Source organism: Providencia sp. 2023EL-00965 (assembly GCF_033550225.1).
Lineage (GTDB): Bacteria > Pseudomonadota > Gammaproteobacteria > Enterobacterales > Enterobacteriaceae > Providencia > Providencia manganoxydans.
The window spans coordinates 1-57,010 of the sequence record NZ_JAWUEH010000003.1 but is presented as its reverse complement, the minus strand read 5'-3'; the positions used below and the strand labels follow the sequence as shown (position 1 = coordinate 57,010).

Genomic DNA, 57,010 nt, shown 5'->3' with positions numbered 1-57,010 from the left:
ATCATCTTTGGCAGCGCAAATTGCTTCATAAGTCCGGTCGTCAGCTTCAAACAGTTCGTTGAAGGACAGCTGATTTTCATGAGCAAATGCATTTTTGGACATAGTCATTTTGATCACCTTTAATAGATTTAAAATAAATTTAGGAATTAAAAACCCGGCCTCATGCAAAGCAGGAGGCTAAGGATTTGTTTAGGAAGGTTTTAAAATTAACGAGTTAAAGCTTTGCGGGAGACTTCGAGAAGCTTTCCGCGAAGGGCAGAGACAGAACCTACAGCAACACCAGTATCATCGAATAGAGAAGTCATAATGTTTGAATTAGCACCGCCGAAGCCAATACCAATAACAATCACACCTTCTTTTTTCGCGTCATTAACCATCTGAATAACAGGCCCGGAGTTATCGGGCTTACCATCAGTGACCACGACCATGACATGGCGATCAGCGCGCGCATTTAGCAAGTCACTGAACGCAGGCCATAAAGCTTGTTCCAGTGGCGTACAACCATTTGCGCTAATACCAAATTGCTTAGCGTTAACCGCAGCCCGGAAGCTTTGTTCACGCGCTTTTAGCAAGCCAACGTTATTTGCGGTGGCATGTGGGAAATGATAGGCCGAAGTCGAAACACCTTTGATGCCGTCCAACGCAAAGAGCAAGGAGACAACAGCGGCTTCAGCTTCAACCATGTCAGAACCCAATGAACTGCTTGAATCAAGCAGAACAGTAAAGGCAGAGTTGAACTCAACAGCTTTAGATTTGTGTCGGAATAACTTGGTTTCTCCTAAAAGAGCCGAAGTCAGCCGACGCGTATCCATAACACGACCCGTTTCTTTGTGTGTACGACGAGTTTGTTGCATACCTTGTAGTAGCCCGTGCATTGACTGACGAAGGCCAGACGCAGCCTGAACACCTCGGAGAACCGAAGCTTCTCTGGTTGCGTGACACTTAGCCGGAGCAATACCGAACGGGGTAGCAGCAGGTGTGCGTTCACTTGGAGAAACGTTGTCTTTAATACAGTCATTCAAGCGTTCACCAGCACCTTTAATAACCTCGTTGAGATTATCATCAGTGACATTGGCAAAAGGGTCTGAATGGTCTGATTTAGACGGTGTTGAGCTGGTAGAAACGCTGGTGGAAACATCACTGCCAGAAGCAGGGCTGTCACCATTTTCAGGTTCATTACCAGGCTGAGCGGAAGTACCTTGAGACGATTGACCGTCAGAAGAGCCATCGCCAGCATCTACATTAGAGTCAGCACTATCATTATCTTCGCCAGGCTGTGAGTTATCACTGCTTGGTTCGGATTGTGAATCGTCACCGGTCTCAGGAGGCAGATCATGTTGGTCTTGTTGATTATCGTTAAAAGCATCTACTGCAAGATCGTAAAGACGACAGGAAATATCCAGACAGTCGGCAATGGAAGGCGCGTTAATCGCCAAACCGAGAATGTCCATCGCTGTATCAAACATGTTTTGTCCGAATAAGCGAATGAAGTCTGATTGGGCTTGATCAACAGGAATGTTAAGTGCGTGATACCGTTTGAAACCACACAAGAGTAAACCGTTGATAAATGCTACAGCAGGATCATCAGTTGGTTTCGTGTCCTCATTAAAAACAAAGTGATTTAACGCTTTGAGAAATGAAGGCACTCCGGGAAAGCGACGACCTATCGCACGTTCAATACGAAGATCTTCGGTTATGTTTACCAACTTACCAAGAACACTTGGGTTGTAGCCTTGTTTGGCACGAGCAGGAATGTCTTCTTTCAGAATCGGAAATTCTGTGTATTTGACATGCGCAGCTTCGTGAACCAAATAACCCAGAAGGACGTCAGACAATTTTTCAGCATCCTTATAGAAAGGAATGTTGATAGTGAATGAAGAACCTTGCTGAGAAGCACAAGCCGTAGAACCACCAACAGTTACATTCACTCCGAGCTGATCGCTCAGGGCGCGTGCAACGACGGGCAGAGAGTTATAAATACCCATACTTACCTCACAATAGATTTAATATAAATTTAAAAGGACGAAAACGAGTCGTTAAGGACGTTTCAAACAGGTGCGAAGGTCACCGTTGTCAGCCAAACGTAAAAAAAACGTTTTGCTATCCAAAGTCACCGAGGCGTTTTGCAGTACCTGTTGCCAGGTAAAGCGGTAGAGAGAGTGAGACGGGCCTAAACGGAGGATGTCGAAATCAGTTTCAGAAACACCAAGCCAGGGCAGGGTATTACCAAACAACACAGCAAAAGCCATAGGAAGCTGCTCACCGTATTTACTAAACTCAACAAGTAACTCGTTGTTGCACAAAAGATACTTTTGCATAACCAAGTCCATATTTAGGAAATTAAAAAAGGCCCGTAAAGGGGCCTTAGATTTAGAACATCATGATCCCATCGTCTGAATCGGTATCAGCAAAATCCAGATTAACTGGAGTAGCAGAAGCCGGGGCATTCAAATCGACAGCGGCAGCAGGAACGACGAAAGAACTCAGCAGCGCGCTATCATCAACAACTTCAACAGAACCAGCAGGCTGATTAACTTCAACAGTGCTTGACGTATCAGCCACTGTAACAACCGGGTCTGCAACAGGACCGGCCGGAGGCAAGTCGAGTGGCAGGTCGGCCAAGAAGCTATCATCAATCGTTTCAGCAACAGCGAATGCGTTCGTGTGTGGAACCACGTCAGCAGGAGTGGCTGGTGTTGTTTCCAAAGCAGGTTGTGCTGGTGGAGAAACCAAATCGGTAGTCGGCAACTCAAAAGAGGCGTCGAGAACCAAAGAGGCATCCAAACCAGAATCAGCTTGCGGATTTGAAAGCAACGATACAAACGACTTAGCAGCTTGTGGATCGCGGAGGTTGTTTAGAAGGGATAATGCATTGTTGTAGTCTTGACCGGTAACTTTGCCTGTCAAAGGTAAGTTATCAAGCACTTGAGACATGTACTCGCACAGACCTTCAACACTGGGGTCAATAAACGCCAGAGTACGAAGTTTTTCAGCAGAACGACGTAGCGGATTCAGTGTGTGTTGACTGATTGCATCTTTGCTATTCAGGTTCTTTAAGAACTTGTCAGCAACGGAGGCAACGTCTTCATAGACTTCATCTGCCAGACTTTTTACCTGACTTGCAAAACCATCTTGAATGATGGCATTGCCATAAGGAGTGATATGAATCGCAGTAAACCCAAATTGAATTTGGGAATCCATATAGCCGATATCAATCGCGGCATCGCGCACAAGGATTGCACGATACTTTTCCTCAAATGAATTAATCCAGCCATTAAAATCAGCCTTCAAAAATTCTTTTTTGTAGTCATAAAACTCTTGCTTCACATCCTTCAGTTCATCGATGAGTGCATTGACCTTATCCGTTGGGACAGCATAGCCGCCCATGAAAGCAACACCGTAGGACAAACAAGCTTTCTTAGCCTTGTTCTTAAAGCGTTCAAACGGGTTAATCAACTGCGGGTCAATCACTTTCTTAGAACCAAGAGACACCATGACTTCTGGTGGCAGTTCGGCATTTTCACCTAAGTCTTGACGTTGCAGCTTTTTACGGCCGCTAATGCAGGAAATCTCAGAAAGAGAAACCAGGATTAATTGGTCTAAAACTTGAGTGTGAGTTTGGTTATTCGTAGACATATTAGTTACCTTTTATTTATAAATTTAAAATATTAAAAAGGCCCAGAAATGGGCCATTATTTATTTAGAGAATTGCATTTAGAGAGGTGTTAACAAGGTTTAACCGAATACCGCTTTGAGGATGGCATGCAGAGCACGCTTATCATCAGCACCGGCACGGTTACCGATTTGTAAGTCGAAGGAAACTTGCAGAGCTTCAGGCATTTTGGCCTTATTCATCAGCGAGAAACGTTCAACCCAGGCAATCAGCGAGCGAGTAGAGCACGTAACAGACAATCGCGTGTCTGGCGAAACAGCGGATACCTTGACAGAAGAACTGTCATTGGACTGATTAAAATCACCAGCGATATCACTGCCGACAAACAACTTACGAATGATGTTAGCGATTTCAACAAACTTACCTGCGAGCACTTCATCTGAAATGAACTTCTTGATTAACGAGGTTTCAACGTCTTTTGGCATGTAATTCGCGTTGATGAACATATAGCGATCGAGGTTCGCGACGTTCAGCACTTTTACACCACCATAGACACCCGTTAAATCACCTTGGCCGATCGAGTTGGCTGTAGCGACAAAACGGAAGTTAGGATGCTTTTTGATCACTTCGTTGGTTTCAGGAATAACAAGATTCCCACCTTCTAAGATCGCGTTAAAAGCGTTAGCACAGCTTGGGTCAAGTTGGTCGTATTCATCCAAAAGGAAAATGAGGCCAAATTTGTAAGCAAGTGCCAGAGGACCATAAAGGAAGTCTGTACGGGTATCACCGGTCATTGTGTCGCAAACGAGACGAAGACCACCGACAAGACTATTAATGTCCAAATCCTGAGAAGCTGTTGTTTTCATCAAAGGCCAGTTCAGTCGAGCGGCAACTTGCTCAACAATACTGGTTTTACCGCAGCCTGTAGGGCCGGAGATCCACAGCGACTGACCCTGAGGGTAGTTAATCCACATCAGGACAGACGCACGCAGAGACGGCTCAAACACGTAATGATCATTTCGGCTAGGGATGGCAGCACTGAATGCATTATCCGCAGCGAAACCAGCATACGGTTTAACCTGCGCTTTCATGTGTTCTGGAATGACAACGCCGAATAATTCCGGAGAGATTGCGACGTTACGAACCAGGGTATCAGCAGCTAGAGTAGTGTTAAAAGTAGACATGTATTACCTCAATAATTTAGATAGATTTAAAAGAGTTAGGGAATTTAAAAGTGAAGAGTCGTCGAATTAAGCAGCAGGAGAACAGCAAACCAGATTGGAATGTGTATACCGGCTACTCATTTGTCCTTGTTCACAGACAATCGACTTAGGTGCATAAGTGGCAAACGCCGTAATACCACGCTCGGAAAGCGCGGTGATCAGGGTTGGCATAAAGTAGGTTTTGGCATAAACCAAAACACCTTCAGCCTGGTGACGGGAACACAGCAGCAAAGCGATATCTGCTAGTTCGTCGGCACGTTGCTGCATTAACGAAACGGTGGGGCAGTCATTGAACGAGAGTTTTTCACGAATGATTTGTGAAATGTCACGTTCAACATCAATCACACCCATTTCGCGTTGTGCGTCGGATGCTTTATATGCAGTCAGATTAACGATGGACATGGAGAGACTCCTAAAATTAATAGATTTAAAAGGTTTAAGGCCTCAGAAAAGAGGCGAGATTTAAGGTATTGCAAAGTTCCAGTAGAGTGACTGGAGGCACTTGTTGTTCTCAGCTTGAGAACGAAACACCGTTTTCGACGCATAAAAAAACCCGCTGCTTAAAAAGCAACGGGCTATCGAATTTGGTACAGATATGCGTGTGCCGTGTGAATGAGAGTAAACGCATTCAGAATGGCGATATGGCCGAAATTAGGTGTTTAGGGGCAGGTTGCCAGAAGTTAGGCGGTGTGTACCGCACCGCTACAATAATCAATTCTTACAGCTGGGTCAACAAGAAAAAACCCGACCGAAGTCGGGTGTGAGAGAGTTAAAACAACAACAAGGCATTGTCTTCAACACCGGTGAGTGCATCTCCTTCTGCCACAACAGGTTTGATGGCTTCAGGTGGAATATAAACGCTGTCCTCTGGGGAAGCTTCATACTCATAGACAGACAGGCTGGAGCGAAGAGACTCCTGAGTCACACAGTCCGGATATTGCTCAGCAGTCACATTAAGACGCTCAGCGATCATTTTCCAGTTAGTGCGACCTTTGACTTTACTTTCCAGATAGCGAAAACCAAACCCATCAATACGGACAGGGTCTGTGCTTTTGAAACCAAGACCTGTTGCAAGACCTTGAATCGACGCCTTAAGCGTTTCTTCAAGATTAGACAACTGGGCTTTCACGGCTTCAAACTCGGCTTCTTTGGCGCGGACATTCGCAACTTGACGGCGGATGTCAGCGATACGAGCAGAGAGATCATCTGGAGCAGTAAATTCACTGGTTTGGGCCAGAATATCGGCATCAGAAACCAGCAGGATGTCTTGCTGTTTATCAAAAGCCGGAGCTACCTTTTGATTTAAACGTTCCCAGAACTCTTTGCATGCAGCAAACAAACGTGTGAAAGCGCCCTGGTTAGGTTTGATAAGGAAAATCTTCGGCTGATCTTTAGCGGACCAGAAAACAAGATAAGCTTGCGGGGCACCTGTTACGAATAACTGATGCTGCACCTGCCAGAAGTAATATTTAAATTCCGGCGAGGCTGAACCTTGTTCGAGGATAGCTAAATGTTTTTTCTCTGAGAGATTCTTGATCTCCAGTACAGAACGGTCATCGAGCTGTCCATCAAGCGAAGCTATCATGAACGGGTACTTGGCATGTCGAACGCAAAAGGGTGAGGCTATTTGCCCCAATTCACTTTCGCAGTAAGACCGCGCAAGCGCTTCGAGTTTGTTACCGGCATCCACCTGCTTAATCGCAGATAGATCTTCAGAAGCAAGCAAGCCTGCATACTGAAGGTATAACTGATAAGGCGTTTTCATAGCTCCAGGCGCACCCAAGAGAATTGGGGAGCATGTTGCCGTAACACCTGTTCTACGCCATTTGTGCCACTCTGGAGTTCCTTGTTCAATATCGACAATTTCACAGATTGAATCAGACATACGATCACCATTAATAAATTTATAAAATTAAAAAACCGGCAATAAATGCCGGTTATGTTTTATGCTGCTTTAGCTGTTGAAATCAGGTTGCACAACATCTCTTTGAGACCTTTGTGTTTGACTGAATTCAAGGCAGATTCAAGTTCGTCGAATTGACCGGACTGAAGAGCTTGAGAGTAGAGCACTTGCATGGAGTTAGTTTCAGCTTCAACAGAAGAAACCCACTGGGCTGCACTGGCTTTAAACTCCCCGTCAGCAAGACGATTAACAAAGTCATTTGCGATCCCAAAATCACACATGTGAACTGACTCAGAAACTTTCGTACTGAGCAGGTCACGGCGCGATTGTTCCAATTGACGTTTTGCGTAAGCCAATTCGCTGTCGTTGAAAGAAAATGCGTCTTTCAGTTCGGCGATCATGGTTTCGTAAGCCAGCGTTTTTTCTGCGCGGGTAACGAGTTTCGCAATTCGTTTGAAACTGCTTTGACGAACACCTGGAATTTCAGACATCGGAACTTGAAGTTCTTCTGGCTGAGATCCACCCGCATCAGACTTGGGTTGAACATCAACTGGAGCTGACTGAGCTTCCTGTGACGCAGGCTGAGATGCCTTCTCAACGGGTTGGGCCGATTGCGCAGGGGGAGCGACGTCATCATGAGCAACAATTTCACCCTCAATAACACTGTCGTCAGCAACAATAGGCTGAGATGAAGCAACATCATTGTTAGCAGCCTGAGCAGCTTGACGTTGAGCCATTTCAGCAGCAGCAGCTTCAACAGGGACATGAGCGGAAGACTTGAACCCTTCTTCACCGTAGGTATTGAGATAATCAATCACTGCGCTGATTCGAGTTCGGTTGCCTGGGATTAAATGAACGGTTTGTTTAAGGGCGGATTTCAGAACCATTTTCCACGGGAATGTTGTCCACGGAGATAATGCTCTTTTATCAACTTTTTTCCAAGATTCAGAAACTGCGCGAGCAGCGGCTAAATCTTCAACAGTTACAAAGTAAACGAGGTTGCGGCCATCTCGCATGAGAAAGTCCACATAGACACCACGGAAGTTACCGCGAGCGCCTAAGGTACCTTTATCCGTCACCGTCAGAATCAAATCCCCTTTGCTAGCAAATGGGTCAAACTCATGGATCGGACTATTACGACGACCTTGTGGCTTAAATACTGCATCATTCTCAAACACCAATTCAGCAACAATGTCTTGGCAGAGTCCTTCATCTGTAGCCATTTTGATCAGGCCGAGATAAGAGACATCCAAGATCACCCGATTATTGCGTGGAACCAGATATGCCTGTTTCTGTGCAGGGTCGAGTGTCAAACCGGAACTCGCTAACTGTAAAAACGCAGTCTCGAAAGAACGCGGGTTAGTTAACGCAATACCAGTGAGATAGTCACTGTTGTTAATGATGTGCTTGGCAAACACACACTCTCTCTGGAAAGAGATATGTGGGTGCATTGCAGCCTTTTCAAACTGACTACCTAGAGTCATCATGTGACGGGTCACTGTGTCAACTCTGACCGTGATGTCAGTGTTGGCTCTTTTCGCGTTATTGTTGTCATAAGCGCGACGGGCATTGTTCGAATAAGACATGGTAGTACCTCATATTTAATAGATTTAAAAATTGACCAAACAGATATGAAAACGCCACTCAACGAGTGGCGTTTACTGCGGAGTATTAACCGCGCATATCGGAATAACTGCCATTACTAACCATTGCACGAGCTGCAATGAGTTGGTCTGTGACGGTAGGCTTTGTAGAAGGTACGAAGATCGCACTGCTACGAGCTGTCACAGTTTGCTTAACGGTAGGTTGTTGAGCGGGCGGCTGTTGTTTGGCTTCTCTCTTGGCTGCGGCACTTTTCTGTGCTTGCTGGAGTGCTGCACGGAACTTGTTACCGATCGTTTTCACTTCGTCATAACTCATCTTCTGAACAACTAACTCAGCATCCAGACGCGCCTGTAATTCAGGCGAACGCAGTGGTTGTTGAGTTGGTGTCGAAGCAGTGATTGGAGCAACGTAAGACTGAGGATTAGCATCATTAATTCGCGTATCAACGACCAGGTTGGTCGCAATATCGTGAACGGAGAATGCATGGAACTCAGTACGCTGAACATCGGAACCATCTTTCACATAGCGAGCTGTGCGAGCGATAGCTTCGATAGAGATCTCAGAGTCTTTCTTGATGGTATTGTGGAGAAAATCAGCAACTTTACCGAAAGCCTTGATAGGGAAAAACTCAATCACTTTTTGCGAGTTGATCTTCATTTCACAACCCAAACGGAAAAAAATGACAGAGTCATTACCGTTTTTAGCGGGAGTATAACGAGGGTCGATCGCTACTTTACCTTTAGCTTTGGAGAACATAGTTAATACCTCAATTAATAGATTTAAAATATTTAGAAAGTTTATGCCTGGAAAGGCCTGACTAGCCTGAGGTTAAATCTCAGGTACAGTCTGTTTAGGAAGGGAAGTTAAGGGTATTGCAATGCCCAGTAGAGTGACTGGACGCACTGATATTCCTCAGCGTGAGGAAAAACACCGGTTCGACGAGCAGCAAAAAGCCCGGAGCCTTATAGGGCACCGGGCTGTCGAATTCTGTTTTGTAGGCATGAAAAAGCCGTGAGAATGAATGCGGGATTCATTCGTAGAGGCGCTGGTGGCCGAAATTAGGTGTTTTGGTTAAGGGCTATTGCCGGAAGTTATGCGATGTAATCGCCAGAACAGAGTAAGCGATAGGAGCGTAAGGGTCAATCGAAAGGCAAAAAAAAACCCAGCATAGGCTGGGTTTCTTGGGAGGTTAAGATGAAAAATGATAGAAGAACATTCGAAACTCAATGATACGCAGCAGCTAATTGAAGGTATCGACGATGAATGAAGTCCAGGGTGGCGCGATAGGTAAAGCTATTGGAGTAGCTCGTTCCATCCAGATGGACAAAGATCATGAATGCGTCTTCTAGACGTGAACGATCTTTTTTTCTCAATCGATTCTTACCAATATTGCATGCTACTGAAGCCAACATGAATTTAACTTTGGCCATCAACTTGATAGCTTCAGTCCGGTTTTTAACGCCGCATTCACGAAGTGCAATATCATCATTTTGACTGATACAAAGAGGGCAATCATCAGCACCTTCATGGTGACAGCAATGCCATCCACAATCATTACAATTGAGGGTATAGGTATTGCGGGAAGCATCAAAGCCTTCCAACTGACAAGGACTACCACAACGAATACAGTTTTCGAACGTGGAAGCATTAATGATAATCATAAATCACCTTGAAATTAATAGATTTAAAATAGTTAAAAGCCCAGGAATCTGGGCTTGTTTAAGAGAGATTAGTGAATATCAGCTAACAACTTCCATGATCCAGAGACCACGACGTTTGTCAGTTTCAAGGTCGCGATAACCAGTCACATTACCCTTGCGATCAAGAACCTGAGCTTTACTGGTGCGCACTTCGGAGTCTTTCCAGAAAACAACAGTGTCACCAATTTTAGCACCAGAATTCTCGACAGCTTTTTTAAGACCAATAGCCCAAACTTTATTTTGCCCTTCGATTTCAACATAGAAGGACATATCGTTTGAACGGTCATTTTTCCAATGAGCCATACCAAAAGAAACCAACTTACCTTCGTGCTCAGTGATAACAGTGCGAGAAGGACGCTTGGCGCTTGAAGTGGTGGAATCATCAGAATCGTCAGACTCATCAAGTTCGTCATCTTCAGTAGAGAAACGAGACATGATTTGAACAGCCAGAACAACAGCTGACAGAGTCAGACAGCCACAGGCAATGATTAAAGGAATAGTGGATTGCACAAATCCAGCCGTGAAAATATAAAAAGCAATGCCAGCTGGCACTACGAACGAAGCGTTCTTAGGACGCCAGAACAACGAGAGGAACATGCCAATATAAACAAAGCCTTGCAATTCGAAAGAAGACATAATATTCACCATAAATTTATATGCGAAGTCCGGCCACAGAGAAACACCCTGAAATGTGAGGATTCAATGGATGTAAACAAAGCGACAGACATCGTAAAAACGAAGTCCGGACACAGACAAAACGCAGGAGTTGAGATAAGAGGAAGTTAACAATTTTTTTGGTTTGGATTGAGATCCAAAAATACCCTTTGCTAGGGCGGCAAGGTGACATGTTTTGTTCAAAGAACAAGAACACGTCAGAGATGCTCTGGCCTGATTTAGGCGTGCGAAACCCGTGAGGAAAGCCAGTTAGGCTACCAGGGGGCGGTGGTATATTCACACCGAAGTTACGGGTTCGCGTTTGAAGTTATGCTGAGAAGAGAGTAGGCCATCAGCTAGGCTGTTACAAAAGCCTACTTCAGATAACCAGTCAAATCAAGAACTGTTTTTCTTCCGCGAAATGCTGGCCTTTTCCCATGACTTGACCGTTTTCGTATGACTAAATAGTCAGGCTTAAATGCGACTAAATGTGAGGATAAATCATGGCAACTACAGAGAAGGCTAAAGTGACTGATAACGCAAAGCAGGGTCAAATCAAACGTAACAACCGTGGCAACCGTACACGTTCGCCGGAGCCTACGCAAAACAAAGGGCAGGCACCTACACGCGAACGCCGCGAATACTCTAACCCGGAGATCACCGTACCGTTCCAGCTGCAAACGCAAGAAGGTATTCGCATGCAGCAACGCCACTACAATTTGATGTCAAAGGCGCTGTTTAATCTGACCATTAACAGCACCGGACTGGAACGCCTCGGTGTAAAAGGGGCGATTGACCGCACCAAAAAAGCCGTGAGTGAAATCCTGGCGGGACCAGAAAAAGAAATTAGCTTCGGCATTTCAACGCTGACTAAAGTTCTTGAAGAGGCCGAGGCTTCTGGAACGAGTCGTATTGAAGAGGTTTCGTATACGGCCCCGCGCGACTACAGCATTCGAGTACGTACTCCTGATGCCATGCGTGTAGTGCGTTTGTTCCGTAGCTTCGATGAGCTGATAACGCTGCTTGATCGCTTGTGGTTGAACAACCTGTTTAATCAGGATGAAGTGGATGACTATAAAACCCGCTTGCGCGACAGTATTCGCAACATGGTTAACACCCTTGACCGGCACGCATCGGCCACTGTCGAAGAACTGAACGACAATAATGGCAAGAATGCAGATGTTGCGAGCCCAGCGAACAAAGAGCAAAGCGAAGCTGAAGCCACGCAAACCGAAAGCCATACCGAAGCGTAATTACCCTCTCATCAAGCCCCCTCACCAAGGCAGGCCACCCACCTGCCTTTTCTGTATGCGCTTGCTTGCAATTAGTGAAATATTTGTTAACGTTCTTCGCATCCTCTGTTTGATTTAATTAATAAAATAACAAATAGGTTTCTATGAAGAAGACAGCCATTGCTCTGCTAACTTTCTCCTTGTGCCTTCCTGCCCTAGGTGCAAATACACAGCAACAAAATACAAATCCCCCCCACACGCAAATCACGAACGATCTTGAAAATCTGTATCAAGAAGGTTGGCGGTATTCGAACGAGGGTAAGTTCGACCTCGCAGAACAATCATTTCTTAAAGCTGCCAAACAAAACCATCTTAAATCCCAGGAATCCCTTGCGTTACATTATTACTTCGGAAAAAACGGTAAGGTTAACTATCGGTTAGCAGGATATTGGTTTCACCAGGCCGCAGGTCAAGGCTCTGCCAGGGCGGAATTTACATTAGGAACAATGTATATAGATGGTGCTGGATTTCCCAAAGATGTTGATTTCGGTATTTTTCTGATTAATAAAGCAAAGGTTAAAGGGTATAAGCCAGCTGAAGAATACATAATCGCTTTTGAAAAATTGAAAGATTCATGCAGACAAAGTTCTTCAAAAGAATGTGATATTACGGTAACTCCACAAATAGGGTGGTAATAAAAAACCCTTGTAGATATACAAGGGTCTGATTCAATCAAAACTGCGAGTTAAATAGTTCGGCAGCAATCCATCCATTGATAGATCATGTATGTTGAGTCTTGGCCTTTTCCTGTGGGGTAGCGATACATTCCACCTTGCCACTGATATGGGGATTCACCGACTTCATGGCCTTCTTTGGTTTCAGGTGTCGGACTGAACATATTCAGTTTGTATTGCTGCTTAGGTAAGGTCGGGTAGATCTTTGACCGGCAGACTGTATCATTCCCCATAGTCCGGTAAGCCAAACCACGACGGTGTTCAACAGCAAGCTCGCGAATACCGGCCAAGCTGGTTGTTCGAGTCGTGTCCATACTGCGCACCGATCCCGTCAATGGGTATTGCCCTCCCCAAGAGCCCGCACACCACCAAAGCGAGTCCATTGGTTGTTTCCCCGCGAATTGAGCCGCTGCCTCTAATGCACAAGCTTGCTGTGCCACGACGTTTGCAACCGCAGCCGATTCCGGGTTCTGGAAGAAAGCCAAAGCTGTGTTGTTCCAGGTTGGGTCAATCTCAGAGAAACTAACCACATCAAAGTCACTGTACGGGTCAGCAGTACATTGCCCCGGCAAATACAGGTCAAGCATACGCAACAGAGGAAGAGCGTACATGTGGGCGTTATAGAAGCTGATTGAAAACTTATTACGTCGCTCTTCATCACCGCCGTCGGTTTGGATGCCGTACTGAAGGTTATTGCCGAGGTTAAGGTTAACCCCTCCCAGCGAAGACATGCAGCCTGGCGTGCGTGTTAGTTCGATGATTTTGCGGGGCTCCCACATAGCTGTCAGCACGCCTGGGTGATACACCCCAAGACCGTCTTGGCAAGCACACGCCATACCACTAGCGGCATTGTCTGGCACTTTACCGGAGGGGCCCATTGTAATTCCTGCAACCTTGATTGGGAAAATACACCCCCAGCATACGTCGGTAAAAAGCTTGAAGGAAAGAAGTTGATTATCACGGCATACCTCATTCACCGCAGGCGCAGTCTCGGCTGTTTTATCAGCCATTGCATTGCCTGCAAAGCATAAGGAAACAGCCGTGGCAGCGATTAGGTGCAAACTGAATGATTTTAATTTTTTGTGTAAGGATTTCATTTTGCCACCTTATTAGCATAGTTGGCTTCAGGGTACTCATTGATGATGAATACTTTTCTGTCAGCAGTGACGATACTGGGTACCGCTTCAATACCAAAGCGCTCAGACATACCTGGCAGGATCATGTAGAGTCGGGCTTTCTCACCGTAATGCTGCGCTGCATCTTTGAACGTATCCCAGCCATCACCGTATACGTTCGTTGTGATCAGAATGGGATTGATGCCTGGCTCCGTGTTTTCGTACTCATGGCGCGCAAAGTCACGCTGCCACGGCACGCTGGCATCAAACACTATCAGCTTCTGGCCGAACGGAATCACATCTAACGGATTCACCTTTCCTTTTTTAGCGACGACAACCCCTTCAGGCGTGACAATATCTTGGGGAATGATTACCGTAGGATCGATGGTGTGGGTTGCGCGCTTCTTAACTGTCGGGAACACTTCAAATTCCTGGCGCTGGCGAGGCCAATAGTTGTTCAAAGCGTCTTTTTTCATTTGCTCAAAGTCGAGATTTTTAACCCCTTCTTCAATCATGTCCAGCAGGCTGCGCTCCACGACTTCTTTCGTAGGGCCTGCGGTACCCAGCTTACCGGTTTTACCCTTCAGGAAGTCGATATTCGAGATGCCAGATACGCTGGCTACAAACTCACCATCTTTCTCATGGATGATGGTTGGAACTGCGGTAACGGCATTATCTTTGAAGATGACCGGATCCAGATTAACTGTCACTTCTGCACCGGAGTCGAGCACCAGCTGTTGCCAGCGAGTGAGTTCGTCCATTAATTTTGCTTTATCAGTAACGCCACGAATAACCAACGAGACATCCCTGCGGCCATCGTAGTCGGTCATCATGTCTTTAATTTCCTTATCAGACAGTGATGCAGAAACTAGCACATAGTAAAAATCACCGGCCATTTTGTTTTGTTTACCGTCCGCAACGTCAGCATCTGCAATTGCGCCAGTGACAGTGTCACTTATCATTTCATTGTCAGTACGCGTTTCTGGCATTTTTCGAAGCATTTCGCGGTTATTTTCACGCGCTGACTTTGCATTAGCTTCTTCATTTTTTTGTTGCTCTCTTGCTACACGGATGAGGCTATCAATATCGGCCTTCTCATTATCCGTTACCTCAGCAGGGCGAGAGGGTAAATCCGTCAAAGGCAGTGATGCCGCACTGACAGAATAGGCCATGCTACTAAACACGGCCAATGCGATGAGAGCTTTGCGAAACTTCGTGACTTTTAGTTGGATTACCATATCGGGTAGGCCCTTCCTATGATTTGTGTTTCCGGCACCGATCCCCAGTAGCGAGAGTCGAAGCTGAGTTTTGTTCGGCCCATAAGCCAGATCCGACCCTCAGGGATAACTCCATTGCGAGTAAGTTCTTGAGGGGTGTGACCTGATTCTGTGGCAAGCGCTAGGCCTTCACCGACCATCGAACCATTTACTGTGGTCTCTTCATCATTCACAGAGATGGCATCCCCACCGACCCCGTCCACCATTTTGATGCCTTTCCCTGACTCACCCATGTATTTCGAACTGAAAGCAAAGGTAGTGCCTTTAACGGGGGTAGTGTCGTGCTTATCTACCAGATAAATACGGTAAGGGGGTAAGCACTGGTTATTTTGAGGGTCAATACCAATTTCGAAACGATGCAACACGTAATAACTTGATGGCGCAGAGATCGCCCCCACCAGCAACATCAGCAAAGCATGTTTTTTCCACGGTCGCTTTTGCTTATAAATCTTCTTCCAAAGTGAGTTCGCTGCGGCCATGACCACGATACCCCCGGTTAGTTGCCTGACGAAGAAACTGTTTGCGGGATCTGCATATAGGCAGGATATTTGTATAGAGCGGACTCATTGAGGACCATGTAGCCAGCTTTCGCCATTGCCTCGGCGCGCGCATGAACCAGTTTGATTTGAGGGTCGCTGAGAACCTTTCCATTTGCCCCGGTATAACTAACCACAGCAATGTAGTCAGTTGGTGCAGCGGGAGGGACGAACCGCCCATAAAGGGCGGCTCCCAGAAACCCGCAGAGTAATGAAACAGCTGCGGTCTTAATCATGCGGCTATACCTCGTTGTCGTTCTTCAAGAATTGAATTGATGGCATCCTGGGTGGACATGCCCTGTGCTTTACGTTTTCTGATAGCTGCCACGTCATCCGGCGCTGTCGAGTACAGCAGCATGGAGAACGGATCCACAATCAACCGGCTAATCCCCTGACCGGATTTGGAGATAACGTAAATTTCGGAGTAAACCCCTCGGCTTGAACGCACCGTTTTCAAGAAACGGTACCCTGCATCATCCAGTGCTAAGCGCTGGTGGTGCTGAGCTTCGTTGATCGCAGATTCACTCTGACCCAGTAACAGCATAAACGCAGAGTTGTCGGCGATAGATTTTCCGACGCTATCTTTGTAAATATCGTTAATGGATTGCGTGATCGTAATGGCAGCGCCGTTGTATTTACGGAAGCGGCGGTAACCTTTTTCAATGAACGCGCCGATGTTTCCTTTGAGTAAAGCCCAGGCTTCATCGATAACCACGATTTTCATCTGGCCGCGATCGCCCATAAACATGTCTTGCTGGATTTGGTAAATCAGCTGTAACAGCACAACCTGCTTCAGGTGCTCAGAGCTTTCCAGGCGCGACAGTTCCAGAACCGTAAACGGGTTACGGAAGTCAATGTTGTTTTTGCCTACGAAGAACTTGCCGTACTGACCCCGGCTGGTGAATGGGTACAATTGGTGCCCCAAACGTTTAATGTCGTTCTCTTCATCCGCCAGAAGTGATTCCGCAACCATATCAACGGTAGTCTCTTTACCGTGCTTGCGAACGAGATTGGCAACGTGTTCTTTCATACGAGCTTCTTCGAAGTCGTTCAGACCAGCCTTAGGCGCAGCCATCACAGATAGGAGACCGATAATCAGGTCTTCTTCACCGCCGTCTTCGTTATCCGGGTTTTCACCGAAGTAGTCTTCAATCAGTTCAAAGAAGTTGAGACATGGCTTCTTATCCGGATGGAAGTCCAGGTAGTCCCCGTTGTAGGTCTCACAAATGTTTTTGTACGAGTCCCCTACGTCGATACACCACACCTTCGCTCCCAGACTGCGATAAGCGGTAATAATGTAGTTGGTTAAGAACGACTTACCAGAACCGGACTCTGCCGCAATACAGGCGTTGTAGTTTGTATCAGAGTCGAACAGGTCGAGCATCTGCACCTGCCCCGATCGGGAAGTCAGCATTAACGCCGGGTTACTGGTACCTTGCCAGTCAGCGTAAAGTGGTGAGATAACCAAAGCTTCACTCAGTGCCAGCGTGCGGTAACGGCCCATTGATTTCTCAGCACCAGCCTCGTTGAACATAGGCAGGGACGAGAGGAAAATAGGCGCAACAAAGTAGCTATCCGGGATCATTTTGAATTGATAGGTGTTGAGGTAGCTGGCCGCTTCCTGGCTAGCACGGAATACACCGTCTTTGGAGTTTGAGAAGATAGTCACTGTGAATTTGGCTTTACAAATTGGCTCGCCGTTGTCCAGCTTGTCACTCAGCAGGTCGTAACCTTCTCGGATAGTTTTCAACGATGGGATCCATTTCACCATTGGCCCATCGGTTTGCTGCACGATCCAGTTACGCTTTTGCGTGAACTTGGTCTTCGCGTTTTGCTGGTCGAAGAAGATCATGCTCATGGAGATAATGCAGGACGATTTAATACCAGTAGCGCCGCTCATCATATCGCCGAGGAAATATTGAGCTTGCCCAGGGAAAAACCGCTTAGGTAGTTTTTTGGCGCTTAATGTGCGCACAAATGTTGTGCCTGTGTGACGCTCACCTCGCTGGTCTTCGTCTTCTGGATTGCCGAAGGCACAGTATTTATTGCGAATGAAGAACTCTCGGTCAGGGTCAACCAGTTGCTCAGAGATCATCAAATCGTCTTGCACTTGTAGCGGATTACGGTCACGCCACGAAGCAGTTTCCCCCTGATTTAAAATGGAAGAAAGCACATCGATGTAACGGTCGCGCGTCAGTGTAGCAGGGCACAAGCCCATGATCCCCAGCGTGGTGTCAAACGTGTTGCGGAATTCAGAAATCAGGTTGAATTCTTCTTCTCGCATGTCGTATTCGTTTTTCACCGGCACCTTCACCGTGATCAGCAACAAACAGTTGCGGACACGGGTACCCGTACCCTTCATAGGATAGTCGGTGCTGTGAAGCAGAAATTTAGAACGGTTGTAGATTGCATCGCGCAATACTTCGTCATCACAGTCCATGCGCAGAACGTCCATCTGGTTAATTTTGCCAACGATATTCGGGCTGGCAATCAGGTCGAACTGCACAATGGTTTTCGCCGGGAAATTTGAGGACAGCAATGTTTGTAATTGCTGCATCTCTTTACCGCTGGTACCGGATAAGGGACGGCAAAGGAAGCCGAAACCGATATATTTATTGTCACATAGGAAAATGTGGTTTTTCTCATCGTATGCCCGAACCGGGCACACATCTGAGAAGCGTTTGATAGACTTCAAACGCTGTATGATGATTGATTCGCTCATTCTAACCCCACAGAAAGAAGAACTTATTGACCAGCCAGGAAGGCTTTCAGACCTTGTTTTGGTGCGCCGATGCTGAAAGCACCGTCGTCTCGAATGATGAATGGCACCATACTGACGCCTAACACCTGAGCGGTGATTGTGCGGCGTGCCAATGCCTGCATATCACAGTCTTTAACCTGGTCAAATTTGGTTTTTTCATGCGCGATAATAGCGCGGTCGGCACGGTAGCGATCTGAAGCACAGTACAGCTCTTTGTTACGGATTTGGCTTGGCTCGCCGAGGGCACCCAGGGACAGAACGTTAACGGTGTATTCGTGCGGGTCTAGGTCAGCCAGCTGATTAAGGGCTGCGGCACAATGCACGCAGTTCGGGTCAGTGAATAGAATGACTTTTTTAGGTCCGTCGCCCCAAACGGCAGGTTGAAGATCAGCGATGTTCAGTTTCAGCTCTTTGATCGGAATGATGCTGGCATACTTGGTGATCTCATCAAGTGTGGTCAGGTCTTTCTTGGCCCAAGTGTCGTACATGGTGCCTTTGAACAGGTACCGGCCATTTGACGACAGCAGGTTGACTTTGCCGTCAACTTCCAGCGCGATAATGCCGTTGGTTGGCACAACGAAGCGCTTGACGTCTTTGCTTTCCTTCGGCGCGTTCATGAAGGCTTTGTTGTTAAACACAGTATCAGCGTTCACATCTGCACCGGCAAAAGCGGAAGCGGCGAAGCTGGCGGACAGAATCAGGGATAATACTTTCTTGCGTAGCGTCATTGGAGTGCTCCTGTGAATGAGGCTACATTTTCAATGGTGAAAAGGCGGATTAACAGCGAAAAGGCCAGCAAAACGAGGTCAAAAAACAGCGTTCTCTTTAAGGGGGATTTTTGCAGGATTAGAAAAAGGTAAGGCCGTTCGAGGGGGAACGGCCTTGCGCATGAATCCATTTACCAATATGTCTGAGTGGGGTTTATCCAATGCGAGGGGTAAGTCACACATCGAATGTCAGCATTGGCAAAATGCGGTATGGTTACCATGCGTCTGTAATTTTAATCACAATCCTTATAAATAGCAATGAGACCCTAAATGAAAGAAAGCCGCACTAGGCGGCTTTTATAACACAACTGACTGTATTTGAGGGGGAATATCAAATCATTCAGTTTGCATTAATTTCAATTGGAGCATTATTTGCTCGGTGTTTGAGGGGCTTGTGCCGCCACTGGAGGCGTGCTCATTGGTCGAATAACAGCACTCCGGGTCGATGCATGTGACGCGCCAACTTCCCAGCGGCGAGGTTCAATTTCGGTGTACACATAGCCAGGGACGTTCAGATCACCGTCTGCGGATTCATAAGGGTCAACCAACACACGCATTACCTGTGCCTGAGTACGGATTGGCTGAGGGTTTGCGGTAGCAGCAGGGACAGGTACATAACGACCACCAGTTGCCACACCACCAGCCCCGGCGGTACCTGCAACACTGTTTCGCTTCAGATCTACTGGTTTACCAGACAGCTGTTGTTCCGACACCGCATCAATGCGATCTTGGTAGTCATCACCATCGGTCAGCTGGTGGATGTCGCGGATGTTCATACAAGTGACAGCATTGGGCATACCTTTACAGCCGTATTCTGAATTCCCATCCACCAGCGAACAACCAGACAATGCGGCCAGACCAGTTACTGCGACACAGATTGCTAAAAGACGTTTTTTCCACATAATTAGTGAGTCCCGTTAGAATTGAAAGTGGTAGGCGTTGCTTTGCCATTAGGCTTGACGCGGGTAAATTTCAGCGTTACACCTTTTTGAACGATAAAATCGACACTGCGACCCGGATCGATTTCGATAACAGGGAACAGATCACCGGCCATGTTCATGTAGAAATCGGCCAAGCGTTCTAATGCTCCACCAACACCAGCGATAGCAGCACCTTGAAGGGCTTCGCTGCTCATCACTTGCTCATAAGGCGTGTTGTTTTTCTTACCGCTGTTGTTATCGCGGGTAACGTTGATAGTCGGAATGTTCTGGACGCTAAACAACGATGACGCAGCCTGTAAAAAGCCTGCGGTCAAGGCTTTCGCCAGGTATTGACCTTGCTTGGTAACCAGACGACCACGTACACCAGCCTTACCATCTTCCCCCACTGCATACGCATCGAGTGGAGATTCAAATACAGCACCATCATCACGAATGCAGGTGATCACCTCAGAGCGGAAGTAGCCGCGTTCGGACGACAGCTCGCCAAATCCAGCGGCCAACATGCCACACTCACGCACGTCCGCACGGAAGCGGTTCGGCAGGATGGCGTCTTTCTTGATGCGGATAAGCGCTGGGTAGGGGTCTTTGCGAGCGTTCTGTGACGTCGGTGCATCCATACCTGAAATGAAGACACCACTCAGGATTGAGGTCGCTGGGAGGTAGGTTTGGAATGCTGGATCATCATCAGGATCAGCGGCAGCGACCTCTTTTATGTCCTCATGCACAGAGATAATATCCGGCGTTGCTTGTGGTGCCGCCTTACCGTCTTTACCTTTGGCGTCTTTATCCGCAGCAAAATCAGCGGGGTTCGGCTGCTGGGTGTTTTCGTACACTCGTTGGAGCGTGCCGTCGTTATTCAGGTTTTCGTGAACACTGTCCGACGTTAACTTCTCTACACCTTGCTTAGCATTATTATCGCCGCTGTAGACGTCTTTTGACCGAACTGATTTGGAGTAAGGCAATACGGTAGAGCCTTCAGCAACACGTTTTTTCAGCTTTTCTTGTTCAATACGGTCGGTGCGTTGTTGTTGCTCAATGGCGATCAGGCGCTTGTTGATTTCGTCAACGTTAATGGATTTTTTCAAATCCGTGATGTTTGAGTTTTGCTTTTCAATCGCTTCCCCTAAAGCGCGCAGGCGAGCAGCGATCGCGTTCTGGCTAACCCCCTGGGTGTCAGTGTCAGTCAATACACTGGAAATAACTTGCTCTGATGGCCCGCGCGCCGCAGGTGTGCGCGATTCAGGCATCAGCAGGAGGATAGCTGGGATCAGTACAACAAACGTACCCCCCAACACAAAAAGACGTTTTTTCTTGGCGTCCAGCGTGTCCCAGCGTTCTTTCAATTTACTCATCTTTTTATTACTCCGCTAATTTAGGACGTACATAATCATCAACCTGTGCCTGCTGTGACTGATTGCGAATGACAAAGTAGGCTTCAGTCTTTTGGCCCGGCTGGAGCGTGTTCCGGCTCCAGAGTGCGCGCGCGGCGAGGTTAGGGTGAGTGCAAAGTGACTCGTCTACCGTGATGGTAGAAGCGCCGGTATTCTGCGCAACGCCCACGATGACACTGAACTGACTGCCCTGAATATATTGGCCGCCAGCAAAGCTGTATTTGATATTGTCCTGCGCTGTACCTGTGCTGAAGTTACAGTTTGGAATGCTATGACCAGAGCCTAAATTGCCCATTGCATAGCCAGGAGGAATATCGCCCAACGCAACAGCCCGAAGAATGTTTCGGATCGTTTCGACGTAGTTGTCTTTCTGCTCCCATTTACGAGCTTTGGCTTCGTTACCGCCGTACATCACCCCTGCTGACTGCGCATGCCCCGCTCCGGCCGGAGCATTACCGACTTTACGCGAAAGCATTAACGAAGCTTGTACTGGTGCAATCTTTTGCGGAACCAGAGACAAAGACAGCGCGACACTTTCGTCACCTTTTTCGCTGATATACAGTGCGACCGGATTGGTTGAGGTCGTTGAAACATAGATCACATTGCCTTGTACGCTGACTTTTACGTCAGTCAGTTGCAAGCGCTGCACTGTTGGTCTCTCGAACGGCGTCACGATACGGTTAAGCTGGCCGAGAGAAATCGGGATCAGGGTATTTACGCCGGGCTCTACAATCAGATCCTGGCGAGAAGGGATGACATCATCAGTTAATCGGACAGGCTGAACAATGGCGTTAGGGACCGGTTGGACGTTAATGCCGTCTACGGCAGGATTATCACTGGAACTGGCATTGGTTGATGCGCCCGCAGTTGCTGTGTGATTACCTTTTTTCGATGCAACGACAACAGGCTCTTCAGATGCAGAGTCCCCAGAACGCTGGAGTACGACGCCGTTATCGACTGACAGTGTATTGCTATTAACGTCAAGGCCATTCGCAATGGATGGCCCGGCGGTGATTGACGCAATCATCAGCGCCAATATTTTAACGTGTTTACTATTCAACATTTGTTCCCCCGAACAGTGACAGACGCAATACACAGGAAGTTACCGCGACGGTTTTGTTAATGCTGCTCACTTTGTTTACCTAGCTTTTACGTCATCGTAAAAGCGCTCAATGTGGTTATAACCCGCACGAGGCGGGTGACGAAATTTACGGGACAGTGTTCCCTGGATTTATTTGTCGCCTTTTTTGTCGCTCGGCAATTCGGCTTTACCTTGCTTGATGTTGATAAAGGTCAGCACAGGTCGGTAACCTTTCACATCAATTGTCATTTGGAACGTAACGGGCTTCACGATAGGGTTACCGGCGATCCCTTCAAGACCTTGACTGCCTTCTACGAAGTAGGTGCCAGGGGCTTTGGGGTCGTGGTATACGCGAGTCGGTGTAAAGCTCAGACTGATACGATCACGCTTAATCTGGTCAATCTGGTCATCAATGCGCTTCATGACTTGCGTGTAAATACCCGCATCCAGGAATGGGCCGATAGATTTCTTCAGCATGTCCACTGACTCAGGTGTTGCGTTACCCATAGAGTTAGCCAAATAGATAGCCCATGCCTGCATGTAAGGCTGTCCGGCCGTCTTTTCATCTAACCAAGTGGTTTCGGTCAGGTTGGGTGGAACAATGGTCACGATCTGTGAACGGTTCATTAATGTGCTGGAGAGAATGCCGATGCAGATAATCGAAACAACCAACACCAGTTTCAGCGTGGTGTTTTCGCCTTTCATGTTCAGCAAACCCTTTTTAAAATCTTTGCTCTTCATACAATAAATTCCCGGTCGAATGCGTTAGGTACAATGGTGCTTTTCCCGAAAGAAACACCGAACTTCCAGTAACACAGATGCAGAAAGTATTTTTCTGACGCCTTTTGCAGAAAGCTGCCATAGAACCGAGTGATCACGATGCCGATGAGTGACATCGTAAAGATACGGCCCGTAAAGACCCCGATACCCAGGAAAACGAAAAATGGCATCGCTTCATCAACGCTCCAGAAGAAGAACTTCGGCGGATCATCGACAGAATGCGAGATGTGGACTGGCTCACTCATTCTTACCCCCAATTATGAATCGAAATACCCGAACCCCTTCGGGTGCTTTAACACAATGCCCGGACTCTTTTACTTCTCACCCCCTTGGGCCAATTGCGCCATCATTTGCATCAGGCCTGTCCCGTTGACCGAGCCTTGCACCATTGCCGATTTATCGCCGTACACCACGATGTTTGCAGGCGTTTGTTGAATATTGAGTCGCGCGGCCTCTTTCACATCTTCCGCAATTTTTGCGCTTGGGCGAGCGGCGTTAACGCACTCAATAATGCGCTGCCCATCCAGCCCATTGTTTTCAGCCAATTTGTCCAATGGCGTTGCCATACCGTGACCGTCGGAGCGGGTATCCGCAAAAATAGCCCGTGCCATCTTATAAAATGCCGGATTTCCACCTTGCTCTGCGGCACATTCAGAGGCGAGAGATTCGGTGCGTGATGCCTGGCCGTGTACCGGAACGTGCTTGAACACCATCGCGATATTGCCGGACGAGGAATCCACCAGATCCATCATTTGCGGGAAATGGGTTTTGCAGTACGGGCATTCAAAATCGGAATACTCAATGACGTAAAACTGTGCGTCAGGATTGCCGTAAATACGCTCACTATCTGTAGACGGCGCGTAAGACTCAGACGGTTTTTTACCGGTACTGAAGCCAATCGAATTTGCCCCTTTAGACTGTTCGTTGACTTTTAGCCCAGAGGCCGCAATATAACGGTCGAACGCTGCTTCCAAATCCCCCCGATTACTGATGACATTGCGCTGCATATCAGCGACAACGGCCAAGTCGTTAAGCAGGCGCGTTTGTTTATCCAACGTGTAGGCGACGAACCCCGAAGTGGCGATCATGACAGCCAATGGAATGCCATAAATGACGCTTTTCAAACCTGTACGCTTAGCCATTAATAACCTCGGGATTGCTGTAATTGTTCAGGGACGTAAACCATGTCAGGTTTCTTTATTGCCCCGCGTTTTTTCATTTCTTCCTGCTGGGCTTGTAGCCGTGGCAACAATACTTCAGCCATTTCACGGTCCATCTTGTCCCGGTCGGTTAAGTAGCTGGACTTGTGGAGGACCGTATTCAACTCGTGGATCTGCTCAGACTTATCAGTAAGCAGAACACCCGCGCCCAGACAGACTGAAAAGGCAATACACAAGAGTCCGGACAGATAGACGTGCTTCAGTTCATTCATAGTTCACCTCGGGGGATAATTTACCATTCCGGTTTTGGCGCTGATAATGAAAAGCACCGCAAAACGCGGTGCTTTTCGGGGGAGGAATTTAGATGCGTTTTGGAAGGTTACTGATGAGCAACGAACTGCCTATTGGGATCATCACAATCATGATGAGGGCACCAATCATCGGCGGTACTGGCAGAGGGACAAACAGTGACAGCAAAATACTGTAAATCCCCCAACCAATCAGCACCATGCTGCGGCGGTTAAGAAACGGTGACGAATAGGCAAACGTGTATCGCTTAGCGTTCCAGCGCATGATCCCAGCAAAGAGAGAGGGAAGTGTGACCACAAGCATGTACGGAAGCCAGTATATATTCAGGGTCAATCGATACACGATCATATAAAACCAGTAATTCAGGTTTTCGGCCATGTTTCGGAAGATGGAAGCGAAAAGGAAAAGTGGACCACCTTGATTTGCCATATCGGATGAATCGAGCTCATAGAAGTCACGCAAGAAGCCATCCACTCCAGTATTTACAAAGAATGAACGGTAGTTTTTGTTGACGTCCGAGATCACTGGTGTGAAATCCGTATCGCCGATCAATCGCTGGCCCCAGGCAACTTCTTTTTTCACGTTCTCGTAAAAATACGAGGCCGGGAAAAACATGGAAATGACGAACAGTATTGCCGTACTGAAGATGATAATCATCTTTATCGTCTGGGGCCATTTCTCTTCGGTTAATTGGTCAAGCATGTAAGATCCTTAATGCGAGTTTATCCGCCACCGCATTAATGAGCTCGCTATTCAGCCTGCGGGGTAACTGACTTGTAGTTGCCAGCTCGTTGAACCCTATTTTTCCGCCAAGGTGCTCGGTGACGAAATTAGCCAACGTAATGAAATAAACCGCCAGGCGTTCCCAGTCATTTAGAGGGCAATCAACCTGTTGGTTATATGCCATCACCGAGGACTGCACCGCATCGGCCACCAGCCCCTTAGTCAGGGTGCTAGGCAGTAAGGAGATGAGTGATTGCGTAATAGGCTCAACACACGGCCACACCAGCGTTAAGCTGTCATACGCGTTGCAATCTTCTTTACGTAAAAAATAGGTTTTCATTTTGATCATGACTTTTTACCCCCAACACGAATACGCGACTTCTCACCCCGAACTTTCTTCTCGTACAGTTTGAGGAACTTCAGGGCTTTCTTACTGGCCTGGTTGAAGGCCTTATCTCCCTTCGGTGACATAATGATGGGCACTTTACCTTTGACGATTTTGTTCGCCTGGTTAATTGCCATAAATTCAAGGTTTGGTAACCAGCCCAGCAACGGAGAAGGGAACAACTCGCCTTCTTCTTCCATAATGCGTTCACTGACCGAACCAGAGATCATTTCAGGGTCAGCACCAGCACTGGAGCCATGCCCGCGCATGACATACTTGAACTTGGTCATTGGTACACGCTTCATGACGGCCTCTTGCGCATCAGGATCGGGGGTACGCAACGCAGTAAAGTGGTTGGTGTTGGTGACGATTTGTTTCATCTTGGCTTCAGACCCCAGGCGCGCCTCAAAGTCGCTGGTGGACTGAGATGAAATAAATAGGCGGAAGCCCGCGCCACGGGTTTTGTTCAACATCTTGATCACTTGATCGTTAATGACCTCAGCAGCTTCGTCGATAAGAACCATCACTGGGGCCAGGTCATCCCCGCGTGGTTTCATAAAGTTGTACACGTCCGCTGACACACTGGTGATGTCTGACAAGAAGATAGAGCCCACCGCCGAACCAGTTTCTGCATCCGCTAAGGAGTCTAGCCCCATGTACAGCATGCCTCCGGTTGTGATGATGTCGCGCACGTTGGAGATAGGGCGGAAGTCATTCAACTGGGATTCATCGTCACTGTCCGGGGATAGTAATTCAGCCATGAAACCCTGAGTCAGCTGGCTGAGGATAGGCATCACGTTGAGGATCATCTTCTGGAAGTGCTCACGCTGGTGGCCGAGCATATCCAGCCCTGCTTCAATGCTTGGGAAGCTGCGGTTTGCTTTGATGTCGTTGCGGTAAATTTCGGCGCAAATATCAGCGATTTCCTTTGGCCCCTTCGCTTTGTTTGCATAACGATCCATGCGCATGGCGAAAATACGGTCAAAGTCATCTTCACCGAGCACCTGACGGCCAATTTTGGTCACTGATTTGATGATGAGATCAGCCAGAGATGATACATCCGACCCCAACTGGGTTTTCACGTTCTTGAGCGTGGGTTTCAATTCGCAGATTTTCATCAGTTCTACGACTGTGGTTAAGGACATGATACCGAACGATACGAACGGGTCACTGGTGCCATCGGCACGCTGGATAACGGATGTAATACGGTTAGCTACTTCACCTGCACGAGTGTAGTTGGTGATCGGAGAAATGCGCGCGGATTTCTCCGGGTGCGCCAGCGACATGTAGTTGAATTTATCTTCGCGGTTCACCAAACGCAGACACATTTCCATCCAGTCAGCCAACTCTTCATCGTTTTTCGGGTCGATGAGAATGAGCGGTTGTTTCTTCAGTGCTGCCTGAAGGATGAGTAACTTATAGTATGTTGTTTTACCTGAACCGGTTGTACCGGTCACCAGGGTATGCAATGACAGCAGATCTTCAGCGACTCGTATCCATTGTTGCTTTTCACCAAGCGCATGGATCCAACCCAAACCCATGAAGTTTTCTGGCACCTTGCTAACGAACTTTTTGATGTCGCGCTTGATGAGTTCGGAGGCTAACTGACCTTCAGGTTGACCCCATTCAAAACCATACCCCAGCAGGTAGCTGTCGGGGAATTTCATCATGACATCAATAACGGATTCCAACTCCATTTTCAGAACGTTAGGCTTTCGCTTTAACCGGCTCTTATGCTTGTAAATATCCCATGCGGAAGGTACGGAACGAGCCGCATAGGCCGCTTGTACCGCAACAGCCAAATAACAAGGAACCGCAGGCATATTGAATGCGGCATTGACCGCCAGTGAGGCAGCAATCCCCACACCCCAGCCTGCAATTTCCAGCGCCTCAAAGTTGGGACGCCAGCGCATGTTATAACTCCACTCACTCATTATCATTCACCATGAAATTTTGAATATTGCTGTTAACGAGGATGTAATCGACACCAGTACGGGTCACGTAGTCGAAATTATCGATCAGTACCTGTTGGAACTGATTTGCGTTGATGTTCAGATCTTGTGCAATACGGCGTTTTTGCAGCGAGGACAAGGCGATCACTGGGTCGCCATTGAACGCAGTTTTATTTGCCCCTTTGGTGGCAATGGCGCGATAGACTTCGGTCATATCCACACTGATGTCGGTCAGGTCAAACGGACTTAGGCTGGCACGATAACGGTGACCTGAAAGCTGGTCGATGTCAGTATTGAGCTCTTTACGCAAGTAGAAACACATTTGCGAACGATGGGTGTAATACTCGCAAGGAGCCTCCATAAACGGATACCAGATCCAATCTGCATCCCGCATCGGTTCGAAGAGTGAGTCCTCAACCCCGTTCTCCAGGATGATGCAGCAGTGGCCGCTTTCATGGAAAAGGGCAGACTGATTCGCGGCCACGTAGGACGCGAGTTTGTCCTTGGCAAGATCTGAGGCATTGCGGAACAATGGGCTTTGGTCTTGGTGCAGTGCAGTCAGTTGTTCGGTACCAAATGCCACCTCGTTATTCTTGTTGTAGCCAAAATCATTTTCCGGGGTCACTGGCGTAAAATTCCCATTGTCCACTTCGTCCTGTACGCGTTGGATTTTTGCTCTTGCATCAGACATAGGGTCGATAGCCGGTTTTTTCTCAACCAGATTCTGTTCGTCATTTTGATACCCATCAGCGACAGCGTGGTTTTTGAGAGTCTCCCACAAAGATAAGGTTTCACGGTCAAACTCTGGCTCCTGATAATGCTCTGGCTCCGACATGATTGGAGGGGGCATTTCGGCAGAGGTATCTTGCTTGCTCAAAACGTCTTTCAGGCTCCGTTGTTGTGGCCCAACTTTGGCTATTTTTGCTTCGGGCGAAGAGGTTTTAACAGGCTGACTTTGTTCAATTGGAGTCTGGAATGCTACCCCTGGTTTTTGATTAGCCAATTCCGCTTGTGCTTTGGCTTTCGCGTCCTGACGGGCATTCACTTTTTCGTAGTCAGCATCAGACAGAAGATTCAAGTGATGCAGTAGCTCGTGGGCGTTATCAGAGGTCACCGGATTCGAGGCTCCAAACATATTATCCAGCGGATTGTCATTCTCATCCGGCAGCAGAGTGCCACCTTTCAGGATTTCAGGATCGACGTCAGCCGGAATGCTGTTTTCACGCGGCTCTTTATTCCCCACGAAAGGACGACTTTCTTTCAGCACAGGGATGTTTTTCCCTTTACTGGTCTGGAATTCACGCCATTCGCTCTCAATTCGGATACGGGAGGAAATAGGCAGCGGCTCCATTGTGTCCACAAACAGAACGTCCGGAGAGATTAGACGCAGGCAACTCAGCGCTACTTTCGGCTCTTTACTGTTACGCGAATCGCGGTCATTCATGATGTGTGGGGCAATTCGCCAATATGCGGTATCTTCGTTTTTATTTACGTTCGGAATGCACAATTTGTAGCTCATCATCAGATCAGCCAGACTGTTGGCCGACTGCGGGATCACTGCACCGGACTTCTTCACGGTGTTGGTGATGTCTTTGACCGCAGTACCCCAAACGATAAACACGCCATAGGTGGTGACCCAAATCGGGTTGCCGGGTTTGTTGGGTTGCCACACTCCTTTCTTAAGTAGGTGGCGCATGGCATCTACGATGCGTTGGACCGCAGGCACACCCGATTGCGTTGCACGTACCGCATCACCGCCGTAGCGTTGCAGGTCGTGGCGGACAGAAATAACGTCAGATTCCTTCACAATTTTAAGGATCTTGTTTTTCATTTCAGGGGCGTTTTCTTCAGTGGCATCCAGGCGAACGGTACTCACGGCCATTGCCCGAGTCAGCTCGTTATAGATGTCGTTGCCTTCGCTCAGCAGGAACTCATGCAGGATTTGCGGCATGATCATCATCATCATGGCGGTGGTGCTGGAGTGGTGCTGCTGGTGGCGCGAGCTCTTCCAAACGAGGAAGTAACGTTCAATTTTATTGGCTTTTGCCCATTCATGGATCGGGGTGCGCCCCGGAGGCCAGTGATAGGTGCCGGATTTGTCCCAGACTTCGTAATCGGTAAACGGCTTGCCAATGTCATGCAGAAGGCCCGCTGTCGCAATCGCAAGACGCCAGGCCAACATGCGGCTGGATTTCACCACGGGCATTTCCATCGAATCGAATTCAATGTTTTTGGCTTTACGGATGCTCTGGAAACATACTTCAAGAGAATGGCGCATCAGTCCACTCTGCGCTCGGTGGTGGTGGTGTTCCGATGCAGGGAACAGCTGCACGAAGTTCGCAAAGCTATCAAGCATCGGCATCATCAGCTGCTCAAATTCGCTATCTCGGATATTCAGTTCGCGTTTAATGGCCTGGATCATATCGGTCTGCTTTTCACGCAGAATGTAGCTTCCCGGTATCAGTGCTGGAAAACCAATTTCGGCAGGCGGGTAGCGCAAAATGTCACCCCGTACAACCATTGAATCCACACCGTCGCGCATAGAGTCGATTTCTTCGAGGGTCTCCAGGGGGATGTTAATCTCGCTCTGTTCCTCATTTTTTTTGCCAAACAGCGTTTTGATGATCTTCAGCATTTAAAGCTCTCCGTTGTAGTGCAAGTACGATAACCCATGACTGGGGGTGTGCAGGAACGAAAAGGCCATCGTTTTGTCGGCTAAAACGGTAACTGGCAATTTTAAAAAAAAGGATAATGTCTGTGCTTTCTAACCGGAGAAGAAGTGATGAAAACCCGTAAACGTTTCGCATTGCCATTGTTGGCAACCTTAGTCATAGCCACCTTGACCGGGTGTGCAGCGGATGAACCAAAGGCCCCTGAACGCACCTATGTTGATGAAACGCAGGTGACGGTGGTCAAGGCGACTTACCCTGAAGGCTATGAGTTTTCAGAGTCTTACTACAGCACTGAACGTGGCGGTGCTGCACTGCGCCACCCAGGCTATGAGCATACGCTTGTGAGCCCATATGCCGTTCATGACCAAACGGGTAAGCGGTATGTTGCACACGATCTGGACACCCAGATTTTACTGACCAGTGTATCCAGCAGTGCCTATGCTAACGGCCCGCGCGGGACATTTACTCAGTCACCCAGGTTCTGCGATGAAAATTCGTTCATGCTGCCGAACAATAAGCAAACTGCCAAACGTGGCGAGTACCTGCAAATTAAAGAGCGTTATTGCTCTACACCAGGTTACCGTCTGAGCCAGCATGAAATTGACGTGCTGACCCGTGGCGAACCGGAAGAACTGCGTCAGTATCGACTCAAGATGTATGTCGATAACCAGTTCACCAAATTTTAAGTGACTAATTAATTCTTAAGTGGGGTAAGAAAATAATGTCCAAGCAAGTCAATAAAATTCAAGTCGTTGGGCCAATTGCAATTGGCGTGATGATTGCTGTGTCAATGGGCGCAAGTCTTTACACTGCCGTGCAAACGAGCGCCATCAAGACCAAACTTAACGCGCTTCAATCGCAGGTGGTTGAAGTCGAAAACTTTAGCAAAAGCATATCCGCAAGTGTTGAGGGGCACTTTGCGCAGTTGGCTAAATCCGGTGGTGGTGGCGTTGGTGCTAACGGTGATGTTAAGTCGGCGGTACAAGCTGCGTTAGCCGGTTTGGAGGAAGATAAGCTGGCAGAGAAACGCGCTGAACTATACAAAGGCTGGGAACAGGTCAGTGTCAACAAAGACGGGCGCTACATCTACGGTAATCCGGACGCACGATTCACGCTGGTGAATTATGAAGACCTGGAATGTCCGTTCTGTAAGCAGTTCCATAAGACGCCGAAATATCTGGTCGATACGGCCAATAATGGCGCGGTGAACTGGGAATGGCGTCACTTCAACCTGGCTTTTCATGAGCCAATGGCAACCAAAGCGGCAATGACAGCAGAGTGCGTGGCAGAGCAAAAAGGACCGAAAGGCTTCTGGGGTGCGACCAACTACTGGTTTGAGCACACGCAGGGCAATGGCAAAGGCTTTGAAGACAGCGCAGGCATCCCTGCATTGTTTGAGCTGGATAAAGCAGCGTTTGACACCTGTATGCAGGATCCGAAAATCATCCAGCGCATCAAGCGTGATATGGATGCCGGTACCAAAGACGGCGTAAACGGGACGCCAACTACCATCGTGATCGACAACAAAACCGGTGAACGTGAAAGCATTGTCGGCGCGAGACCATTCGCAGGCTTCGTTGACGTCATTGAGCGAATGGTGAAAGGTGGTTTAGAGAAAGCTCCCGCACCGGCACAGGCCAAAAAATAAATGTTGATGCCCGGTTTCGCCGGGCATTTTTTAATGTTCATTGAGTATCCCAGAAAAGCCATTGATTTATTCTAAAGGTTATTAAAATCTTCCGTCTCAAATCGTCTTAAATGTTGATATAATTAGTCATTAAAACATTAATTATAAGTGGAATGAATGGAAGGCGAAAAGGAAAAAGTCAAGATTTTCTATTCTTGGCAATCAAGCTATGACGAACGCAAAAATAGGTTCTATATTCGTGATGCTTTAACAAAAGCAGTGACGCATCTGAATGAAAAACAATCAACATTCATATATGAATGGGATCAAGCCACGGATTACTCATCAGGAAGTCCTGACATTTTAGCAACTATATTGGCTAAAATATCGGCATCACAAATCGTGATTAGCGATGTGACAGTGATACCTCAAAATGGGACACCTAAAAATGAATTTCCAAATCCTAACGTTATGTTTGAACTGGGTTTTGCAGTTGCAAAAATAGGTTGGGGGCGAATAATTACTTTGTTGAATAGTAGCGAAGGGCATGGCCCCAAAGACCTACCATTTGACATCAATAAGCAGAGGGTTTCACTATATAATTCGAATAGAGATGACGGAAAGAAAAACCTAGAAAAGTTACTTATATTCGCCATTGAATTGATCACCTCTAATAACCCTGCATACCCTAATGAATCTGACCCAGCCATAACAGAAAAAATCAAGCGCCAGAGTGATATTAATACCCTGACCGGTTTAATGAATTATCTCGATACAAATATACTTGATTATTATTTTGAGGCATTGCCTAACATAATGTATTTTGATGGCTCAACCTGCTGGGAATCATTTAGAGCGATATTCAAGTCAAGTGCATTTTATTTGTATGACACTACAACTTTCAAAATACTGAACAATATTTATGAAAACTGGAGTCAATTAGTTGAAGCTGGTCAGTTTTTTTATGATCATCACCAGAATGGACTTGATTATATATTTCCAGGGAGAAAAAGGTACGAAAGCAGCGATGCTCAGATGGCTTGGGATGTTATTGGCTCGCTTTCAATGTCATTGCAAATGGAATTGGCTTCTTTAATAGAGAATTTAAAAAATAAATTCCCAGAGATAGATATTAATAAAACCAATAGTGAAGGCAGAAAAGATATCATCCGATCAAGACCTTAGTCTTATTGAATAAAGGCCCATTACGGGCCTTTTCTTTACACGATAATGATGGATTCGTTTCGTTCTCGCCTATGGTTATATTGTTCCAGCAGCTCCATCATTGAGCCATTAATGTTGATGCGGCTCTGTGTGCGGGTAATCGCGACATAAAGCAGGTTCATCTCATCAATAATGCTTTGTTTCGATTTCTTCATCATCAAAGCTTCAATAATGCTTGGGTAATCATCATTGAGGATAACGTTATCCCATTCCATGCCCTTGGATGTGTGAGCCGTGGTGATAATAAGATCAGCATCTTTGTGGGTACGAGCCTCATTCAGGCGCATCGTATCGACCATGCCGGGGATATCAACGTAGTTTTCCATCAACCTGATAGCCCGCATCATGTTCGTGTCTTTGGTCGTTTCGGCAATCTCCTGGAAGTTGGCCCAGTTACCGTAATCTGTCAGCACCCGAGGGTTTTTAATAGCTTCATAGTTACTTGTTTTCATGGCGTGAAGATCAAGCAACTCCCCCAGATTGTACTTACCGATACCACCATTCCACATGACACGCTTCCCCATCAGGATAGCCTCATAGGCAGAAGAAATGACTCCCATGTACGTTCGTGAGATAACAGCATGGAAGCCATGTTCGGCGATTTCATGAGGCTGACAAACTTCATCCAGCTTACCCAACCCTACAAGTGGGTGGGTTTCGCCAATCATGGATAAGACCACATTGGCAAGAGCTGCAACCATTGGGCCAAAGCGGAAAGACTTTGTCAGCCTGAGGACTGACGCGCCTTTTTCTTCAACAACGTCCAGCGCATTCTCTGCACCACGCCAGCGGTTAATCATTTGATGCTTATCGCCGACAAATAACTTCGCACACTTGTTATTGAGCACAATATCGAGTGTCACGGGGTTGGCGTCCTGAGCTTCATCGAACAGGATAATGTCATAGACCGAATCCAATGCAGGGTTAGACATCTGATAAAGCTTCAGTAACGTGTTATTCGTGCAAGGCACGTCAGATTCCTGATCGATTTGTTGCTTCCAGATCCGACGCGCTGCGCGCAATGCCGAATCCACGCGTGAAGGTGGGATTTTGTCAATGTTGCCGAGATCTTTTAATACGTGGGTCGTGTTAATTTCATAGTCAGCTGAGTTCATAAAGTGTGAAAGGCCATTGATAGCCAGTTTGACCACGCGCCAATCCTCTTCCTCCATCAGATCGCGGTACTCTTTAACCTGAATATTCAACTTTGTTTTATGGCGATAATGCTTAAAGCGTGCAGCGGCCAGCGCATGAGAGGTTTTGCACTCCACGTTTTTAGGGAATTTTTTCTCCGCCTCTTCACGGATAGACTTATTGAAGACCAAGTAAAGCATCTTCTTGTCTTTATGCGTGTCGGCATAGACCTTTAGTGTGAATGTTTTGCCCGAGCCTGCATAGGCCTGCACGCAAACCATCGATCCGGGCTCAGCCTTGTAGTCGATAATCCTCTGTTGCTCGTCAGTTGCTGCCATGAGCCTTCCTGTCGGTTGAAATGGACATAAATGGTACGATTTATACAACCGAGTTGGCACAAAAAAGGAGAGCGGATCGGGGACAAAAAAGGCTGACTAGTGGATTCATTCGGTGTCTCATAGAGACGATAAATTTGGGGAGGTATTATCGTAAAACTCGGTAGTGGTTACCGGTTTAGAAATCCCCACAACAACAGGCCATAAGTGCATGAAGAATCCCGATGAAGAACCCTTAAATAGCGAGCCCATTAGCCCAGATAGCCTTGTTAAAACGTTACGCACGCTGTATATGAAGAGCACGCGCGCCCTTCGTGAGTCTGACCGGCAGGCACAAAAGAAAAAGCAACTGCAAAAGGCCGTGCAGGATGCCACAATGCAGTTAAACGAACTAACCATTCAAAGTCTGGATGAGCAGCGCAGTGAGGCGTTTCTGGTGCAGCAGGATATAGCAACAAAAGCACTAAGAAAGGCCAATCGTAAACTGGCGAAGTTCTTTGATACAGCTGAGGAAGTGGAAGATCGCACTACGCTTGCGATGACAAACCTTCGGGATTATCTCTCCACGAATATTGATGAGAGGAATAAATGATGTTTTACGCATACTCGGTGCTGTGGATGATTGCCTGGAGCCTCATTTCGATTTACGTGTATCGTAAGGACAAGCAACAGGCTATCGAGAGAGGCCCGCGAGTAGAGGAATTAACGCTTGATGCGCTGGCCTTTCTCGGTGGTTGGCCGGGTTGCATCATCGCCCAGCAGATGTTCAAGCATAAAACACGTAGTGCATATCAGCGCCGATTTCGTGCTTTAGTAGGGGCCTGGGTGCTTGGCTATGCTTCTTTGTGGTATTTTTTGTGGGTTGGTCAAATTATCTAATCACCAGCATTTCAGACCAAAAAGGGAGGTTGCATTTTTAATGCGCCTCCCTTTTTGTTTACTTCAAAAAAGTAAATTGCAAAAATACAATCCTAGGCTGCAATTTTGCATGGGGAGGATGCATGTATTTATCGGGATGGGACGACGTCAAAGTTTTCCTTGCTGCTTTTCGAACCAATTCCTTGAGGGGGGCATCGATTCGTTTGTCGATGGATCAGACCACGGTAAGTCGAAGGCTAACAAATTTAGAAAAACAACTCGGTGCTAAACTGTTTTACCGCACGCCAGATGGATTAGTTCCTACTGAAGTGGCAGAAAGAGTGTTAGGTATCGCCCAGGAAATGGAGCGTAACTCTGTTTCCTTTCTGCGCTTGAGTGAAGGATCTAATGGTGAATTCTCCGGTGACGTATCAATAGCTACTACAGACAGGCTTGCAGTCGAATTCCTAATGTCAGCAGTTAAGATATTGAGAGATCGCTACCCCAATATTAATGTCACCATGAAACTTGGCGCACAGATGGCAGATATGTCGCGTGGTGAAGCTGAAATTGCCGTGCGAATCCAAAGACCTGCGGCACCAGATCTAATTGCTAAAAGGCTAGGGAGCTGGGATGTCGGCCTATACGCAACCCAGACATACCTTGATAAGTTTGGCCCACCAGAACTCGGCCAGCACCTTGCTAACCATGATATCGCTTTATACGACAATAAATTCAGCAGCCCTGTACCTGATACGATGGTAGGTGAATCTCGCCGAGATGCGCGGGTTGTAGCCAGGCTGACATCAAGCTTCTTACTCACAACCTTTGTGCGTTCGGGAATGGCTTTAGGGGAACTGCCATGCTACCAAGAGCAACGGTATCCTGAGTTAATTCGAATATGGCCGGATAAGGCCAGAAAGAAAAAATATGAAGTGTGGAAAGTCGTACATAAAGATGCCGCTGAACTCGCTAGGGTAAAAGCAGTATCAGAAGTCATTTCTGAAGTGTTTGAACGTGATATTAAGCCATTTGTCGCAGACCTACAAAGCTCGCTGTAATTTGCGCTACAAAGCAAAAACCCGACCGAAGTCGGGTTTTCTTGATGCTGGCCGTAGCCGCTGAATTAGATGCCAGCTGGCAGGGCGGTCGTTACGGCGCTGGTGGAAGTCATCATGCCGTTGATGATATCCGGCGCGTAGTACAGGCCGATGGCCGCACCAACAGCGACCGCGAAGGTCATCAGGGACTGGCGAACAACCGCAGCAGCAACGCCGACGATGACGATCAGACCCACCAGCACGCGGCCCAGAGAACCCTGCATGTAGGAAGTGATTGTGGCCCACACTTCGCTAAAACCAGTTTGCTCGGTACCTTTCGCGTAAACGGCGGTCACGCCCAGAGCCAGAACAGCGGAAGCAGCCAGAACAGATTTCAGGTTACGGGCGGAGATAGTTTTCATCGTTAACATCCTTTCTTGAGTTAAATTTCAGTTTTTGGATGTTCACCTGACTATTTAACGGGTTTCAGCAGGGAACGCAGATAAATATACAGATACCGAATACCTGATTCATTAAAAAAGCCTGACAGAAATACCTTGAAACATGAGAAATAAGGTGACTTTTTGATGCAAAAAGGGAAATGGTTAGATGTAATGGATAAAAATCTGATTTATTGAGTTTTCTGCATGTAGAAAAAAGGTGAACAAATCGCATGGCTAAACGTTTTGTTGCTTGTTTTCCCTGTGTTGTAATGGTTAGTGCAATTACAAACTTCTAAAATGGTGACTCATGGATCTCAAGAAAAAGCTTTTGGTCAGTTCCTTGGCTTTCACTCTCTCGTTATCAGCCCAAAACGCATTCGCGTTTAAATTTGACGATCTGCTTAACGGTCTGGGTAGTAGCCAAGAACAAAGCGAACAAATCCCTCCACGCGCACAGAAAGGCGCGCAGATAAACCACCAAACGCAAATCGTAATTGGCTTCTCGCCAGAAGTGTCAGCCCAGAAGGCGATCATCAATGCTATCCGCTCGGCAAAGTCAGAGCTCCGCCTGGCCGCATATTCCTTTACATCGAGAGATATCGTGAAAGAGCTGGTGGCAGCAAAGAAGCGTGGTATTGATGTCAAGATTGTGGTGGATGAGAAAGGCAATAAGAGCAAGCACTCTATATCAGCGATGAATACGGTAAGACTGGCTAAGATCCCAATCCGAACCAACGGGCGATATGCCATCATGCACGACAAGTTCATCGTGGTTGACCGGCAAACGGTGGAAACTGGATCTTTCAACTACAGCGATAGTGCGAATAAGCGAAACAGTGAAAATGCGATCGTGTTGTATAATTTACCAGAAGTGGCTGAGGTTTATCTGGAGCATTGGGAACGCCGTTGGGCAGGCGGGACCGAGCCGGAGATGAGCTATTAAGTTGGAAGTGTCAAGTTAGCGAACTGAAAACCACTCTATATATCGAGTGGTTTTTTTGTTCAACGCAAAATGGCGGTGAGCTCGCTCTCGTTAGTATCGACAAAGAACACCTCCCATAGCTTTTTCGCCAGGGTAGGGTTGATGACATTCACCTTGGAAATAGGCATCACACGACTCAGACCCAACCCCATAAAGTGCTCATAGAGCATGCGGGAGTGCCCACCAAACACACTTAGCGGCTGATTCAGAAGAAACACCACCTCTGCCATTGTTAAGCCTTCAACCTGCAACGTATAGCCCAGCGCGCGGGAACAAATCTCACGCATTACGCCGCGCTTAACTCGATAAATTTCATCTTCACTGAAGTGCTTTGGTAACTCACTTCGATCGCAGGTCATAGGGTCGATGCCGTCAATATAGCAGGCCGAATCATACTCAATACGGTACTGTGGCTCACCACTGTCATCGGTATTTTGCAGGCAACCAACCGGGTCAAGAATGGTGCCATCCTCCAGGACTAACCAGCCATACTGCGTATGAGATATTGAAAAAACGCCGTGATCACCATCGTTAACCGCCTCTTTATGTCGCGTTAGCCGAGTTCCCAACATTGCCTTACCACCGAAAACACCCCGCTGAAGAAGCGCACGACAAACTAGGTATGAATGTTGTGGTGTCCATTCGGCGTGAGGAATGCTGATACAGTAGCTTGTCGCAATGAGACGGATTCCATCAATAAGAGGGCTTATCATATTTACTCCGATAAAAAAGGCGTATCAAGGATACGCCTGTCCCATTGATCTTACTTTTTTGATTTCGGCTTTTGTTCAGGCTCCGCCGAAATGTAACGAAGGGAGTCAGTCCGCTGGCCCGGCTCACCAACACCTTGGAGAATCAGTGAATAGGTTCGCTTGCCTGCAACGATAAACAGATCCGTTGCTTGCGACCAGGAGGCCTTATTTTCACTGCGCTGGACACGGAGAATACCGCCAGGCAGCAATTTCAGTTGCCAACCTTTCTCGTCTGACAGGTAGGCACTTATGTTCTCACCCTTATCCGTTGGTAGCAGGAAGATTTTGGCAGCAAACGTGCTGTAGAGATAAACGGTATCCTGTTGTTGAGCTTTATACTCAACTTTCAACGCCGAACCTGTGTAGTTCAGATCCGAACCCGTCATCGTCATAGGTTGAGCGAACTGATTAGTAGCGGGGAGCTCAACGCGCTCCGGTCGGATAGGTTCTGGTGAGCCTGCTGGTGCAGGCTCAGCCGCCTGAGTTGGTACAGGAGTTGGTACTGGCTCAGGCGCTGGCAGTTCAGCCTTCGCTTGCTCTTCAGCCACTGGGGCCGCTTTTACGTCACCGCCCAGTGAAGGGGAAACGTCGGCTTCAGGTGAATTTTCCTCAGCGATCCCAAACTTGGCCGGGTCATACTCCCGCTCATTGCTGGCCGCAATTGGAGCAGATTGCTCTGCCTTAACGACATCTTCAGCCGGAAGGATTTCTGCCGTAGGCATAACAGGCTCAACCACTTCGGCTTCAACCGGAGTTTTAGTTTCAGGCAAACTGTTCTTCTTCAGTTCGGCAATTTCCAACGCGGGCGTTTGCGGCTCGTTTTTGCTATCAGTTGTTACGGCTTCGGCATTAGTCAGTTCAGACTCATGAGCTTGAGTGCCGCTGTTCTCAATGTCCTCTTTGACTTTATCAGTCAGCGCAACACCGTCGTTACCGATATTAACCGACATAGCTTCGACTTTCTCAGCCGGAGTTTTATCGCTCGTTAAAATAACAGCCGTCATCGCACCCCCTGCGATAATGGCCGCTACGATCACGGAAAGCACCGTCTTCTTCGATACTTTCTTCGTTGGTTCAGGCGTGTCCGCTTCCGCAGAGCGTTCACGCAAAATTTCCTGACCGTATTCAGCGCCAGTGCCGCGTTTCTCAGTCATCTATTTCCCCTCAAATTCATTCATGCACATTACCGATCACTGCAACGTTCGTTATGTTTACCCCGTCGCAGTTCAGCCTATTTAACAAACCCCGCAGAACGGAGCCCATGACCAACAGTGTTACCCTCACTGCCTGGTTGGATTGCTTGGTGATTATAACGGCATTGCTTCCGCTGCCGAAATTCAGAAGGGCGAAAAGGTCTGCGTTTTGCTTCCCTTTTCAGATGGAGTGGATATAAAAAAAGAACGCCGACTAAACGGCGCTCCATGAAAGAAAAGGTGAACGACTACAGTTCGCGGGTACCACGACAGTCTGGGAATAGGGAGCAACCAAAGAATGCTGACTTGCCAGATTTTCGAAGAACCATCTTTCCGCCGCATACCGGGCACAACGGCTCTTTCGCATCAATGGATTGAGTGGTTGCTTGGGACTTAGGGGGATTCTGTTCTAACTCTCCATTCCCTTTAATCATTTCGATCAGTTGTGTACCGTCGAGTAAAATAACCTTTCCTTTCACATTTTCGCGTTGAGCGAACTTCCATGCTTCATCGGTAAACAGGCCTGACGTAATAATGAATCCACGGTGAAAGCCGTCTGCGAGCACCACACCGTAAATTTCGCGGACAATAGCAACACCGACACGGTTTGTTTTCCAGTGTTTGCATTGCACCATTTCCCGGTGGCCGAAACCCTGAAGCTCAACATCCACACCACCGTCAGCGCCAGCCTGAGTAACACGGGCGCGATAGCCTTTAGTTTCGAAGAACTTGCAAACCACTTTTTCGAACTGATCCCACGTCATTCGCTCTAAGACCTGACGTGCATTGACGACTCCTTTTAGCTTGCCAAGCGCACGCCCTGAAGCCGATAACTGAAGATATTTAACGACCGTCCCAACAAAGAAACACAAGCCGATATAGAAAAGGAAAGCACCCACTAGCAGCGGTAGTTTGGCATGGAGCAGGTTCATGACAGAGACCATTTTGTCTTCAACCTTCTCACCGGGCGGGAACAACACATCGACAATCGCCTGGCTGATGGCACCTTGATACCCATAAGCATAGAGAAGGACCGTGATTGCCGCGATTGGAAGCCCGATATAGACACGAAATAGCAATGTGGTCTGAGGGGCATTTAAAGTGCGCCAATTTTCTTTTCTGAACCACGTTCCGACAACAACCCGCCCAGAGAACGTGAAAAACAGGAAAATGGACAACGTCAGCAGAAAGGAAATCAGCTGAATTTTCGAGCTCCCCGCAAAAATCGTATTGAGCACTATAATCAGGCCCGACATACCATAGAAGCGGATCCGCATTGCCTTTTCGGGTGTAACCTGACGTTTCTTTCCTTTCGACATTTACTGCACCTATTTTCGTTTTTTAGGCCAAGCCCGGCGAGCCTTGGCCCTCACCGACAGCTCATTGGAATTTAGAATCACGATGTCGTAAACGGCAATCAACCCCACTACGGATGGCGTGCCGTAAACGACAATTTCAGGGATGAGAGGTAGGTATGGTGAAATGACAGCATAGTAAACCACTAGTGATAAGACATACGTTGCCCAGATGTAGTAAATTTCTTTGCGGGCCAGCAAAAATACAGCGGCACAGAACAAAGCCATGTTTCCAACACCGATAATGTGGAAGAGCTCGGCCTCATTCTTACTGGCATATACAGCCAGGGCATAAACACCAGCTATCATTAACATTAAAACGTAGTTCACCACACGCAAAACCATATAAACCTCAACAAAGTAGCTTAGTCATTTGAATGTGCCGAGTTTATCATCGGCAGATCCGCTGACGAAATCACTCCAGTTTCGGCCGCAGGCACGTACCCAGCCATAGCATCCTGGTTATCGCATGCGATTTGGTTGGGGATCCAAAAATCCCCGTTCGTTGCTTCAACAAACCGAAAAACCATTTGGCAGGGGACATTTAGGACAGACGCGATAATCATGGTTTGGTTGCTCCCCTCAATAAATCGGGCGCTTTCATACTGAGCATCCTCAGCGAGCCCTTCGTTAAATAAGACTTGTAGTGCATCCAGCTCCGTCACTGGATCCGTCGTCACCTCTTTGCTCGGCGCTTTCTGTTGCGCTGGGGCTGACAGAGGTGTCACAGGCATCGGCTTTCCCGGCCCGACGTTAGCGCACCCCCCAAGGATTAGAACCATCAAAACTGACAGATATTTCATTGCATTACTCCTTCATGACGATGGAATTGTGGTTATTGAATAAGTGGATTACCTGCTGAGCCGATATATCCTCCCAGCCTTCAGGCATATCCGGTAGTTCATAGGTCATGGTATCTTCACGGGCATTCACGGGAATGGAGCAAACGAGAGAGAAGTTTCCTTGCTCGTCAGATATTGCCCATATTTGGGAAAAACCAATGACAGCCCCTGCCGTGACGCGCTGATTAATGCCCAGCATCATGCAGATAGCGCGTTGATATCCCATTGCACCAGGCTCACCGTATAGCGCACAATCAACACCTAGCGCAGTCAAAGCATTTACAGCTAATTGCATTAGCTCACGAGAGACAGCCTCACCAGCAGGGTTGTCATGACGCAAGGCATAGGGAATGTGATCAGTCTCAGCCAAAAGGGAATCATCCCCGGCCAACTTAAAGCCGGTCACTTTTTGGATGTGTTCATAACGTGAGCGGAAAAAATATTCAGGTACGCAGAAGTCTGGTCCTGAAAAGTTGATGAACCCAAGCCGTTCACAGACAGCCAGAGTCTGAGCTCTCCACTCATTGTAGGCTTCTACGGCACGAGCGAATTCAGCCACCATTTCAGGTGATTTTGTCTGGTAGAAGATTTCAATCATCATTTTCGCGCACCATCTGCACCTTGGCGGATCACTGCCATTTGTACGTCGAGCGCATCGTAATTGTTGAACGGATTAAAATTGAACAATGTGTGTATGACACGGGCATGAATCCGGTCATGCGGGACCAATCCTCGTAAAGGCTTTGGTGTGCCAGGTGGGTTTTCCCAGTAACGACTATCCCATGAGTGATCACGGTTGTCCCCGGCCATAAAGTAATAGCCTTCAGGAATAACCCAGCGACCTTTTGTTGGTACATAAGCAGCGTGTGTATCGATCACAAATCTGTACGGTTTACCAGTGCGCTCATCACAGGCCGAGAACACAAGGAAACCACCTTTTTCTTCGGTTTTTTGCCCCAGTACCCTACCATTGACTCGATACGTTTTGTCTGTGTCAAATTCAACCACATCACCGGGAATGCCGATAATGCGCTTTGTATAAAGCGTGCGAGGTACTGAAGGAGCCTTGAACACAGCTACATCGCCGCGCATTAATCGGCCATCGTCCAGCAATCCCCCCAGCCTGACCGCCGTAACATAGTCACCTACTTTATAGGTGGGCTGCATGGAGCCCGTAGGGACGCTGTAGATTGAGCCTATCCACCGATCACTGACAAACAACGTCACGGACAAGGCAAGGGCGATCACAAGCCAGGGTTGCGGTTTTCGGCGTTTGATGACATCTCGGCCCAAAACTGCCACCAGCCCGACAAATAAAATACCGAGCCCATTCATGAATGCACCGCCTTCAAAGAACGCGCGTAACGAGTGAGTGAATCAGCCAGGCGTATGTAAATTGACAACAGGTAGAAGTGATATGCGCTACCTTGCGCCATTTTTACGGCCAATGGATACTCTATTTCTTCGCCTCCTTCCATGATTATGAGGGACAAGTTGACGAATTGGTCATCACGACTAAAGCGTACACGGATTACCCGATTCGTTTTTACCGGCAGGTAATAACAGCGATACCCGATCACCGCAAAAACCAGTAAGAAAAGAGCCAGCAAACCGACTGGGACAATCCAAGTTAATTCCCCCGATAAACAGAACCAAAAGGCAACAGAAACAGCACCGTCAGTCAGTAACGTGAATACGCGGTTGAGCCGTAGGCGGCCAGTCAAGATCATCAATGGTACGAATCGGAGCATAGCTTCCTCCTGTTTATGGATGCGGACAGGATACCGAACACCTAACCGGTGACTGAGTTTTTTCATCGACAAAACGAAGACGAAAAAAAGGGGGCTTATTACTGATAAAAATTGACCTCATTTTCTTTGTCAGCAAATTTGTCGTGATAGCTTGAAGGTAGATTCTATTGTTCTTTAGGAGTGCGCATGTCCACCAGCCTGATTGCTCGGCAATTACCCGCGTTCGTCAATGACGCGATAGGCGTTGTTAGCTTTGGTCCCAAATTACTGTCCCATTCCGATGACATCCTTGATTTCAACGGTAACAAAATGACGCTGGAAGAAGCCATGAAATCGGGATCTGAAGATACGAAAATCAGCGAAACAAGCGCACTCTTGGTAAAGCACCTTGAGGCTTGTGACCCTGCGGTGTACTTCAAGCGCAAGACGGGATTCCTGTCCCGCATCTGGGATGCCCTGACGGGGTCAAAAGAAACACGCATGATTGAGTTCACCATGAATTGTCGTCGTGTCGATCGGCTGGTGGCACAAGCCCCATTGATACTGGAGCAGGCGCAAAAAGGCGTGCATATCTTGTTGGCGCTTGAGCAAATCTATACGCGTGACATTGAAGCTTTGGACGCTTACATCCAAGAAGGCCGGGCATTTATAGCCCAATATCGTGAAAGTGGGGAGGGGCTATCAGATCAGTTGGAGTACGGACTGACCCGCTTAGCTCAACGCATCCTTAATCTGGAAGTCACCAAAGCCTCTTCAGAAATGAATAAGGTTCAGGTAGGGATGTTGCTGCACTCTGCCGCAACAGAGGTAGACCTTCTGGATGCGGTTGTGAAAAGTGCAATCCCTATCTGGCATCACCAAATAAAACAACTGCGAAGTGGAGCGGCCAATATCGAGATAGATCCGCAAGTCGAACAGCGTTTTCGAACGTTGGTAAACAAACTCAACGATAACGTTAAAAAGGGTAGCTGATATGACCAACACAATCACTGTCACCGCTGATCAGATTATTTTGAACAAAGAGTCTGAAAAGTTTGCCGTCACCCCAGCTCAGCGCGATCAGGTCGCTGCCGTCGCAAACACCCTTGTGCTGGGCGATCCAAGGAGCGCACATAACTTTGGCCGCAGCAAATCACCCGATGGTGCCTATCTGGATAAGCTGTTGGAAAACGTTCATGTCTATAACCAAGGCAAGGACGGCAAGCGGCTGAATGAAATCGTTGAACTTGCTCGCGATATCAGTACGTCTGTACAGCCTGGCAAGGTGCAGCAGCTGTTACTGAAAATCCCAGTGCTCGGGTACTACGCGACGCGCGCACTTCGACTCGCTCATCGGGCGAATGACCGTTTTGACAACGTTAAAAACCAAGTCAGCTTACTGACGGAAGACATCACCAGCATCTCGACTGATCTCATTGGTCACAACAATAACCTCGACATTTTGTATGAGGAAGTGCTGGCCGAAGTGCATGAGTCGGGCATTAATATTGTGGCCGCAGGTTTCGCGATAGAGCATATTGAAGCCACCCTGAAACAGCGCCGCAAGGCATTGAAGAGCGACCCAGAAAACAATTTGCTTGCTTTGGAAGTCAGTAATATCGACCACCAGCTGGCCGTACTGAAAAAACGCAAAGTAGATATCATCATGACGCAGCAGAAATGCTTTGAGGATTTGACCATGATCCGAATGATGCAGCGAAATAACCTCAACATGCTTGACCAGTTTGAAACCATCAAGCGTGTAACACTCCCATCTGCCAAACGCGCTCACTTGCTGGTGGATCAGGCCACACAAAGTAACAACCGTTCAAAGCTGGTTCAGGCAGTGGGCGATGTCGTTAATGCGCAGGCGAGACACCAGGCAGACTTGGTCAGCGAGAGCTCCATCCGAATTGCACGGGAAGGACATCGCCCGGTGTATGATGAGTCAACATTGGAGCACATTTCAAACACCATCGGCGGTGCCGCGCGCGAGATTAAACGGATCCAACGTGAAAGCGAAGGCCACTACGCTCGCCTATCTGAACGTACAGACGCCTGGCAGAAGCACCGCCGTGAACTGCTTTTGGAACTGGCGGAATAATTTAGCAGTTACATCATAGGCCGAGTTATTCGGCCATCTCATTTAACGTTTAGTGTCCGGAGGGGGGAATGGTTAAGACAGAACCAGATATTGTCTCGACTGAAAAACGTATTCAACACAAGCGAAATCGATTGTTTTTGACGGGTTGCATCCTGTTGCTGCTTGCGGGTTTCGTCTGGATATTCAGTTGGATGCAACAGTTTGAACTGGATACACTCCATGCTATGGCGATCAATAAACCTGTTAATTTGTCTCTCGGTTCAGGGGCGTCGATAGAAGGGGGATTTGTCACAATCGGCGGGGTTATTGAAAAATACCTTTCGTATAGTATTCCATTTTTAGTTGCATTGGCCGTTGTCGTGGTAGGGATTGCGATAATGCAGTCAGAAGCATCGTACCTCATCATCATTGCGCCTGTCGCCGGTGTCATTTTTTCAACAATAATCCTGACGCATGATGAACCAAAATCGTTACCTAGCGCCACTTCGGTACGGACTGAAATACTTATTCCTGCCGGTGAGGTTAATGAATTACTGAGCGCGATCACGACAGAATACCCAGGGGTTGGCCTTATCCTGAAGGATGCGATGGAAAAGGGGAGCAATGATACAAATGCGGTTACCGCTTTTGAAGGTGAAATACGTTCAGGCTATGCTGCGGGTGACGCTCGTCGTGCGATGTCCATAAGCGTGGCATTGGTTCAGGCTCTGGCTGTGGCCGCGCAGAACACTTCTGACGAGAAGGAAGCTAACAAGCTTCTGGATAAAGCGAGCCGAGTCGCAGCCCTCAGTGTTCGCATTTTGAGGGATAATTATTTTGTGGATAGCGAGTTGGCATATCGATTATATGAATTGGCCCAGCGACTTGAGCCAAGCATTGTTAATGATGCCAAACCAAGCATTGAAGTGAAGTATCAGGAGTCGGCTGAAATCGCAGGAATATCACGAATACTGAACTGTGCTTTACTTGTGATGACAATGATACTCATCACGTTGTCTGGATTCGCAAATAGAAATCTGCGTTTGCTGAAGCAACTGAGAACGCAGCCGTGAACCACAATTCATAGAAACGAAGAGCCCCGGTTTTGCCGGGGCTTTTGATTAATGGTAGTGCTTGTTGTGATCGTTTTCCTCTTCTGCTTGAGAGGCCGCTGACATAATAGCCGGAGGTTCGGCGTAATCCTTTCCCTCATCATCCGGCTTCTTAAAGAATTTTGACCAAATGTAGTGACCAGCCAGTAAGGCAACTCCACCACCAATCATCAGCACATCAAACAAGTCGAGCTTAGGCATTTTTCTTCTCCAGTCAAAATGGGTCCATACCCGGCTGGCGTTTAACGCTTTCGGGCAGCGTAGGCAGTTCCCAATTTAAACACGGGCATTCTGACAAAAACACAGAAAAGGAGAGCGAAACGAGGGGGAAAAAAATCTGGCTCCATACAGTGCCATGAGATAATTAAGGCTCTTACCAACGCAGAGGTTTTAATGGCATTGATTATCCGAGCAGGAACCGGCCAGAGTGATACCACAGTCACCAAGGCTGATGAGCAAGGGCTTCTTGACCCTGTATTCGTTCAAAGCGTTCTGAAAGGGTACCCTGAGTTTTCTCAGCTAAGTCAGGGCATCACGTTGAATGGTGTGGTCTATGATCGTGTTCTCATGAATGAAGACGCGAAACACAGCGAGCTGGGTTTGAATCAACGAGCCACCACTTTGCTGGAGGAACATGTTTGCCTGGAAGGGCCGATCGTCGGTGATGTGTTGTTGCTAACGTCAGGAGAGCTTTACTGACACGTCGGTAATAAAAAGGCAACCATGTGGTTGCCTTTTCTTGTTGGATCATCCCAGCTGGTGGGGGTATTTGAGCCACCAGTCAGGTGAGTATAGGAAGTTTCCTTTCTCTTTCCAGCCAGCACCTATCAGCTGATCTTTAACAAAGTCAGGTTGTTTGCGTAGCGTGTCAATGGAAACTTCATCGACAATACAGACCGTTCCTTTCTCACCTTCAATCTCACTTTTAATGTAACGTGTCAGGCCGATGAGTTGAATGCGTGAGCTGATTGCACCTGCTGTCCGATCCATTTTTTTGGCTATCACGTCTGGCGAATGATGCTCCCCAAGTAAAGTGAATAGGAATTTATAGTTGCCAGCGAACCATAATTTACCGTTGCGCGTTTTTTCACGAGCAGGTGCTGGCTGGCGCTTTTCAGTGGATGTAGGTGGTGTCGAAGCTGCGGGGGTGGCGTTTTTTTCAGCCAGAGGAGGGGGTTGAGGTGCTGCGGTATCAATAGCCTGTCGTTTGGCATTCACTGCTTTCAACAAGGTTGCAGCGGCCATCATGTGCTCATTACACCGAACTGGTGTATCGGCTTCTGTGACTGAAGCTTTCAGCGGCCAGGAGCCTGGAATCAGGTCGGTGATCTGGGTTGCGTCAGACCACCAGGTTGGGGCTGTTAATTGCAAACCATCAATGAGCCAGCCATTGTGCAACATAGGTAGCACGTCAAAATAACGCATTTTCGACAGCACTCGTGGCTGGATAGTTGCGCACATCCAGACCTTGGCCTCCCCTGAGTCTTCAGCAGTTCCGACACGAACCAAACCCATGATAGAGAGCTGTTGAATAATATTAGACATGCTGCGCATCAGTACCTGCGTTAGTGCATCCTTACTGGGGCGCTGAGACAGAGCTGTCAGCATCATGCCCACATCCTCTGGAGTCCAAGGCTTACCGTTATTGAGCAAGTGAACTGTTCGGCGAGCAGGCGCGTCAGCATCGTCGTTATAACGAAACGCAAGAGCAGGGCGTGATGTCCACCACTCAGGCGACCGCAGTGATTGCTCTCCACGCCATACCTGTGGAGCCCATCCCATCTCGGTCAGATTGCGATAAATGCCGGACATAGTTTTACCCAAGCAAGCAATACCGACCTGGTGATTTGGCACCAGGGTTATCTGGCTGAGGTCATCAATGTTTTCACAAGTGGCAATGTACAAATCCATCGCGATACACTTGCGTTGAATTTCTTCCACATCCTTACCGATGACTGACGATAAGGCTGTAAAAGAGTAGTTATCCTTCAGCCCCTTCACAAGCTTGAGTTCGTCAGTAATCGACCACGCGATGTTCTCTTGAGTCATGTTGAGGTCCTATTTGATTACTACAGTGCTGATATTTTAACCGAGGGCAAGTCACTATCGAAATTTTGTGACCTATTTTGCACAGGGTTATGTACAGAATTTGTGGATAAAATGGCGATCAAAAAGCTTGATTTAAATTTCAAAGGCATCATTGGATTAGCCCTCTAGATTTAAGCTAACGTGCAGGTCAACGGTTGCCTGGCAGCCGGGGATGTATCTCGGCCAATCAGTTGCATTTGCTCGCTTTATAACCACGACCTCAAATCCAAACTGATCCGCAGTCAGGTCAACAATAAAGTCAGCATTATCCGCAGTTGCTTCACACCAATAATGGCCGTGCTGAGATGATGATGTGTATAACCCTCCGTCAGCGTACCCATCACCTCCACGGATCCGTGTCGGATAGCCGCCTCGGGTTAACATTGCGGCCAGCATCAAACTGGCATATAGACAGGTTCCCTTGGTTGAGGAAACATTGCAGTGTGCTAGTAACCCGTCGAGTATAATTCTTGCCTTCTGGGCAATCTCGGTTAATGAAGGTCGGGCTGGTGGAATGGTTAGGTGATGTGGGCTCACGGATTAGCCCTCATTCAACAGACGCTGTATAGCCGCTCTGACACGCAGGATTGCCGCACGCTCAGCGATTGTGCTGAATCCCTTAGTGTTATGCTTGCGTTCAAAAATGTCTTTTTCCCAGGCGGAGATATAGCCCTTTTCCCGTGCCTCGGCCAATTTGACTACCAGTTGTTCAGGATCTGAAATGACACAGAAGGGGGTGGCACTAACCTTTGCGAGGGCCTGCGCTTCTGCGGTGGTTTCCGGTAGCGCTTTGGAAATCCCGGCCTGCATCATTTTGGTTTGGATGTTAGCTCGTATCGCGTGCTGTTTGACCGTTAATTTTTTCATAGGAAAGGTCCGCAATGCGAAGTCCTTTTCCCACTGGTTGATGACATTCTGATTGAATGCGGTTTGGATGTGACTTGCACCGTAGACCAGCGCACGACTTTCTTCACCCATGTCTGCTAATTTGGCATTGATAGACTCACGCGTTTTCCGTTGTTTCTGCGTTAGCTTCCGCTTGTCGATGTTGCTCAGGTAAAACTCAAATTCCCAGGGGGTAATCACGGATTGAGCCAATGCCATTTCAAGCAATTTTCGACTGGCTGCTTTCGTACCGTCTTTTGATATCCGATCAATTGCATTGAAAATGCCATCCGAACCCAGAGCCATGAATTTATTGACGCAGCAGTTCCCAACTCTTGCAGCCTTGTTGTTCGTTTTATTTTTGATAACGCAGATTTTTATGATTGGCTGATGGCCGCACAAGCACTGGTCAGCTATCTGCGCCCGAAAAACTTGCTGTAATGACCATTCAGTACGGGCACTTTCCCAATCTTCAGCCGTGGACATTTTCGTAATGCGCTGCATTAATTGTATGTGCTTGTAACTTTTTGCTTCGTTGCTCTCGCTCATTGTTTTTCCAGTCAATCAAATCCTTACCTTTTCCCTGTAGGGTATAGATTTTGCCAAATAAGGGTCAACGGAAAAGCACCCTGTTTTGTTGTCCTTTTCGGTACAATTAACAGCGTGTTAGTAATTGCATATTTATGCATAAAAACTAATGGAATATGAGTGAGGTTTAAGCCGTAAAAAAGGGGGTGACTCGTTAAAAGTCACCCCCCACACTGGATCCCCACCCAGACATACAATGCTTCACATTCGTTTGCATTGATTTAAATCATACATTCTTCAGAATTAGATGGAAGTCTTTTTTTGGTCAAAAAATGCATAAACCACGAATGAACATTTGAAGCGAAAATGCGTGATAAAATTGTCACGATTTTTCCATTGCTTACAGCAAGTATATATTTGCTCAGTATAATTTGCATTTTTACCACCGTGGGTCGCGTTTATGCAGCATGAATGACCTATGTGCAATGTGGGCACAAATTAACCAGAATTTAACAAATCACTCGATGGTGCGCACAACTGAAAAGCGCCGATAAAACTAGCCGTTTCATCCAACCTTTGTGACAAAATTGGTTTATCCTCTTTGGATAAATGCCTTTCTTGGCTAATTGGGCATTTCAAAAGCCAGACATTGTTTCTTGAATTATTACGCATGATCTCGGTTAAGTGATTTCGTCAGGCGACTGGGCGGGCTTACCATTTCTGTATTAACGTACAGAAGGAGCTCAGAATGACTGCAATAATTGATAAACAGATTTCCGCCGCGAACTTAAATGCATTTGGCTGGCAGTTGGGAGACCACATTCACTCAACACCGTTTACCTCCCATGTTTTTTATCTGCGGGACTACCGAGATGATCAGGTGCATTTGGTGACCATTGGACAGCGGGACTTTGATTCAGCGCGCACAAACCTTGATGTGCCCATTGGGGCTCATGTGGAGGCAATAGCTCAGCTCATTAAAAAAAGTAGGAAAAAAGCATTATCGCAAAAGCATGCTGGCGCGCTCAGCTTTGCGTTAGTGAATTACATCAAAAACACTGGCGCTTATCGCCAATGGCTCACTTTGATTTCACCCGGCGAACGCATGCACGCAGTCATGAATATCTATAGCCAGAAAAATGGCCTAGTGAGACTTCGGCCATTTATCGTGCGCCACGATGAGTTAATGCTGACACCGAACGATGTCATGCAGAGCACTGAACAGATTTTTGTGATGGATAAAGCCAGGAATCCAGAGTGGTTTAACTAATCTGATATCTACTCGATAATAAGAAAAGAAGAGAGCGTTTGCTCTCTTTTTTTTGAAGTGACTCAACATTGTGTAATTTTGCATTAACCTGCAAGTAGACGAGTAGGGCAGGAACGCATAAAATTATAATCGCGAAATGCCTTTATAAATCAATGGCTTATTTAACATAATCCTCATTATATGTATCGCGTTAACAATTTTAACAATTGGGTTTCCTGAGGAGATTTCGAACCTCAAAGTGTCAGAAATGGAATTGAAAGATGAAAATGAGAGCCAACGCATCTTGTTATCTTTCAATGTGCATAGACTTATACTTTAACCATATTATGATCGATGGATTAGACGTTAAATTAAAGGCACGACATGGGACACAACTTAGCGGAATTATCTAAAGAAGAAATGGACAAGGTTAATGTTGACCTTGCTGCTTCAGCCGTTGCTTATAAAGAGCGACTAAATAAGCAAGTGCTTGATGTTCAAGTTGAACAGGAGCAGCCAGAGCACCTGAGAGAATATTTCCGTGAGAGATTAGCTCATTACCGCAAGCTTTCCGAGACACTGCCTGGCGCGGGCTATTACGCAACGCTAGACAGCAAAGCACAGCAATGAGCTTACACTTTTAACCTACTTTTATATGGATATTAAATGACGGAATTAAACAAAAACGACTGGATCATTGAAGCTGATAAATCTATTAAGGATGTCTTAGCTAATGCACTACGAACCGATAAAAATGGTTCTTGGGATGAAAATCAGATAACAACGAACGCATTGAATGCCATTGGTAGCTTAGGGAAGCAATTGAAATGGAAATCGCAAAACCAATCTACTGTTTGGGAGTCATATAAGCAAAAAGGCAAGGCTGAGACAGCTTCAGGGGACGTACTTTTTTTTATTAAAGTAATCTTATCTAATGAGGTGACCATCGAGGGGGTAATTTACTACGAAGCAAAAAAAATGTATTTAAATGAAAGACAAGAACCTACAGGATACTCAGCTTTTGACTTCAATCAATTGGGCAGGATAGTACACCACTCATGGGGAAGCAACATATTACTATACGACGTAAGCCTTACTTCAAGTGCTAATGGAGGAGACCCGGAACACTCAGTTGGTTCGTTTGCTTTACCAGCTGCTTTTGTTTATTCCCTCCTAAAAGGCACTAGCAGATTTAGGGGAGCCCGCAGAATTCGGAAAAAATCGTACGCTAAGGTTTTCCGGGCATCCGTAGGGGCCGAAACTTCCCGTCTTCCAGTCTGCGGCTCTGCCGCCAGACGTAATCGCCGGTTAGGTTGATGTGCTCCCAGCCCAGCGGCGACAGGAATTGCAGCAGCTCGCCGTCCACCGGCTTGCCGGCCTCGACCAACCCCTGGGTGGCGCGTTCCAGGTACACCGTGTTCCACAGCACGATAGCCGCCGTCACCAGGTTGAGGCCGCTGGCCCGGTAGCGCTGCTGCTCGAAGCTCCGATCCCTGATTTCCCCAAGGCGGTTGAAGAACACCGCCCTGGCCAGCGAGTTACGCGCCTCACCTTTGTTCAGGCCGGCATGCACGCGGCGGCGCAGTTCAACACTTTGCAGCCAGTCCAGGATGAACAGCGTGCGTTCGATCCGGCCCAGTTCGCGCAGGGCGACAGCCAGGCCGTTCTGACGCGGATAGCTGCCGAGCTTGCGCAGCATCAGCGAGGCGGTAACGGTGCCCTGCTTGATCGAGCTGGCCAGGCGCAGGATGTCGTCCCAATGAGCGCGCACGTGCTTGATGTTCAGGGTGCCACCGATCAGCGGGCGCAGCGTCGGGTAGGCCTGCACGCCCTGCGGCACGTACAGTTTGGTTTCGCCGAGGTCGCGGATGCGTGGCGCGAAGCGGAAGCCCAGCAGGTGCATCAGGGCGAAGACGTGATCGGTGAAACCGGCCGTGTCGGTGTAGTGCTCCTCGATCCGCAGGTCGGACTCGTGATACAGCAGGCCGTCGAGCACATAGGTGGAATCTCGGACGCCGACATTCACCACGCGTGTGCTGAACGGCGCGTATTGGTCGGAGATGTGGGTGTAGAACAGCCGTCCTGGCTCGCTGCCGTACTTCGGGTTGACGTGCCCGGTGCTCTCACCCCGGCCGCCAGCGCGGAAGCGCTGGCCATCGGAGGATGAGGTGGTGCCGTCGCCCCAATGGGCAGCGAAGGCATGGCGGTACTGGTGATTGACCAGCTCGGCCAAGGCCGCCGAATAGGTTTCATCGCGGATATGCCAGGCTTGTAGCCAGGACAGCTTGGCGTAGGTCAGGCCGGGGCTCGACTCGGCCATCTTGGTCAGTCCGAGGTTGATTGCATCACCGAGGATCGCGGACAGCAGCAACGTCCGGTCTTTGGCCTCGGCCCCGTCCTTCAAGTGGGTGAAGTGGCGGCTGAAGCCCGTCCAATCGTCCACGTCCATCAGCAGTTCGGTGATCTTGATGCGCGGCAGTAACTGACTGGTCTGGTCGATCAGCGCCTGCGCCCGATCCGGCACCGCCGCATCCAGCGGGGTGATTTTCAGGCCGGACTCGGTGAGGATGGCATCGGGCAGATCGTTGTCCTTGGCCAGGCGGGCGACAGTGGCCAACTGCTCGTCCAGCAGCTGCAAGCGCTCTTCCAGGTACTGGTCGCTGTTCGGGTTGATCGCCAGCGGCAGGGCCTGTTCCCGCTTGAGCGCGGCGAACTTCTCGGCCGGCAACAGGTAGTCGTCGAAGTCGCGGAACTGCCGCGAGCCCTTGACCCAGATGTCGCCGGAGCGCAGGGCGTTCTTCAGCTCGGACAGCGCGCAGATTTCGTAGAAGCGCCGGTCGAGGCCTTCCGGGGTGATCACCAGCGGCTTCCAGCGCGGCTTGATGAAGGCGGTGGGGGCATCGGCCGGCACCTTGCGCAGGTTGTCGGCGTTCATCTCACGCAGGGTCTGCACGGCTGCCAGCACGCCTTGTGCGGCCGGGGCGGCGCGCAGCTCCAGTACCTCCAGCAGGGCCGGCGTGTAGCGGCGCAGGGTGGCGAAGTTCTCGCCGACCAGGTGCAGGTGGTCGAAGCCCTCCGGCCGGGCCAGCAGCTCGGCCTCACTGACGCTCTCGGTGAACTCGTCCCAGGGAATCACCGCCTCGATGGCGGCGTAGGGATCGCTGCCGCTTTCCTTTGCCTCCAGCAGCGCCTGGCCAATCTTGGAGTACAGGCGCACTTTGTCATTGATCGCCTTGCCCTGCTTCTGGAACTGCTGCTGATGCTTGTGTTTCGCGCCGCTGAACAGCTTGACCAGGATGCGGTCGTGCAGATCCACCAGCTCATCAATCACGGTTGCAGTGCTCTCCAGTACCACGGCGGCCAGGGTCGCATAACGTCGCTGCGGCTCGAACTTGCCAAGGTCTTTGGGCGTCATCTGCCCACCCTCGCGGGCCAGCTTGAGCAGGCGGTTCTGGTGGATGTGCCGGCCAAGGCCTTCGGGCAAGTCCACCAGCTGAAATGTCTTCAGCCGTTCGATGTGCTCAAGCATGTGGCGGGAGTTGGGTTTCAGCGGTGCCTGCCGCAGCCAGGTCAACCAGGTGATGCTGCTGCCGGCCTTGAGCTTAAGCAACTCGTCCAGCTTGGCCCGATGCGAGTCGGTGAGAGGTTCGACCAAGGCGCGGTAGACCCGCCGATTGGCCCGTGCAATGGCCTCCGAGCAAGCCCGGTCGATCACGCTCAACGCCGGCAGGATGCGTCGCTTCTGCCGCAGGCTCTCCAGCGCCTGGCCGGCCAGCAGCAAGCCCTTGTCGGTCTGCTGGGCCAGTTTGGTCAGCTCGCGCACCAGGGCGCGGAAGTCGGACAGGCCGAACGGGGCCAGTTGAAGGTAGGTGCGCAGTTCCTGGGCGTGCTCACGACGGGTCACATCGCGCTCGCCGTACTTCGTCCAACTCGCCGGATCGGTCTGGACTTGCTTGGCCACCCACAGGATGACCGGTTCGGGCAGCTCGCTGTCAGTGCCCAACGCATAGCCGGGGTAGCGCAGCAGGCAGAGTTGCACCGCAAAGCCCAGACGGTTGGCGTCGCCGCGCCGCTGGCGGATCAGTGACAGGTCGGAATCGTTGAAGGTGTAGTAGCGGATCAGGTCATCCTGGCTTTCCGGCAGCGCGAGCAGGGTGTCCCGCTCCGTGGCCGAGAGGATCAAGCGACGCGGCATGTGTCAGTCGTCCGTGCGGAGGTACTGGTAGAGAGTTTCGCGGCTGATGTTGAACTCGCGGGCGAGCTGCGCCTTGGGCTCACCTGCCGCCGCCCGCTGCCGCAGGGTAACAGTCTGCTCGTCGGACAGGGCCTTCTTGCGGCCCCGGTACGCGCCGCGCTGCTTGGCCAGGGCGATACCCTCGCGCTGCCGCTCACGGATCAGAGCGCGCTCGAACTCAGCGAAGGCCCCCATTACCGACAGCATCAGGTTGGTCATCGGCGAGTCCTCGCCGGTGAATACCAGCCCCTCCTTCAAGAACTCGATTCGCACGCCGCGCTGGGTCAGCTTCTGCACCAGGCGGCGCAGGTCGTCGAGGTTGCGGGCCAGGCGATCCATGCTGTGCACCACCACCGTGTCGCCCTCGCGGACGAAGCTCAGCAGCGCTTCGAGCTGGGGGCGCTGGGTGTCCTTGCCGGATGCCTTGTCGGTGAACACCTTGCTCACCTGGGTCTGTTCCAGTTGGCGTTCCGGGTTCTGGTCGAAGCTGCTGACCCGGACGTAGCCGATGCGGTGCCCCTGCACGATGTCTCCTTGGTTGAAGGCGGCTTAAGTGCACTTTCTGTTCCGTTGCGCCTCAAACCCCGTTTCTGTCAGGCTGAAATCTATAACCTTCGCGGGCATGTGTCAAAAAATGGGAAAGCAGACTCTATTCTGACGAAGCGGCGCGGCCCTTGTCGTTTTCAGAAGACGGCTGCACTGAACGTCAGAAGCCGACTGCACTATAGCAGCGGAGGGGTTGGATCCATCAGGCAACGACGGGCTGCTGCCGGCCATCAGCGGACGCAGGGAGGACTTTCCG

Annotated in this window: 60 protein-coding genes (1 of these 60 cut by a window edge); 16 read left to right on the top strand and 44 right to left on the bottom strand. The window is 48.5% G+C overall.

The annotated features are described in order from the left end of the window. The 11 genes from SC428_RS05255 to SC428_RS05205 form a co-directional block, all read right to left on the bottom strand. On the bottom strand, positions 1-168 hold the 5' portion of the coding sequence (locus SC428_RS05255; RefSeq protein WP_285316587.1) for a hypothetical protein. 378 nt of this gene lie to the left of the window's left edge; 168 of the gene's 546 nt are visible here — the first part of the coding sequence; the start codon lies at positions 166-168; the stop codon falls past the left edge of the window. 38 nt (positions 169-206) lie between these two features. Beyond that, positions 207-1,985: a VWA domain-containing protein gene (locus SC428_RS05250; protein WP_318706221.1), complete on the bottom strand. Its 1,779-nt coding sequence runs from the start codon at positions 1,983-1,985 to the stop codon at positions 207-209. A gap of 51 nt (positions 1,986-2,036) precedes the next feature. Next, the gene (locus tag SC428_RS05245; RefSeq protein ID WP_042847232.1) at positions 2,037-2,318 is read right to left on the bottom strand and encodes a hypothetical protein; all 282 of its coding nucleotides are present in this window, start codon (positions 2,316-2,318) and stop codon (positions 2,037-2,039) included. A 52-nt stretch (positions 2,319-2,370) separates the two neighbouring features. Continuing rightward, complete coding sequence (locus SC428_RS05240; RefSeq protein WP_052219376.1) at positions 2,371-3,636, bottom strand: DUF3150 domain-containing protein; 1,266 nt, start codon at positions 3,634-3,636, stop codon at positions 2,371-2,373. Positions 3,637-3,735: 99 nt separating this feature from the next. Then, on the bottom strand, positions 3,736-4,797 hold the full coding sequence (locus tag SC428_RS05235) for an AAA family ATPase (RefSeq protein ID WP_042847233.1): 1,062 nt from the start codon (positions 4,795-4,797) through the stop codon (positions 3,736-3,738). Between the two features lie 66 nt (positions 4,798-4,863). Then, on the bottom strand, positions 4,864-5,238 hold the full coding sequence (locus SC428_RS05230) for a hypothetical protein (RefSeq protein WP_042847234.1): 375 nt from the start codon (positions 5,236-5,238) through the stop codon (positions 4,864-4,866). Positions 5,239-5,605: 367 nt separating this feature from the next. Then, complete coding sequence (locus tag SC428_RS05225) at positions 5,606-6,721, bottom strand: lambda-exonuclease family protein (RefSeq protein ID WP_052219377.1); 1,116 nt, start codon at positions 6,719-6,721, stop codon at positions 5,606-5,608. A gap of 59 nt (positions 6,722-6,780) precedes the next feature. Then, positions 6,781-8,325, bottom strand: coding sequence for a recombinase RecT (locus tag SC428_RS05220; RefSeq protein WP_042847235.1), 1,545 nt, complete (start codon positions 8,323-8,325; stop codon positions 6,781-6,783). Positions 8,326-8,410: 85 nt separating this feature from the next. After that, entirely contained in the window at positions 8,411-9,100 is a 690-nt protein-coding gene (locus SC428_RS05215) for a single-stranded DNA-binding protein (RefSeq protein ID WP_052219378.1), read from the bottom strand. Between the two features lie 467 nt (positions 9,101-9,567). Beyond that, complete coding sequence (locus tag SC428_RS05210) at positions 9,568-10,005, bottom strand: hypothetical protein (RefSeq protein WP_042847236.1); 438 nt, start codon at positions 10,003-10,005, stop codon at positions 9,568-9,570. A 78-nt stretch (positions 10,006-10,083) separates the two neighbouring features. Next, a complete protein-coding gene (locus SC428_RS05205; RefSeq protein WP_042847237.1) occupies positions 10,084-10,680 on the bottom strand; it encodes a hypothetical protein in 597 nt (198 codons plus the stop codon). A gap of 521 nt (positions 10,681-11,201) precedes the next feature. Here SC428_RS05205 and SC428_RS05200 point away from each other — a divergent pair. After that, a complete protein-coding gene (locus tag SC428_RS05200) occupies positions 11,202-11,951 on the top strand; it encodes an AcaB family transcriptional regulator (RefSeq protein WP_052219379.1) in 750 nt (249 codons plus the stop codon). A gap of 143 nt (positions 11,952-12,094) precedes the next feature. Beyond that, positions 12,095-12,625, top strand: a complete 531-nt coding sequence (locus tag SC428_RS05195; RefSeq protein ID WP_042847238.1) for a tetratricopeptide repeat protein — start codon at positions 12,095-12,097, stop codon at positions 12,623-12,625. Between the two features lie 50 nt (positions 12,626-12,675). On the opposite strand, the gene SC428_RS05190 is transcribed toward SC428_RS05195, so the two are convergent. The 17 genes from SC428_RS05190 to mobH all read right to left on the bottom strand — a co-directional run bounded on the left by SC428_RS05190 (position 12,676) and on the right by mobH (position 30,477). Next, positions 12,676-13,761, bottom strand: coding sequence for a TraU family protein (locus SC428_RS05190; protein ID WP_226617178.1), 1,086 nt, complete (start codon positions 13,759-13,761; stop codon positions 12,676-12,678). Then, positions 13,758-15,017 (bottom strand): TrbC family F-type conjugative pilus assembly protein, encoded by a 1,260-nt coding sequence (locus SC428_RS05185; RefSeq protein ID WP_191901260.1) that lies wholly within the window; start codon positions 15,015-15,017, stop codon positions 13,758-13,760. Before SC428_RS05185 ends, SC428_RS05190 begins: the two co-directional genes overlap by 4 nt. After that, complete coding sequence (gene lepB / locus SC428_RS05180; protein ID WP_042847239.1) at positions 15,011-15,535, bottom strand: signal peptidase I; 525 nt, start codon at positions 15,533-15,535, stop codon at positions 15,011-15,013. The genes SC428_RS05185 and lepB (SC428_RS05180) overlap by 7 nt, the downstream gene beginning before the upstream one ends. A gap of 17 nt (positions 15,536-15,552) precedes the next feature. After that, positions 15,553-15,828, bottom strand: a complete 276-nt coding sequence (locus tag SC428_RS05175; RefSeq protein ID WP_042847240.1) for a hypothetical protein — start codon at positions 15,826-15,828, stop codon at positions 15,553-15,555. Beyond that, the gene (gene traC / locus SC428_RS05170; protein WP_042847241.1) at positions 15,825-18,314 is read right to left on the bottom strand and encodes a type IV secretion system protein TraC; all 2,490 of its coding nucleotides are present in this window, start codon (positions 18,312-18,314) and stop codon (positions 15,825-15,827) included. The genes SC428_RS05175 and traC overlap by 4 nt, the downstream gene beginning before the upstream one ends. A 23-nt stretch (positions 18,315-18,337) precedes the next feature. Continuing rightward, positions 18,338-19,081, bottom strand: coding sequence for a DsbC family protein (locus SC428_RS05165; RefSeq protein WP_042847243.1), 744 nt, complete (start codon positions 19,079-19,081; stop codon positions 18,338-18,340). A 407-nt stretch (positions 19,082-19,488) separates the two neighbouring features. Beyond that, entirely contained in the window at positions 19,489-20,022 is a 534-nt protein-coding gene (traV, locus tag SC428_RS05160; protein ID WP_042847246.1) for a type IV conjugative transfer system lipoprotein TraV, read from the bottom strand. A 2-nt stretch (positions 20,023-20,024) separates the two neighbouring features. Continuing rightward, positions 20,025-21,413, bottom strand: a complete 1,389-nt coding sequence (locus SC428_RS05155) for a TrbI/VirB10 family protein (RefSeq protein ID WP_052219380.1) — start codon at positions 21,411-21,413, stop codon at positions 20,025-20,027. Between the two features lie 7 nt (positions 21,414-21,420). Further along, on the bottom strand, positions 21,421-22,515 hold the full coding sequence (locus SC428_RS05150; RefSeq protein ID WP_191901259.1) for a type-F conjugative transfer system secretin TraK: 1,095 nt from the start codon (positions 22,513-22,515) through the stop codon (positions 21,421-21,423). Between the two features lie 168 nt (positions 22,516-22,683). Continuing rightward, on the bottom strand, positions 22,684-23,274 hold the full coding sequence (locus SC428_RS05145; RefSeq protein ID WP_052219381.1) for a TraE/TraK family type IV conjugative transfer system protein: 591 nt from the start codon (positions 23,272-23,274) through the stop codon (positions 22,684-22,686). Further along, positions 23,271-23,558, bottom strand: coding sequence for a type IV conjugative transfer system protein TraL (gene traL, locus SC428_RS05140; RefSeq protein WP_042847251.1), 288 nt, complete (start codon positions 23,556-23,558; stop codon positions 23,271-23,273). The genes SC428_RS05145 and traL overlap by 4 nt, the downstream gene beginning before the upstream one ends. A gap of 69 nt (positions 23,559-23,627) precedes the next feature. Then, the gene (locus tag SC428_RS05135; RefSeq protein WP_042847254.1) at positions 23,628-24,455 is read right to left on the bottom strand and encodes a DsbA family protein; all 828 of its coding nucleotides are present in this window, start codon (positions 24,453-24,455) and stop codon (positions 23,628-23,630) included. Next, on the bottom strand, positions 24,455-24,745 hold the full coding sequence (locus tag SC428_RS05130; RefSeq protein WP_042847256.1) for a hypothetical protein: 291 nt from the start codon (positions 24,743-24,745) through the stop codon (positions 24,455-24,457). The genes SC428_RS05135 and SC428_RS05130 overlap by 1 nt, the downstream gene beginning before the upstream one ends. 88 nt (positions 24,746-24,833) lie before the next feature. After that, positions 24,834-25,484: a DUF4400 domain-containing protein gene (locus SC428_RS05125; RefSeq protein ID WP_042847258.1), complete on the bottom strand. Its 651-nt coding sequence runs from the start codon at positions 25,482-25,484 to the stop codon at positions 24,834-24,836. Then, positions 25,477-25,854, bottom strand: a complete 378-nt coding sequence (locus SC428_RS05120) for a hypothetical protein (RefSeq protein ID WP_052219382.1) — start codon at positions 25,852-25,854, stop codon at positions 25,477-25,479. Before SC428_RS05120 ends, SC428_RS05125 begins: the two co-directional genes overlap by 8 nt. Beyond that, on the bottom strand, positions 25,851-27,803 hold the full coding sequence (gene traD / locus SC428_RS05115) for a conjugative transfer system coupling protein TraD (protein WP_226617175.1): 1,953 nt from the start codon (positions 27,801-27,803) through the stop codon (positions 25,851-25,853). The genes SC428_RS05120 and traD overlap by 4 nt, the downstream gene beginning before the upstream one ends. Before the next feature lie 13 nt (positions 27,804-27,816). Then, positions 27,817-30,477, bottom strand: a complete 2,661-nt coding sequence (gene mobH / locus SC428_RS05110) for a MobH family relaxase (protein WP_191901256.1) — start codon at positions 30,475-30,477, stop codon at positions 27,817-27,819. 147 nt (positions 30,478-30,624) lie between these two features. Here mobH and SC428_RS05105 point away from each other — a divergent pair, with 147 nt between their 5' ends. The 3 genes from SC428_RS05105 (at position 30,625) to SC428_RS05095 (ending at position 33,326) form a co-directional block, all read left to right on the top strand. Then, positions 30,625-31,200, top strand: a complete 576-nt coding sequence (locus SC428_RS05105; protein ID WP_042847265.1) for a hypothetical protein — start codon at positions 30,625-30,627, stop codon at positions 31,198-31,200. A 35-nt stretch (positions 31,201-31,235) separates the two neighbouring features. Beyond that, on the top strand, positions 31,236-32,162 hold the full coding sequence (locus tag SC428_RS05100) for a thioredoxin domain-containing protein (protein WP_052219383.1): 927 nt from the start codon (positions 31,236-31,238) through the stop codon (positions 32,160-32,162). 156 nt (positions 32,163-32,318) lie between these two features. Further along, entirely contained in the window at positions 32,319-33,326 is a 1,008-nt protein-coding gene (locus SC428_RS05095; RefSeq protein ID WP_052219384.1) for a hypothetical protein, read from the top strand. A gap of 35 nt (positions 33,327-33,361) precedes the next feature. Here the strand turns inward: SC428_RS05095 and SC428_RS05090 are convergent, their stop codons facing one another. Further along, complete coding sequence (locus SC428_RS05090) at positions 33,362-34,837, bottom strand: 3'-5' exonuclease (protein WP_042847267.1); 1,476 nt, start codon at positions 34,835-34,837, stop codon at positions 33,362-33,364. Between the two features lie 208 nt (positions 34,838-35,045). Here SC428_RS05090 and SC428_RS05085 point away from each other — a divergent pair, with 208 nt between their 5' ends. From SC428_RS05085 to SC428_RS05075, 3 genes are all read left to right on the top strand, one after another. Further along, entirely contained in the window at positions 35,046-35,426 is a 381-nt protein-coding gene (locus SC428_RS05085) for a hypothetical protein (RefSeq protein WP_042847269.1), read from the top strand. Beyond that, entirely contained in the window at positions 35,423-35,713 is a 291-nt protein-coding gene (locus SC428_RS05080) for a DUF1294 domain-containing protein (protein ID WP_226617172.1), read from the top strand. Before SC428_RS05085 ends, SC428_RS05080 begins: the two co-directional genes overlap by 4 nt. Positions 35,714-35,835: 122 nt before the next feature. Continuing rightward, entirely contained in the window at positions 35,836-36,753 is a 918-nt protein-coding gene (locus SC428_RS05075) for a LysR family transcriptional regulator (RefSeq protein ID WP_042847272.1), read from the top strand. 65 nt (positions 36,754-36,818) lie between these two features. On the opposite strand, the gene traA is transcribed toward SC428_RS05075, so the two are convergent. Further along, entirely contained in the window at positions 36,819-37,154 is a 336-nt protein-coding gene (gene traA / locus SC428_RS05070; RefSeq protein WP_042847274.1) for a TraA family conjugative transfer protein, read from the bottom strand. Between the two features lie 328 nt (positions 37,155-37,482). Between traA and SC428_RS05065 the strand changes: the two genes are divergently transcribed. Further along, positions 37,483-38,118, top strand: a complete 636-nt coding sequence (locus SC428_RS05065) for a phospholipase D family protein (protein WP_210790175.1) — start codon at positions 37,483-37,485, stop codon at positions 38,116-38,118. A gap of 59 nt (positions 38,119-38,177) precedes the next feature. Here SC428_RS05065 and SC428_RS05060 read toward each other — a convergent pair whose 3' ends face one another. From SC428_RS05060 to SC428_RS05025, 8 genes are all read right to left on the bottom strand, one after another. Continuing rightward, a complete protein-coding gene (locus tag SC428_RS05060) occupies positions 38,178-38,870 on the bottom strand; it encodes a hypothetical protein (RefSeq protein WP_052219385.1) in 693 nt (230 codons plus the stop codon). Between the two features lie 50 nt (positions 38,871-38,920). Beyond that, the gene (locus tag SC428_RS05055; RefSeq protein ID WP_042847275.1) at positions 38,921-40,063 is read right to left on the bottom strand and encodes a hypothetical protein; all 1,143 of its coding nucleotides are present in this window, start codon (positions 40,061-40,063) and stop codon (positions 38,921-38,923) included. A 287-nt stretch (positions 40,064-40,350) separates the two neighbouring features. After that, positions 40,351-41,421, bottom strand: a complete 1,071-nt coding sequence (locus SC428_RS05050) for a restriction endonuclease (protein ID WP_052219386.1) — start codon at positions 41,419-41,421, stop codon at positions 40,351-40,353. 9 nt (positions 41,422-41,430) lie between these two features. Continuing rightward, the gene (locus SC428_RS05045) at positions 41,431-41,802 is read right to left on the bottom strand and encodes a hypothetical protein (RefSeq protein ID WP_042847277.1); all 372 of its coding nucleotides are present in this window, start codon (positions 41,800-41,802) and stop codon (positions 41,431-41,433) included. Positions 41,803-41,822: 20 nt separating this feature from the next. Next, positions 41,823-42,191, bottom strand: coding sequence for a hypothetical protein (locus tag SC428_RS05040; RefSeq protein WP_162762203.1), 369 nt, complete (start codon positions 42,189-42,191; stop codon positions 41,823-41,825). A gap of 73 nt (positions 42,192-42,264) precedes the next feature. After that, positions 42,265-42,900: a hypothetical protein gene (locus tag SC428_RS05035; RefSeq protein ID WP_042847282.1), complete on the bottom strand. Its 636-nt coding sequence runs from the start codon at positions 42,898-42,900 to the stop codon at positions 42,265-42,267. Beyond that, positions 42,897-43,634, bottom strand: coding sequence for a signal peptidase I (gene lepB / locus SC428_RS05030; RefSeq protein WP_052219387.1), 738 nt, complete (start codon positions 43,632-43,634; stop codon positions 42,897-42,899). Before lepB (SC428_RS05030) ends, SC428_RS05035 begins: the two co-directional genes overlap by 4 nt. Beyond that, complete coding sequence (locus SC428_RS05025; RefSeq protein WP_042847283.1) at positions 43,631-44,050, bottom strand: hypothetical protein; 420 nt, start codon at positions 44,048-44,050, stop codon at positions 43,631-43,633. Before SC428_RS05025 ends, lepB (SC428_RS05030) begins: the two co-directional genes overlap by 4 nt. A 186-nt stretch (positions 44,051-44,236) precedes the next feature. Between SC428_RS05025 and SC428_RS05020 the strand changes: the two genes are divergently transcribed. The 3 genes from SC428_RS05020 (at position 44,237) to SC428_RS05010 (ending at position 47,185) form a co-directional block, all read left to right on the top strand. Further along, on the top strand, positions 44,237-45,022 hold the full coding sequence (locus tag SC428_RS05020; protein ID WP_042847286.1) for a hypothetical protein: 786 nt from the start codon (positions 44,237-44,239) through the stop codon (positions 45,020-45,022). A 1-nt stretch (position 45,023) separates the two neighbouring features. After that, entirely contained in the window at positions 45,024-46,133 is a 1,110-nt protein-coding gene (locus SC428_RS05015; protein WP_042847288.1) for a toxic anion resistance protein, read from the top strand. Positions 46,134-46,201: 68 nt separating this feature from the next. Continuing rightward, positions 46,202-47,185, top strand: coding sequence for a hypothetical protein (locus tag SC428_RS05010; protein ID WP_042847290.1), 984 nt, complete (start codon positions 46,202-46,204; stop codon positions 47,183-47,185). Positions 47,186-47,233: 48 nt separating this feature from the next. On the opposite strand, the gene SC428_RS05005 is transcribed toward SC428_RS05010, so the two are convergent. Further along, positions 47,234-47,425 carry a hypothetical protein gene (locus SC428_RS05005; protein WP_042847293.1) on the bottom strand — a complete coding sequence of 64 codons (192 nt, stop codon included), beginning with the start codon at positions 47,423-47,425 and terminating at the stop codon, positions 47,234-47,236. A 192-nt stretch (positions 47,426-47,617) separates the two neighbouring features. Here SC428_RS05005 and SC428_RS05000 point away from each other — a divergent pair, with 192 nt between their 5' ends. Then, positions 47,618-47,923, top strand: a complete 306-nt coding sequence (locus tag SC428_RS05000; protein WP_042847295.1) for a hypothetical protein — start codon at positions 47,618-47,620, stop codon at positions 47,921-47,923. A 48-nt stretch (positions 47,924-47,971) separates the two neighbouring features. Here the strand turns inward: SC428_RS05000 and SC428_RS04995 are convergent, their stop codons facing one another. The 3 genes from SC428_RS04995 to SC428_RS04985 all read right to left on the bottom strand — a co-directional run bounded on the left by SC428_RS04995 (position 47,972) and on the right by SC428_RS04985 (position 50,746). Further along, positions 47,972-49,036 carry a hypothetical protein gene (locus SC428_RS04995; RefSeq protein WP_250000619.1) on the bottom strand — a complete coding sequence of 355 codons (1,065 nt, stop codon included), beginning with the start codon at positions 49,034-49,036 and terminating at the stop codon, positions 47,972-47,974. Positions 49,037-49,429: 393 nt separating this feature from the next. Further along, on the bottom strand, positions 49,430-49,849 hold the full coding sequence (locus tag SC428_RS04990) for a hypothetical protein (RefSeq protein WP_226617171.1): 420 nt from the start codon (positions 49,847-49,849) through the stop codon (positions 49,430-49,432). Positions 49,850-49,852: 3 nt separating this feature from the next. Further along, complete coding sequence (locus tag SC428_RS04985; protein ID WP_052219389.1) at positions 49,853-50,746, bottom strand: hypothetical protein; 894 nt, start codon at positions 50,744-50,746, stop codon at positions 49,853-49,855. A 727-nt stretch (positions 50,747-51,473) separates the two neighbouring features. On the opposite strand from SC428_RS04985, the gene SC428_RS04980 reads away from it, so the two are divergent. The 3 genes from SC428_RS04980 (at position 51,474) to SC428_RS04970 (ending at position 53,291) form a co-directional block, all read left to right on the top strand. After that, the gene (locus SC428_RS04980; protein ID WP_042847299.1) at positions 51,474-51,995 is read left to right on the top strand and encodes a hypothetical protein; all 522 of its coding nucleotides are present in this window, start codon (positions 51,474-51,476) and stop codon (positions 51,993-51,995) included. Between the two features lie 363 nt (positions 51,996-52,358). Further along, the gene (locus SC428_RS04975) at positions 52,359-52,604 is read left to right on the top strand and encodes a DNA polymerase III subunit theta (RefSeq protein WP_166267796.1); all 246 of its coding nucleotides are present in this window, start codon (positions 52,359-52,361) and stop codon (positions 52,602-52,604) included. Between the two features lie 36 nt (positions 52,605-52,640). Beyond that, on the top strand, positions 52,641-53,291 hold the full coding sequence (locus SC428_RS04970) for a hypothetical protein (protein ID WP_210790181.1): 651 nt from the start codon (positions 52,641-52,643) through the stop codon (positions 53,289-53,291). Here the strand turns inward: SC428_RS04970 and SC428_RS04965 are convergent. Both SC428_RS04965 and SC428_RS04960 read right to left on the bottom strand, forming a co-directional pair. Continuing rightward, entirely contained in the window at positions 53,203-56,169 is a 2,967-nt protein-coding gene (locus tag SC428_RS04965; protein WP_053515556.1) for a Tn3-like element TnAs1 family transposase, read from the bottom strand. The genes SC428_RS04970 and SC428_RS04965 overlap by 89 nt on opposite strands. Positions 56,170-56,172: 3 nt before the next feature. Further along, positions 56,173-56,733, bottom strand: a complete 561-nt coding sequence (locus SC428_RS04960; protein ID WP_053515554.1) for a recombinase family protein — start codon at positions 56,731-56,733, stop codon at positions 56,173-56,175. Between the last annotated feature and the right edge of the window lie 277 nt (positions 56,734-57,010).

Coding starts and splice junctions, on each gene's coding strand:
- SC428_RS05250 (WP_318706221.1), bottom strand. CDS start 1,985: ATGGGTATTTATAACTCTCTGCCCGTCGTTGCACGCGCCCTGAGCGAT.
- SC428_RS05245 (WP_042847232.1), bottom strand. CDS start 2,318: ATGCAAAAGTATCTTTTGTGCAACAACGAGTTACTTGTTGAGTTTAGT.
- SC428_RS05240 (WP_052219376.1), bottom strand. CDS start 3,636: ATGTCTACGAATAACCAAACTCACACTCAAGTTTTAGACCAATTAATC.
- SC428_RS05235 (WP_042847233.1), bottom strand. CDS start 4,797: ATGTCTACTTTTAACACTACTCTAGCTGCTGATACCCTGGTTCGTAAC.
- SC428_RS05230 (WP_042847234.1), bottom strand. CDS start 5,238: ATGTCCATCGTTAATCTGACTGCATATAAAGCATCCGACGCACAACGC.
- SC428_RS05225 (WP_052219377.1), bottom strand. CDS start 6,721: ATGTCTGATTCAATCTGTGAAATTGTCGATATTGAACAAGGAACTCCA.
- SC428_RS05220 (WP_042847235.1), bottom strand. CDS start 8,325: ATGTCTTATTCGAACAATGCCCGTCGCGCTTATGACAACAATAACGCG.
- SC428_RS05215 (WP_052219378.1), bottom strand. CDS start 9,100: ATGTTCTCCAAAGCTAAAGGTAAAGTAGCGATCGACCCTCGTTATACT.
- SC428_RS05210 (WP_042847236.1), bottom strand. CDS start 10,005: ATGATTATCATTAATGCTTCCACGTTCGAAAACTGTATTCGTTGTGGT.
- SC428_RS05205 (WP_042847237.1), bottom strand. CDS start 10,680: ATGTCTTCTTTCGAATTGCAAGGCTTTGTTTATATTGGCATGTTCCTC.
- SC428_RS05200 (WP_052219379.1), top strand. CDS start 11,202: ATGGCAACTACAGAGAAGGCTAAAGTGACTGATAACGCAAAGCAGGGT.
- SC428_RS05195 (WP_042847238.1), top strand. CDS start 12,095: ATGAAGAAGACAGCCATTGCTCTGCTAACTTTCTCCTTGTGCCTTCCT.
- SC428_RS05190 (WP_226617178.1), bottom strand. CDS start 13,761: ATGAAATCCTTACACAAAAAATTAAAATCATTCAGTTTGCACCTAATC.
- SC428_RS05185 (WP_191901260.1), bottom strand. CDS start 15,017: ATGGTAATCCAACTAAAAGTCACGAAGTTTCGCAAAGCTCTCATCGCA.
- lepB (WP_042847239.1), bottom strand. CDS start 15,535: ATGGCCGCAGCGAACTCACTTTGGAAGAAGATTTATAAGCAAAAGCGA.
- SC428_RS05175 (WP_042847240.1), bottom strand. CDS start 15,828: ATGATTAAGACCGCAGCTGTTTCATTACTCTGCGGGTTTCTGGGAGCC.
- traC (WP_042847241.1), bottom strand. CDS start 18,314: ATGAGCGAATCAATCATCATACAGCGTTTGAAGTCTATCAAACGCTTC.
- SC428_RS05165 (WP_042847243.1), bottom strand. CDS start 19,081: ATGACGCTACGCAAGAAAGTATTATCCCTGATTCTGTCCGCCAGCTTC.
- traV (WP_042847246.1), bottom strand. CDS start 20,022: ATGTGGAAAAAACGTCTTTTAGCAATCTGTGTCGCAGTAACTGGTCTG.
- SC428_RS05155 (WP_052219380.1), bottom strand. CDS start 21,413: ATGAGTAAATTGAAAGAACGCTGGGACACGCTGGACGCCAAGAAAAAA.
- SC428_RS05150 (WP_191901259.1), bottom strand. CDS start 22,515: ATGTTGAATAGTAAACACGTTAAAATATTGGCGCTGATGATTGCGTCA.
- SC428_RS05145 (WP_052219381.1), bottom strand. CDS start 23,274: ATGAAGAGCAAAGATTTTAAAAAGGGTTTGCTGAACATGAAAGGCGAA.
- traL (WP_042847251.1), bottom strand. CDS start 23,558: ATGAGTGAGCCAGTCCACATCTCGCATTCTGTCGATGATCCGCCGAAG.
- SC428_RS05135 (WP_042847254.1), bottom strand. CDS start 24,455: ATGGCTAAGCGTACAGGTTTGAAAAGCGTCATTTATGGCATTCCATTG.
- SC428_RS05130 (WP_042847256.1), bottom strand. CDS start 24,745: ATGAATGAACTGAAGCACGTCTATCTGTCCGGACTCTTGTGTATTGCC.
- SC428_RS05125 (WP_042847258.1), bottom strand. CDS start 25,484: ATGCTTGACCAATTAACCGAAGAGAAATGGCCCCAGACGATAAAGATG.
- SC428_RS05120 (WP_052219382.1), bottom strand. CDS start 25,854: ATGATCAAAATGAAAACCTATTTTTTACGTAAAGAAGATTGCAACGCG.
- traD (WP_226617175.1), bottom strand. CDS start 27,803: ATGCGCTGGCGTCCCAACTTTGAGGCGCTGGAAATTGCAGGCTGGGGT.
- mobH (WP_191901256.1), bottom strand. CDS start 30,477: ATGCTGAAGATCATCAAAACGCTGTTTGGCAAAAAAAATGAGGAACAG.
- SC428_RS05105 (WP_042847265.1), top strand. CDS start 30,625: ATGAAAACCCGTAAACGTTTCGCATTGCCATTGTTGGCAACCTTAGTC.
- SC428_RS05100 (WP_052219383.1), top strand. CDS start 31,236: ATGTCCAAGCAAGTCAATAAAATTCAAGTCGTTGGGCCAATTGCAATT.
- SC428_RS05095 (WP_052219384.1), top strand. CDS start 32,319: ATGGAAGGCGAAAAGGAAAAAGTCAAGATTTTCTATTCTTGGCAATCA.
- SC428_RS05090 (WP_042847267.1), bottom strand. CDS start 34,837: ATGGCAGCAACTGACGAGCAACAGAGGATTATCGACTACAAGGCTGAG.
- SC428_RS05085 (WP_042847269.1), top strand. CDS start 35,046: ATGAAGAATCCCGATGAAGAACCCTTAAATAGCGAGCCCATTAGCCCA.
- SC428_RS05080 (WP_226617172.1), top strand. CDS start 35,423: ATGATGTTTTACGCATACTCGGTGCTGTGGATGATTGCCTGGAGCCTC.
- SC428_RS05075 (WP_042847272.1), top strand. CDS start 35,836: ATGTATTTATCGGGATGGGACGACGTCAAAGTTTTCCTTGCTGCTTTT.
- traA (WP_042847274.1), bottom strand. CDS start 37,154: ATGAAAACTATCTCCGCCCGTAACCTGAAATCTGTTCTGGCTGCTTCC.
- SC428_RS05065 (WP_210790175.1), top strand. CDS start 37,483: ATGGATCTCAAGAAAAAGCTTTTGGTCAGTTCCTTGGCTTTCACTCTC.
- SC428_RS05060 (WP_052219385.1), bottom strand. CDS start 38,870: ATGATAAGCCCTCTTATTGATGGAATCCGTCTCATTGCGACAAGCTAC.
- SC428_RS05055 (WP_042847275.1), bottom strand. CDS start 40,063: ATGACTGAGAAACGCGGCACTGGCGCTGAATACGGTCAGGAAATTTTG.
- SC428_RS05050 (WP_052219386.1), bottom strand. CDS start 41,421: ATGTCGAAAGGAAAGAAACGTCAGGTTACACCCGAAAAGGCAATGCGG.
- SC428_RS05045 (WP_042847277.1), bottom strand. CDS start 41,802: ATGGTTTTGCGTGTGGTGAACTACGTTTTAATGTTAATGATAGCTGGT.
- SC428_RS05040 (WP_162762203.1), bottom strand. CDS start 42,191: ATGCCTGTGACACCTCTGTCAGCCCCAGCGCAACAGAAAGCGCCGAGC.
- SC428_RS05035 (WP_042847282.1), bottom strand. CDS start 42,900: ATGATGATTGAAATCTTCTACCAGACAAAATCACCTGAAATGGTGGCT.
- lepB (WP_052219387.1), bottom strand. CDS start 43,634: ATGAATGGGCTCGGTATTTTATTTGTCGGGCTGGTGGCAGTTTTGGGC.
- SC428_RS05025 (WP_042847283.1), bottom strand. CDS start 44,050: ATGCTCCGATTCGTACCATTGATGATCTTGACTGGCCGCCTACGGCTC.
- SC428_RS05020 (WP_042847286.1), top strand. CDS start 44,237: ATGTCCACCAGCCTGATTGCTCGGCAATTACCCGCGTTCGTCAATGAC.
- SC428_RS05015 (WP_042847288.1), top strand. CDS start 45,024: ATGACCAACACAATCACTGTCACCGCTGATCAGATTATTTTGAACAAA.
- SC428_RS05010 (WP_042847290.1), top strand. CDS start 46,202: ATGGTTAAGACAGAACCAGATATTGTCTCGACTGAAAAACGTATTCAA.
- SC428_RS05005 (WP_042847293.1), bottom strand. CDS start 47,425: ATGCCTAAGCTCGACTTGTTTGATGTGCTGATGATTGGTGGTGGAGTT.
- SC428_RS05000 (WP_042847295.1), top strand. CDS start 47,618: ATGGCATTGATTATCCGAGCAGGAACCGGCCAGAGTGATACCACAGTC.
- SC428_RS04995 (WP_250000619.1), bottom strand. CDS start 49,036: ATGTCCGGCATTTATCGCAATCTGACCGAGATGGGATGGGCTCCACAG.
- SC428_RS04985 (WP_052219389.1), bottom strand. CDS start 50,746: ATGAGCGAGAGCAACGAAGCAAAAAGTTACAAGCACATACAATTAATG.
- SC428_RS04980 (WP_042847299.1), top strand. CDS start 51,474: ATGACTGCAATAATTGATAAACAGATTTCCGCCGCGAACTTAAATGCA.
- SC428_RS04975 (WP_166267796.1), top strand. CDS start 52,359: ATGGGACACAACTTAGCGGAATTATCTAAAGAAGAAATGGACAAGGTT.
- SC428_RS04970 (WP_210790181.1), top strand. CDS start 52,641: ATGACGGAATTAAACAAAAACGACTGGATCATTGAAGCTGATAAATCT.
- SC428_RS04965 (WP_053515556.1), bottom strand. CDS start 56,169: ATGCCGCGTCGCTTGATCCTCTCGGCCACGGAGCGGGACACCCTGCTC.